Raw genomic sequence first — 53,273 nt, 5'->3', positions numbered from 1 at the left:
AAGCAGTGTTCGAACTTCTGCGTCAGTTCCACCGTCGCATGGAGCAGGTCGTTTTCGACCACAATGGCACCGTCGATAACTATATCGGCGATTGCATCATGGCGACATTCGGGGTTCCGCAAGCCAGCCATGACGACGCCACTCGCGCCATCCAGTGCGCTGAAGCGATGGTCGCCGCTCTCGAAGACTGGAATGTGCAGCGGGTGTCCAGGGGATATCCGCCGCTGGACGTTCGGATCGGTGCACAATATGGCGCAGTCGTCATCGGCGCGGTCGGCAGCGAGCGCAATCTGTCCTTCGCGGTGGTGGGCGACACCGTCAACGTCGCCAGCCGTTTGCAGTCGCTCTGCCGGGAGCTTCAGGCGAATATTTGCTTTGGGTCAAGACTGATTGAGGCCGCGAAGGCGGAATCGCCCACGGCACGGTTGAATGCGCGCGATCATGGACCGGTTAGCATCCGCGGCCGCGACGAACCGGTCCATGTCTGGGTCGAACGCAGAGCCGAAAGCCAGGGCACTGTCGCGGTCTCGGCATGATGCAGGCCGCCATGTGAAACGCCTGCACCTCGGCCGGATAGGCCGCGCTACAGGGGCATGTCCGGACCTTGAGCAATCCCAGGAAAAGTGTGAAACGGTTTTCCCGGGAAAAGCGCATAGCGCTTTCCCTTGGGAATTGCGTTAAAACAAAGAGTTAGAGCGGGTTGCCGTTTCCGTGAAACGGTGAACTGCTCTAGGCCGAAGCCATCACGTGTCTGGGACGATTGCTCCAGCCTTTGCGGCTTCGGCGTCTGTGCTTGCCTTGTCGTCCCAGACCATCTGCCGGTAGTCGAAACCATATTCCAGCGTCGGCTTGACGATGCGGAAAAACGGCGACAGGTCGAAGTCGCGCGGCGTGTAGAGCGAGTGGTGGCGAATGTGCAGGATCTCCTTGCGCATATAGCTCGACTGCGCCGACGCGCGGCCCGGCGCACGGGTGATCTCGGGCAGGATCGGGTAGTGGATCTCGCCATAGGCCTCGGCGATGAGCGAGGAGCAGATGGCCCGCGTCGGATTGCCGGAGCCGAAGGCCAGCATGCGGCGGCGCCAGCGCACCGGCACCGGCGGCGTCGGGAAGAAGTAGCGCAACATGTCGAAAATGTTCTTGAGGTCGTATCTCAGGCCAAGCTTGCCGATCATGAAGGCGACGACATGATCGCGGTCCTCCGGAGTGAGCCCGCTCGCCCGGCAGATGCGGGTGTTGTAGGTGCGATAGCGCGACAGGGGTACCGCCACGCAGCCTTCGCCGAGCGTCACCTCGATCAGCCGCCGCCGCTCGGTTCCGTCCTCCGGTTCGGCCAGCGCGTCGCCGACATAGAAGGCCGCATGCGACCATGTCGACTGGGTGAGGTATTTGATCGCCGCCGAAATCTTCTGGTTGCCTTCGATCAGCAGGATGTCGCCCGGCTCCAGCGTGCGGCGCAGCGTCTCGGCGTCGGATGGCGTATAGGGCTCATAGCCGGAGGATTCTTGCTGCAGCCGGCCGGCAAGCCAGCGGCCAAGTCGATCCAGAAGCGTGTCGCCAGGCTCGGTCATGGTAGAGCGTGACTAGCACGGCCCGGCGGGGGAGTGCCAGCGCGCCGGCGTTTGGTCAGCCGGCGGAAGCGCTCGTCTCGTCATGCGGCGTCGGGCTGGCCAGGTCGTCGCGCGCCTTGCGGGCCAGTTTGCGTGTCGAGCGCTTGGGGCTGTCGCCGAACAGCTCAGCCGCCTCGGCAAGGCAGGATTTCCTCAGGCGCTTCTCCGAACGCTTCAAGAGCTTGCCGAGAAGCTTTGTGTCCTGGTGCGGCCCCAGCGGCTCGTCGTCCGCATCGAGCAGGGCGCGCATGACGAACAGGTCATGCAGTTCGCCGAGCCGCTCGCCCAGTTCATCGACCGCCTTGCGCCGCGCCTTGATCGGCGTCGGCCACAGCCGGCCCAGCAGGGACAGGTGCATGCCATGCGTTTTGGCGGCCTTGCGCAAATCATGGAAATCATTGGCTTCGCCGCGCGCGCCGGCCTTGTCGAGCGCCTTTTTGGCGCGGCGCAGAGTGACGCGTGCACCTTCGGCAAGCACGTCGGCCGCCTGTTCCGGCTGGTCGGGCAAGGCGAGGCTTTCGATCCGCTTGATGCCGTCTTCGCAGGCAGCGGTCGCCGCGCCGATCGCTGCTTCGAGGCCGGCGCCTTCATGCAAATCGTGCTGACGGGCGACCAGCCTGTCGCGCACGGCGTCGAGCCCGCCATCGGCGCTCTCCTTGGGAAAAGCCGCCGCCAGCCGGTCGAGGGTCTCGATCAGCGCCGTTGCCTCGCGCGGAGCGGCAAGCAGCGCCGCCACGTTGCGATAGCATTGGTTCTCTGTCGTGCAGAATGTTTCGTCGCCGGAATGAACCAGCCGCAGCAAGGCACGAGCGCTCTTCAGCCGCTTGCGGCATTTGTGCAGCCCCTGTTCCGGCCGGCTGCGCGCCGCATCCAGATGCTGGAGCGCCTTGCCGATTTCCGCGGCAAGGATGCGTCTGACCTCGCCGGTCAGCGGCAGGCGCGGGTCGATGCGAAAGCTCATGCGGCGATCTCCGGTATCCCCCCGAGGGCGAGCGACGCGTTGTAGAATTTCTGCTCGCCTGTCACTTCGCGGCCGAGCCAGTCAGGCAGCATTTCGTCCGGCACATCTTCCGGAGTCTCGAGTTCGGCCACCACAAGTCCCGCGAGTGCACCGCCAAAGACATCGACTTCATAGAGATAGCCGCGATGCCTAACATGGTGACGTGTCTTCTCGATGACACGTCCGATGGCGAAGTCCAGCATCTCCAGGGCATCCGCCAGAGGGATCGGATATTCGTACTCGTCGCGCTCGCGAGCGCCACTGCCGAATTTGAGCGTCAGCTTGGCGGAAGCGCCGTCGCTGATGCGGATGCGGACGGTTCGCCCGGGCGCCGTGGCGAGATAGAACTGGAGGATGCCGATATCCGCCTCGGCCAGCTCCCGCCATGCGGTGCTGGAGACCAGGAACTTGCGCTCGACTTCCTTGCCCATGGCCGCGCACTAAAGCGTTTGGCGCGGGCGATGGCAAGACAACTCCGAACAGAAGTTGACTTTAATCAATCGATTGATTAAAGTACTGTCATGATCAAATTGCCCGACGCCAAAAATTCCCGCCGCGAGACATCTCCGGCGGAGCCTACCCGCGCCGCGCTCGTGCAGGCGGCGCTGAAACTGTTCGGCCGGCAGGGTTTCGATGGCACCTCGACCCGGGAGATCGCGGCCGCGGCGCAGGCCAATATCGGCTCCATCGCCTATCATTTCGGCGGCAAGGAAGGCCTCCGCGCCGCCGTCGCCGACTATATCGTCGAGACTATCCAGGCGGTCGCCTCCCAGGCACTGGCAGCCGGTCAGGCGCCAGCCAGTGGCCGTGCCGCGCCGGCGGGCGATGCGGAGGCGGCGCGCGCGCAGCTTTTCGCGGCGATAGAGGGGATCGTCGGCTTCGTCGTGGCGCAGCCGCGCGCCGGCGAGATCGTGCAATTCTTGCTGCGCGAACTGCAGCATCCCACCGCTGCGCTCGATCGCATCTATGAAGGCGTGTTCGAGCCGGCGCATCGCCGGCTATGTCATCTCTGGGAGCAGGCGACCGGCGAGCCGGCCGAAAGCGAGCGGACCCGGCTCACCGTGTTCACGCTGATCGGCCAGGTCGTCTATTTTCGCATCGGCCGCGAGGCGGTGAAGCGCCGCATGGGCTGGCACGACATCGGCGCCGCCGAGGCCGCCAAGGTCGCGGCCGTCACGACGGACAATCTCAGCGCCATGCTGGCCGCCCGAATGGGATCAAAACCCCAAATGGGATCAAAACCCCCAATTGGATCAAAACAATGAGTTTCCTCTGCTCCTTGCCGCTTGCCGCTCAACTCTTCGGCGCCTGTGCGCCCGCCGCTCCGCTCGCCGTCGGCTATGTCGAGGGCGACTATGTGCTGCTGGCGCCGATCGAGGTGGCGCAGGTCGAGACCGTCGCCGTCAAGCGCGGCGATCGCGTCACGCCGGGGGCGACGGTGGTGACGCTGGAAAGCGCCGACGCCAGGATCGCGGTGGCGCAGGCCGAGGCAAGCCTCGCGCAGGCGCAGGCGCAGCTCGCCGATCTGCAGGTCGGCAAGCGGCCGGAAGAGATCGCCGCACTCAAGGCGCAGGTCGACATGGCCAAGGCGCAGGCCGACGACGCCAAGCGCAAATACGACCGCGCCGCCGATCTGTTCAAGCGCGGCACCGGCACCCAGGCCGACTACGACACCGCCTCGGCGACGCTGGAGACCGCCAACGCCCAGGTCGGCCAGGCGCAGGCCAATCTCGCCGTCGGCGGCCTGCCGGCGCGGCCCGAGACGATCAAGGCCGCCGACAATCAGGTCAAGCAGGCGCAGGCAACCCTGCGGCAGGCCGAGTGGCGGCTGTCCAAGCGCACGCTCGCCGCCCCTTCGCCCGGCCGCGTCAACGACGTCATCCGCAATCCCGGCGACACCGCCGGCCCGACCGCGCCGGTCATCTCGATGCTGCCTGACGGCGCGGTGAAGCTCAGCGTCTACATACCGGAGGCCGCCTTCGCCTCGGTCAGGATCGGCAGCCTGCTCAGCGTCCATTGCGACGGCTGCGGCCCCGATGTGAAGGCGCGCGTCAGCTATGTCTCGCCCGATCCCGAATTCACCCCGCCGGTGATCTATTCGCTCGAGAACCGGCAGAAGCTGGTCTATCTGGTCGAGGCGCGGCCGGAGGGCGACGCCGGCCCGCTGCAGCCCGGCCAGATCGTCGATGTCGACCTTGCGGAAACGGCCAAATGAACGCCATCGACGTTCACGGCCTGGTCAAGCGGTTCGGCGACAAGACCGTGGTCGACCATGTGACGATGTCGGTCGCCGAGGGCGAGATCGTCGGCTTCCTCGGCCCCAACGGTTCGGGCAAGACCACCACCATCCGGATCATGTGCGGCCTGCTGACGCCCGACGAAGGCGAAGGCACGGTGCTGGGTTTCAACATCCGCACCGACTCGCTCAGCATCAAGCGCGAAGTCGGCTACATGACACAGAAATTCTCGTTCTACGAGGATCTGACGATCGGCGAGAATCTCGAATTCGTGGCGCGGCTCTACCAGCTGAAACCGGTCGAGGACTATGTCGCCAGGACGCTTGATGAACTCGGCCTCGCCTCGCGCCGCGACCAGCTGGCCGGCACGCTGTCCGGCGGCTGGAAGCAGCGGCTGGCGCTCGCCGCCTGCATCATGCACAAGCCGAAATTGCTGCTGCTCGACGAGCCGACGGCCGGCGTCGACCCGAAGGCGCGGCGCGAATTCTGGGACGAGATCCATCGCCTCGCCAGCGGCGGGCTGACCGTGCTGGTCTCGACCCACTACATGGACGAGGCCGAGCGCTGCCACCGCATCAGCTACATCTCCTATGGCAAGATGCTGGCCACCGGCACCGTTGAGGAGGTGGTGAAAAACGCCGGCCTGACGACGTTCGTGGTGCAGGGTCCACAGCTCGCCAAGGTGGCCGAAGAGCTGCAGGGCCGCCGCGGTGTCGACCAGGTGGCGCCGTTCGGCGCCACGCTGCATGTCGTCGGTTCCGACAGGAAGAAGCTCGAGGCAGCCCTCGCCGATGTCGAGAAGGAGCACAAGGGCGTGACCGTGGTGCCAGGCGAAACCAGCCTGGAGGACGTCTTCATCCAGTTCATGTCGGGGTCGAAGGACAATATGGCATGAGACAATATGGCATGAACAGCGTCTTCTCCTTCGCCCGGCTCGGCGCGCTGCTGATCAAGGAGTTCATCCAGATGCGGCGCGACCGCATCACCTTCGCCATGATGCTCGGCGTGCCGCTGCTGCAGCTCATTCTGTTCGGCTTCGCCATCAACAACGATCCCAAGGGCTTGCCGACGGCGCTGGTGGCGATGAGCAACGACCAGTATACGCGCGCCATGGTCTCGGCGCTGCAGGTGACGGGCTACTACCATTTCGACCATGTCACCGAGAGCGCCGAAGAGGCGGAGTTCCTGATGGCGCGCGGCGACGTTTCCTTCGTCGTCACCATCCCGGCCGACTTCGCCAGCCGGGTCGAGCGCGGCGACAATCCGCAGATCCTGATCGAGGCCGACGCGACCGATCCCTCGGCCGCGAGCGGCGCCATTTCCACGCTGAGCACGGTGGCGAGCCAGGCACTGCTGCGCGCGCAAGGCATGCAGGCGGCCGCCGCCGAGAATGCCAGGCAGCAGCTGCAGGTGGTGGTGCACCATCGCTACAATCCCGAAGGCATTTCGCAATACAATATCGTGCCCGGCCTGCTCGGCGTCATCCTGCAGATGACCATGGTGATGATGACGGCCATGGCGCTGACGCGCGAAACCGAGCGCGGCACGATGGAAAACCTGCTCGCCATGCCGTCCAGTCCGGCCGAGATCATGCTGGGCAAGGTGCTGCCCTTCCTTGTCGTCGGCGCGGTGCAGGTCGCGGTGGTGCTGGTGGCGGCGAAGCTTCTGTTCGATATCCCGTTCGTCGGCAGCCTGACGCTGCTGTTGTCGTCGGTACTTGTCTTCGTGCTGTCGCTGGTGCTGCTCGGCTACACCATCTCGACCATGGCCCGCTCGCAGATGCAGGCCATGCAGCTCACCTTCTTTTTCTTCCTGCCGTCGCTGCTGTTGTCCGGCTTCATGTTCCCCTATCGCGGCATGCCGGGCTGGGCCCAGGCGCTGGGCGAAATCTTCCCGCTGACGCATTTCCTGCGCATCACCCGCGCGGTGATGCTGAAGGGCGCCGACTTCCATGCCATCGCCACCGAGATCGGCTGGCTGGCCGTGTTCGTGCTGGTGTTCGCGGGCACCGCGCTCTTGCGGTTCAGGCGCACGCTGGACTGACGGGCGCTCGCAGGAAGGTCGCTGAAAGGCTACCCTACGTGCAAGCCTCTTGATTGGATTGCAGCCCGTCGGACCGCGCCGATGGTGGGCACGGCTGAGAGGATAGGGCGATCAGGCGGCTGCCATGATCCCGGCATAGGTGCCGAAATCGACATTGCCGCCGGAAAGCACCACGGCGACACTTTTGCCGGACAGTTCGATCTCGCCCGACGACAGTGCCGCGAGCGCCACGCAGCCGCCCGGCTCGACCACCAGCTTGAGATAGGCCATGGCATCGCGCATCGCCTGTGCGGTCGCCCTGTCGGAGACGGCGATGGCGCCGGCGAGGTTTTTGCGGTTGATTTCGAAGGTGATGGCGCCCGGCTCGGCGGTCAGGATCGCGTCGCAGATCGAGCTATGGCCCGGTTCGTTCGAAACCCGGGCGCCGGCGGCGAGCGAGCGGCGCGTGTCGTCGAAATGCTCGGGCTCGACCGCCCAGACCGCGGTGCCCGGCGAGGCATCCTTGACCGCCACCGAAATGCCGCTCGACAGGCCGCCGCCCCCGCAGGGGATGACGACGGCGTCGAGGCTGACGCCAAGCGCCTTGGCCTGCCGCATGAGTTCGAGGCCGATCGTGCCTTGCCCGGCAATGATGGCCGGATCGTCGAAGGGCGGCACCAGCACCATGCCCTTGTCGATATAGGGGCGAACCACGCTCATGCGGTCATCGCGAAAGCGGTCGAAGGGCACCACTTCCGCCCCCAGCTTGCGGACATTGCCGATCTTCATCGCCGGCGCGTCCTCCGGCATGGCGATGACCGCCTTGACGCCGAACATGGCGGCCGAAGCGGCGACCCCTTGCGCATGATTGCCGGAGGAGAAGGCGACGACGCCACGGCTGCGCTCTTCCTCGCTCAGCGACGACAGCTTGTTGTAGGCGCCGCGGAACTTGAACGAGCCGGTGCGCTGCAACGTCTCCGGCTTGAACAGGATGCGGCCGCCGAAGCGCCTGTTCAGCTCGGCCGATTCGATCAAGGGGGTTTCGACGATCAGGCCGGAAAGCCGCGCCGCGGCGGCGTGGATGTCGGCAATGCCGGGAGGGGTGGTCATGCGAAGTCCAGCAAAAGAGGCAGTCTCTTCTCATGATGCCCGCAAACGGCCGTGGCGCACCATCGAAAAAATGTGACCGTTACAAAGTTGGTGGACTGTCTCCGCCGTCGCCGCGATGCCCCGCCGAAATCTCGCCGGTTTCACCCAAGCAACGTCCGCTGCCTCTTGGTCCCGCCCAGCTTGCGCCAATTGTTGAAGCGGTGGGTGGCGGCGGCAAAGGAGATCTTCATCTGCTGGGCGACCGAATAGCGCGACTTGCCTTCGTCGAACATGCGGTAGCAGCACTCCACCCCTTCCTCGGTCAGCTTGCCGTCGGGGGCCTTGTTGTGTGGGTTGGCGGGGTCGAATTTCTCGATCTGCTGCTCGACCAGGCCCTTCAGGCGCTGCAGATCGGCCTCGATGCTGGCGATGAGATCGAGAACGGGTTTCGGGTCGAAATGCTGGGGGTGCGGCTTCGTCATGCGGGGATCCTCGTTCTTGTCTTAGGTTCAGCTATATAGGGGAATCTTTGCCAATAAGGAAGAAGCGGGGCCGCTCGCACGCTTCAACAATTCTTGAACCCGTGACCCTCAGCGCGATTGACCCGGAGCAGGGCAGGCCATAGTTTAGAACAATTCTAAACTAGGGTCTTTTCCTCATGCTTTCCCGTGTTTTCGGCTTCGGCCGCCGCCCCTTCGAATCGCTCTCCGAACAGGAAATCCTGGCGCTGGCCATTTCATCCGAGGAAGATGACGGGCGCATCTACCGGGCCTACGCCGACGGGCTGGCGGAAAGTTTTCCGCAATCGGCGAAAGTGTTCGAGGAGATGGCCGAGGAAGAGGACGGCCATCGCGACTCGCTGATCGAGCTCTTCCGCAAGCGCTTCGGCGAGCGCATCCCGCTGATCCGGCGCGAACATGTGAAGGGCTATTATGAGCGCAAGCCCGACTGGCTGGTGAGGCCGCTCGGCATCGAGCATGTGCGCAGCCAGGCCGAGGCCATGGAGCGGCAGGCCTACCTGTTCTATGTCGAAGCGGCAAAGCGCACGACCGATGCCTCGACGCGAAAACTTCTCAATGACCTGGCGATAGCCGAACAGGGCCACGAGACGCTGGCGCAGCGGCTGGAGCAGAAGCACGTGCCCGGCGAGGTGAAGGATGAAGAGGCCGCCGCCGAGCAGCGCCAGTTCATCCTGACTTACGTGCAGCCGGGCCTGGCCGGCCTGATGGACGGTTCGGTGTCGACGCTGGCGCCGATCTTCGCCGCTGCCTTTGCCACGCATGACACCTGGCAGACCTTCCTGGTCGGGCTTGCCGCGTCGATCGGCGCCGGCATCTCCATGGGTTTTACGGAAGTGGCTTCCGACGACGGCAAGCTCTCAGGTCGCGGCTCGCCGATAAAACGCGGCATCACCACCGGCGTCATGACATCGGCCGGCGGCCTCGGCCACGCCTTGCCCTATCTCATTCCGCATTTCTGGACGGCGACGGCCGTCGCCGCCGTGGTGGTGTTCTTCGAACTTTGGGCCATCGCCTTCGTCCAGAACCGCTACATGCAGACCCCTTTCCTGCGCGCCGCCTTCCAGGTGGTGCTGGGCGGCGCGCTGGTGTTCGCGGCCGGCGTGCTGATCGGCAACGCGTGAGGGCGGTTCTCCCTTCCCCCACAAGGGCCACAAGGGGGGAAGGAAGAAGGCCTACCCATTCACCGCCCGGCTGTCCGCCGGCGCCTCCTCCCTTTCGGTCAGCCCATAATCCCTCACTACATGCGCGATCCGCAGTCGATAGCCGGCAAAGATTCCGCCGCGGCCGGCCTGCTGCGCCTGCCTGTGTTCTTCGGTGTTGCGCCAGGCCTTCACCGCGTCCTCGTCACGCCAGAACGACAGCGACAGGATGCGGTTCGGATCGGCGAGGCTCTGAAAACGTTCGATCGAGATGAAGCCATCACTGCCGTCGAGCAAGGGACGCAGATTGGCGGCGATGGCGAGATACGCATCGCGCTTGCCCTCGGCAGGCTGCACCTCGAAAATGACGGCGATCACGGCAGCACCAGCTTGGCGTGCGGCCCGGAGACGTGTTTCAGGAACATGCGGTCCTCCTTGAGGATGAATCGTTCTCGCTTGGCGAACTCGTAGTTTGCCTTGCCGGCGGGATCGGCGGCAAGCCGGGCGCGATAGGCTTCATAGGCCGCCAGGCTTTCAATGTTGTAGGCGGCGTAGGCCGTCGTCGCCGAGCCTTCATGCGGAGCATAGTAGCCGATCAGATCGGCGCCGCAGCGCGGAATGGCCTGGCCCCAGTTGCGGGCATATTCCTCGAAGGCGGCCTTGCCGAACGGGTCGATCTCATAGCGGATGAAGCAGGTGATGGTCATGGTCGTCTCCTTGGGTTCCTGCATCGACGCTTCGAGCGCGGTCGAAACGTCATACGCATCGATGTGTTAGGCATTTCCTGTCAGGAGCCATTGTCCCTTGCGTCGCCGGCGCCTTGATCTGACCGGAGAATAATGGCTATCTGACAAGAATGCTTCGATAAGGAACGAACTATGCGTGAAGGACCCGACATCGCCCGCATCGCCAGCCTGGTCGGCGACCCGGCCCGCGCCAACATGCTGAACGCGCTGATGGGCGGCACGGCGCTGACGGCGAGCGAACTGGCGCTCGAGGCCGGCGTGTCGCTGCCGACCGCCTCGTCGCATCTGTCGAAACTGATGGAGGGCGGGCTGCTGACCTTGGCCAGCCAGGGTAGGCACCGCTATTACGGCCTCGCCGGCCCGCAGGTGGCCGGCATGATCGAGGCCATCACCGGTGTCGCCGAGGCTGTTGGCCCGAAGCGCGTGCGGCCGGGTCCGCGCGACGGCGCCATGCGCGTCGCCCGCGTCTGCTACGACCATCTCGCCGGCGAGCAGGCGGTGGCGATGCTCGACCGCCTTGTCGAGAAGGACATATTGCTGCGCGATGACAGGGAGATCAGGCTCGGACCGTCGGCGCCATCGCATTTTGCGGCCATTGGCATCGATGTCGACGCCAAGCCGCGCCGCCCGGTCTGCCGCGCCTGCCTGGACTGGAGCGTGCGCCGCTCGCACCTCGCCGGCACGCTGGGCGCCGCCATCCTCGACAAGATCCTCCTTGAAAAATGGGCGCGCCGCGAAAAGGACAGCCGCGCGGTGATTTTCTCGCCGCCCGGCAAGCAGGCCTTCGAGAAGGTGTTTTTGGCTTAGTTTGCCGGCTCCTCAACCTTCGTCATCCTAGGCGGAGCAGCCGCAAAGCGGCGTCGCGGAGACCCTAGGATCCATGCCGCGATCTCAGAGCGCCGCAACGGTGCAGAACCTTGCTGCCAGCACGGCGAGGAAGATCGCTGGATCCTGTGCCGCCGTGTTTTTCCTTGGCGTCCCGGCATGGATCCTAGGGTCTGCGCCGCGTCGCTTCGCTCCTTGCTTCGCCCTAGGATGACGAAGTCGGGTAGGCTCACCCCCGCTTCAACGCCTTGGCCTGCTTGAAGAAATCCATCCACGGATCGGCTTCCGCCAGCTGCTTCAGCGTCGTCTTGTCGCCGATTGGGAACGCGTTCGGCGCCAGGCCGTCCTCGATCTCGGCCCAGGTCACCGGCATCGACACGGTGGCTCCTTTCTTGGCGCGCGAGGAATAGGGCGCGACCGTCGTCGAGCCCCTGCCATTGCGCAGATAGTCGACGAAGATTTTCCCGGTCCGCGCCTTCTTCGACAGTGTGGCCGTGTAGCGGTCGGGGGCACCCTGTTCGAGCGCCTTGGCGAAATCATGCGCGAAGGTCTTCACCGCCTCCCAGTCGGCCGATGGCTTCAGCGGCACCAGCACATGGTAGCCCTTGCCGCCCGATGTCTTGACGAAGTTCGGCAGCGACAGCTCGTCGAGCTTGCCCCTTATATCGAGCGCCGCCTCGCGCACCGCCTTCACATCGACGCCTTCATCGGGGTCGAGATCGAAGATGATCTGGTCCGGCTGTTCAAGCTTGTCGATCGTGCAGCCCCAGATGTGGATCTCGACCACACCGTACTGGACGAGCGCCGCGACACCGTCGAAATCCCGCACGAACAGGATTTCCTCGCCATCCGTCGGGTCCTTCATTCGGGCTATTTTGTCGCTCATGCCGGCCGAGGCATGTTTCTGGAAGAAGCGCGGGCCGCCGACGCCGTCCGGCGCCCGCACCAGGCTGAGCGGCCGGTTGACGACGAATTGCTGCATGCGTGGCCAAACCCCGGCGTAATGGTCGAGCAGCCCCTGCTTGGAGATCTTTTCGTCGGGCCATAGCAGCTTGTCGGGATGGGAGAGTCCTACGCTCGTCGTCATCGTCCCGGTGGCGGTGCCGCTCGAGGCCGGCTTGGCCTTGCCTGTCGCTGCCTTGGGCTTTTCCTGCACAACGTCCTCCGCCGGCTTGTCCTCGCGCAGCCCCTGGAACGAGGCATGGCGTATTATACGGTCCGATGTCCAGCTGCGAAACTCCACTTCGCCGACAAGCTCCGGCTTGACCCAGACCAGGCCTTTGCCTTTCGGTACGGCCTTGTCGAAAGGCGAAGCCGTCGCCTTCAGCGCGTCCAGCTTCTGCTTCAGCGCGGTGGCGCCCTTGGCGGAGAAACCGGTCCCGACACGGCCGGCATACTGCAGTTTGCCGCCCTCGTAATAGCCGACCAGCAGCGAGCGCAGCCCGCGCCCGGTTTTGTCCGACGGCAGATAACCGCCGATGACGAATTCCTGCCGGGCCGTGCATTTCGACTTCACCCAGGTCGGGCCGCGCCCGCTGCGATAGGGCGCATCGGCGCGTTTGGAGACGACGCCTTCCAGCCCCATGCGGCACGCATGTTCCAGCATGATCTTGCCGGGCTCGGAAAAGTGGTCGGAAAAACGCACCGCCGCATTTTCCGGCTGCTCGCCGAGCAGCTCCTGCAAGGCCTGCTTGCGCTCGACCAGCGGCTCGCGACGCAAATCCTTGCCGTCGAGCCGCATCAGGTCGAACACGTAGTAGATGAAGCGGTGTGTCCGCTTCATCGACAGGTCCTGCTGCAGCAGCGCGAAGGACGAGACGCCGCTGTCGGCCAAAACGACGATCTCGCCGTCGACGATAGCGTCGCTGCATTTCAGCGCGGCCAGCTCCACGATGATCTCGCTCCCAAACTTGTCGGTCCAGTCGAGGCCGGTGCGGGTCAAGAGCCGCACTTCCGTGCCGGCGATCTGCGCCTGCATGCGATAGCCGTCGAATTTGACCTCATGCAGCCAGTCCCTGCCCGGCGGTGCATCCCGCTCCAGTGTCGCCAGCTGCGGTTCGATGAAGTCGAGTTTGCGCGCCGCTGCCTTCGCCTTGCCGGCGGCCGGCTTGTTCGAATGCCAGACCTCGGGCTTCTTGCCCTTGGCGGTCTTGCCCTCGCCGACCTCTTCGATCGTCAGCCCCGACTTCACCGATTCCGGCTTCTCCTTCAAAATGTCCCCGCCCGGGCGCGCCGCGGCATCGTCCGACTTGATCAGCAACCAGTTGTCGCGCTTTTCACCCGCGCGGGGTTTCAGCCGCACCAGATGCCACAGCCCATGCAGCTTATGGCCGTTGAGCTCGAAACTGATATGCCCCTTCTTCATCGCCTTGGCCGGGTCGGTCTCCGGCACCCACCTTCCCTCGTCCCAGACGATCACCGAGCCGCCGCCATACTCGCCCTTCGGGATCGTGCCCTCGAACGGCGCATAGTCGATCGGATGGTCCTCGACATGAACGGCGAGCCGCTTCTCATGCGGATCGAGGCTAGGCCCCCGCGTCACCGCCCAGCTCCACAGCACGCCGCCATGCTCGAGGCGAAGGTCGTAATGCAGCCTTGTCGCCGCGTGCTTGTGGATGACGAAGATGCCGCCCGCTTCGCTCTTTTTCGTGCGTGCGACCTTGCCCGCCGGCTCCGACGTTTTCTTGAAATCGCGCTTGGCGTGATATTGTTCGAGGCCGGCCATTGCTTGGTCTCCTCAGGCCGATTTGCGCTTCGGCGCCGCTTTCGGCTTGGCGCGTTTGGCTGCCGGCTTGGCTTTCGCCGATGATGGTTTAGGCGAGCCGGAATCCGACGACAGGCTCTTCTTCAGCGCGTCGAACAGATTGACGACATTGGAGGGCTTCGGCGCCGCCTTGGCCTTCGGCGCCTTGTGCCCCGCCTTCTTGGCGCGGATCAGCTCGAGCAGCGCGTCCTCATATTTGTCGTCGAATTTCGACGGATCGAACTTGGCTTTCTTCTTGTCGATGATCAGTTCGGCGAGATCGGTCATCTCCTGGTCGGTCTTCACCGCCTTGATCTCGCCGAACACGCGGTCCGGCTGGCGCACCGTATTGTCGTAGCGAAGTGTCGTTAGCACCATGCCCTTGCCGAGCGGTTCGATGACCACGGGCCGTTCGCGTTGATAAAGCACGATCCGCGCCAGCCCGGCCATCTTCTTGCCCGCCATGGCATCGCGGATGACGGCGAATGCCTCTTCCGACACCTTGTCGGCCGGCGCGACATAATAGGGCGTGTCGAGATAGATCTGCTGGATCGAGGCCTTGTCGACGAAACCGTCGAGGCTCATCGTGTGCGAGGATTCGATCTGCACCGCCTCGATCTCGTCTTCCTCGATATGGACGAAATCGCCGTCGTCCAATTCATAACCCTTGATCTCGTCGCCATCGTCCAAGGGCTTGCCGGTTTCGGCGTCGACATAGATGCGCTTCACCGTGTTGCCGGTCTTGCGGTTGAGGATGCGAAACGACACCCTTTCGGTGTGGGTGACGACATTGGTCAGTTCGACCGCGCAGGTCACCAGCGACAGCTTCAGATAGCCTTTCCAGGCTGGACGCGGCGCCATGACAAACTCCTTGCAACGGGTTCAATCCAGAACGGGGCAAAGCCCATTCCGGTTCCGACCGCGCGACAAGGCAAGTCGGCGCCGTTGCCGCGCCGACCTTGCCTGCCATCTCACCTATTCGGCAGCCTGGAGATTGATCTTGCTTTCCGCCATCTCGGTGAGCTTGCGATCGGTCGCTTGCTCTTCCTTGAGATTCTTCGCGAGTACGTTGGCGCAATCGCTGCGGCCGAGTTGCTTGGCCCAGGCAATCAGCGTGCCGTAACGGGTCATTTCGTAATGCTCGACCGCTTGCGCAGAGGCGATCAGGGCGGCGTCCAGGACCTGCTTGTCGGCGATGTCGCCGCTCACCTCGTCAGCTTCCTCGAGGATGCCGTCAATGGCCGGGCAGTTGATCGCCTTGGCCTTGACGCCATGCAGCTCGAACACCTCTTCGACGCGTTCGATATGGCCCTTGGTCTGTTCAAGATGTTTTTCGAAGCCTGCCTTGAGCTGCGCGTTGGTGGCCTTGTCGATCATCTTCGTCAACGCCTTCTCGATCTGCTTTTCCGCGTAATAGATGTCGCGCAACGTGTGCACGAACAGGTCGTCCAGCGTTTTGATGTCCTTCGAAAAGAAGCCCATGGTTCTAGCCTTTCCATTTGCTCTTGCGGTGTTGGTGTACATGCCTGCGGCTTGCAGGCAATCTCGGACCGGCCATGCCAGTCCCGACGGTCAACGTCCGCCCTATTTGCCGGTTCCTTCCTTTCCTGCCTGAGCAAGGAAATTCCATCGGCCAGCCGGAAGTTGAAACAGAACCGCGCCCAGGCGACATTCAAACGAAACATATGTGATGCAAAAGTCACACTGGCCGGAATGGCGACAAAAGGCGCGGAAACACCCCGAATCAGCCGCATTCCGGCCACGAAGCAACGGGTTTTCGACCAGATATTAACATCGTGTTCACCGACTATTCACGCCTCGATGCTATCCTTCACGCAATTCGGAAGGGACATCCGAAAATCGGGACAGGGACAGGGTAAATGAACTTCCTAACGCACCTCATCGGCTATGCCGCCGCCATCCGCGAATTCGTCGCGCCGACCTATCGGCCCGAGCGCTATTACATGCGCGGCCCTGGTCCGGCTTGCGCCCGTCGCGGCACGTCGCTGGGCGCGCACTGACCATGACGTTCGAGAGCCGCCACAACAGCCGCATCTGCAGGCCGGACACCACGACCCGCGCCACCACTTATCGTTCCGAGCGCCCGGCTCCGAGCGACAGGCGCCGTGCGACATCGCCACGTCTTTGATCCCGCTCCCGGCTGGCCTGGTGTCCCAGGACACGAGCAGCCGAGGCCCGCGTGACCGATCTTTCCCAGTCAAGTCCGCCCCAATCACGTCTGGCCAAGCCCAGTCCTCCGGCTGAACCATCTTTCGATGCCAGCCATCCGCTGATCGTCTTCGATGGCGTCTGCGTGCTGTGCTCCGGCTTCGTGCGCATGGTGGTGAGAGGCAGCCACGCCATGGCTGAGATCAATCCGGCAAGGCCGCTATCGCGACAATTTCAATGACGATGTCGGCTTGAGCCAGCGCGGCGACGCCAATCACCTCCGAGGGCGGCGGGTTGTTGTAACTGCAGTGCTTCGGGCAATGCTCGGCAAAGAACGCGTCCAGAACGTCCAGGCGAAAATTGGCAGAGCTGAGAACGCCGCCGTCGGGAAATGGTCCTCTGACAAAGAAAGTCAGTTTGACGAGGTGTTCAAGCGCGGTGCCCAGCTCCTCCAGATCGGCTTTGATGTTGCCCAGAACCTCGAGCCACTGCGCCGCCGCATCGCCAGCGAAACGACCGCCCTGCTTGCCGGCCGGATCGTAGTCGGCGGCAGTCGCCGTGTTTCCACAAAGGTAGACAAATCCCTTCGCGCCGGTGACAACTGTCCCCTTGCCCCACGGCATCAACCGGCCGCTTTTGAATTTCTTGTGGGTCACGAGTTCCATTGCTCATCTCCCATCCCTGGCGTGACGTGCCTGGATCACAAAGGATAGTGCGGCGGGGCGCCATTGCCAGCCGCCGCGGGCCGTTTGGCGAAACCTGGTCCTTGCGAAAGCGCGTGACGAAGTCGAAAGTTTTTTGCTGCGCCCTGTCGAAATCGGTCGACGCCGCGCGACATACGTCTGGCCCCGCAAGGACGCGGCCTTCGAAACACGGGAGAAGACCCATGCGATACATGCTGATGATCAACAATAGCGAAGCCGCAATGGCGGCCATGCCGATCGAGAAGGCCCAGCAGATGAGCGCGGCCTATAACGCCTATACCGATGCGTTGAAGCAATCCGGCGCTTGGCTGGCCGGCGAACGGCTGCGCCCGACCCAGGCGACCACCTCGGTGCGGATCGCCGACGGCAAGACCAACGTGATCGACGGCCCCTATGCCGACACCAAGGAGCAGCTTGCCGGCTTCTACATGATCGAGGCGGCCGACATCGATACCGCCATCGAATGGGCGGCGCGCTGTCCAGCGGCCAGCACCGGCACGGTCGAGTTGCGGCCGATCTGGGAAATGGCCGATTACATGCCCAAGCAATGACGACGTGCCAAGAAATGACCATGTGATGGACAGTCGCCCGGAGATCGCCCGGGCGGCCGCCGAGGCCGCCGCCCGGCAGAGCTATGGCAAGCTGGTCGCCTGGCTCGCGGCGCGCACGCGCGACGTGACCGCGGCCGAGGATGCGCTGGCCGACGCCTTTGCCGCCGCGCTCGAACGCTGGCCGAAATCGGGCGTGCCTGAAAAGCCGGAAGCCTGGCTGCTCGCCGTGGCGCGGCGGCGGCGGGTCGATGCGGTTCGCCGGCGGCTCACCCGCGAGGCGGCCCGCGATCATCTCAAGCTGATTGCCGAGGAGATGGAGGCGCGCATGACCGACGAAGAGCTGCCCGACGAACGGCTGCGGCTGATGTTTGCTTGCGCGCATCCGGCGATCGAACCGGGCGTGCGGGCGCCGCTGATCCTGCAGACCGTGCTGGGTTTCGATGCCGCGACGATCGCTTCCGCCTTCCTGGTCTCGCCGGCAACGATGGGCCAGCGCCTGGTGCGCGCCAAGACGCGCATCCGCGAAACCGGCATTCCGTTCCGTGTGCCGGAGCGGGCCGAACTCGGCGAACGGCTGGGCGCGGTGCTGGAGGCGATCTACGCCGCCTTCGCCGAAGGCTGGTCCGATCCGGCCGGCACCGAGACGCAGCGCCGCAACCTCGCCACCGAAGGGATCTGGCTTGGCCGCCTGGTGGCGACGCTGATGCCGCAAGAGCCGGAAGCGCTTGGCCTGCTGGCGCTCATGCTGTTTGCCGAGGCCCGCCGCACCGCCCGGCGCAGTGCCGAAGGCGACTTCGTGCCGCTGGCCGAGCAGGACTGCGACCTGTGGGACCGTGCCCTGATCGACGAGGCGGAGATGCTTCTGTCCCATGCCGCGGCGAGCGGTGTGGTCGGCCGCTACCAACTCGAGGCGGCCGTCCAGTCCGCCCACGCGGCGCGACGGCTCACCGGCCGCACCGACTGGCCGGCGATCCGCGCACTCTACGACGCGCTGTTTTCGATCGTAGGTTCGCCGGTGGTGGCGATCAACCGCGCGGTGGCGCTTGCCGAGACGGAAGGCGCCGTGGCGGGGCTGGCGGCGCTTTATGTGCTGGGCGACGACAAGCGGCTCAATGAATATCAGCCCTATTGGGCGGCGCGGGCCGGCCTCCTGGCCAGGCTTGGCCAGGTACCGCAGGCAACCGAGGCCTATGACCGGGCGATCGGCCTCGAACGCGACCCGGCGGTGCGCCGCTTCCTGCAAGGCAAAAGGGCGGCGCTGCGAAACTGACCTTCAGCCCGGCCACATCTCATGCGAGGTGTTGAGCGCCTTCAGCAGCGGATGGTCGCGCAGCCTGGCCCAGAGACGTTCAATATCAGGCCATGCCGCCCGCGCGCTGTCGATGTCGGGATGCCAGGCCACCAACATGACGAGATAGATGTCGGCCAGCGACATCTGGTCGCCAACCAGCCAGTCACGCCCCTTCAGAGCGCTGTCCAGAACGGCGAAGCCGCGGTCCATCTCGGCGATTGCCGCCTGCTTGACGGCCTTCGTGCCGTCGGCGTCGGTCGTGTAGCGATGGGCGTAGTAGAACCGCAGCACCGCCGGGTAGAGCACCGACGACATGAAGGCCATCCAGCGCAGGAAATCGGCGCGGGCGGGCGCATCGACCCCCGGCGCCAGGCGGGCCTGCGGATGGCGCTCGGCGAGCAGGATGCAGATCGCCGCCGATTCGGTCATCGAGCGTCCGTCCGGCAAGGTCAGCACCGGCACCTGGTTCAGTGGGCTGATGTCGAGGAAAGCCGGATCGGGCCGCTCGGACTTCGGCACGTCGACCTGTTCGAACGGCACGTTGGCCAGCGCCAGCGCTGCCTCGACGACGAAGCCGCCACTGCCGGGACGGGTATAAAGCTTGTACATGAAATTCTCCCCTGGCCCGTGCAAAGCGGACCGGGCGATATGACCCGGAAGCAGGGTTCTGCTCAAGCCGGGTCACAGGCGCCACGGGAGGATTTTTCAACGGGCCAGCGACGCACGGCGGCCCGTCGATGGGGGCTGACCTAGGCCCCCAGCCCCTCGAACAAGATCGTCGACAGGTAGCGTTCTGCGAAATCGGGGATGACCACGACCAGGGTCTTGCCCTTGTTCTCCGGCCGCGAGCCGACGACGATTGCCGCCTGCAGCGCCGCACCCGACGAGATGCCGACCGGCACGCCTTCGAGGCGGGCGACGAGGCGGGCATTGGCGACCGAATCCTCGTTGGAAACCTTGACGATCTCGTCATAGATCGTGGTGTCGAGGATCTTTGGCGCGAAGCCGGCGCCAATGCCCTGGATCTTGTGCGGGCCGGGCTGGCCGCCCGACAGCACCGGCGAGGCTTCCGGCTCGACGGCGACGACGTGCACAGATGGCTTGAGCTTCTTCAGCACCTGGCCGACGCCGGTGATGGTGCCGCCGGTGCCGATGCCGGCGACGAAGATGTCGACCTCGCCCTGCGTGTCGTTCCAGATCTCCTGCGCTGTCGTCTTGCGGTGGATTTCCGGATTGGCCGGGTTTTCGAACTGCTGCGGGATGACGGCATTGGGGATCGTCGCGGCCAGCTCGTCGGCCTTGGCGATGGCGCCCTTCATGCCTTTCGGGCCTTCGGTCAGCACCAGTTCGGCGCCGAGCAGCGCCAGCATCTTGCGGCGCTCGACCGACATCGTCTCCGGCATGGTCAGGATCAGCTTGTAACCCTTGGCGGCGGCGGCGAAGGCAAGCGCGATGCCGGTATTGCCCGAGGTCGGCTCGATCAGCGTGGTCTTGCCGGGCGCAATCTTGCCGGCCGCCTCGAGCGCCTCGATCATCGCCACGCCGATGCGGTCCTTGACCGAGGCGATCGGGTTGAAGAACTCGAGCTTGGCGACGAGATTGGCGACGACGCCCTTCTCCTTGGCGAGTTTGTCGAGCCGGACCAGGGGCGTGTCGCCGATCGTGTCGGTGATGGAACTGTAGATGCGGCCGCGGCCGCGGCCGGGGACGCGGGCGGAGGTGACTGGCTTGTTCATTGGTTTCGCTCCCAGGATTTCAGGCAAGTGGCATTGCAGCCGGCAAGATAAGGCTTTCAGCCGCGCAACATAAGCTGTTGGCCGGAAATATCCGAGTGGGGCCCGTGTCTAAAACGCCCACGTCCCGGAAAAGCATTTCACGGGGAAGCCTGCCCCCGGAATGTTTTGGCTGAAAGCATGCTATTGGCGGGCCGCGATCGCCGCCGCCGCGCCCACCATGAAGCCAGCGGCGGTGCGGTTCAGCAGCTTCAGCGCGCGCGGCGATTTCAAGAACCAGCGCGCCTTGGCGGCGAGCGCCAGGTAGGGAACCAGCACGACGAACAGCACGACCACCGTCAGCGCGGCGAGAATGCCGTAATCGGCCAGCGTAATGGTCTTCAGGTCGACGATGGTCGGCGTGATCGCGAGGTAGAAGATCATCGTCTTCGGATTGCCGAGCGTGACGGTGAGGCCGGCGATGAAACTCGACACCAGCCCGCCCTTGCCCTTCCGGGCCTCGACCGTTTCGGGCGTGATGCCGGCGGTCCAGAAGCGCCAGCCCAGAAATGCCAGATAGGCAACGCCGGCCCATTTGATGGCCAGGAACACCATGCCGAAGGTCTGCGCCACGAAGGCGAGGCCGAGCACCACGGCGGTCAGATAGGTGAGGTCGCCCAGCATCAGGCCAAAGGACATGGCCAGCGACGAGCGAAAACCGGAGCCGAGCGCCCGCGCGACAAGCGCGGTGACGCCGGGGCCGGGAATGGCGGCGGCGATGCCGAGGGCGGCACTGTAGGCGAGGAAGCCGGTGAGGGTCATGGATAGGTCCCAGATTGAAGGGCCATATTGCATACATCCGAATGGAATTGAATTTCCTGAGGATTGGATTTGATTGCACCAGACAGCGCGGTCTTCGCCCTATAAGGCCCCCCTCATCCGGCCGCTTCGCGGCCACCTTTGCCGGGGCGAGTCACGGGCCTCGCCCGTCCTTCGGGCCCCCGTGGGGGAGAAGAGAAAGGCGCCGGTGCTAACAAGCTCCTGTCCCCGAGGGGGAGAGGTCGGATTGCCCCGAATTGCCCTTCGCAATTCGGTTGGCAATCCGGGTGAGGGGGTCTGCATTGTCCAAGCAGGATCAGGAACGGCCGCCGTCATAGGTCACACGCCAGATCGTACCGTTGCCGTCCTCGGTCATGATCAGCGCCCCGTCATGGGCCACCGCCACGCCGACCGGCCGGCCCCAGACCTCGCCGTTGGAAACGACGAAGCCGGTCATGAAATCCTCATATTCCCCGGTCGGCCTGCCGTCCCTGAACAGCAGGCGGACGACCTTGTAGCCGGTCCTGTTGCCGCGATTCCACGAACCGTGCAGGGCGACGAAGGCATCCCCCCGGTATTCCTTGGGAAAACCGCTGTCGGCGGGCAGGTCCTTGCGGTCGTAAAAGGTGATGTTGAGCGGCGCCGAATGCGCCTGCATCAGCACATCGGGAATGGTTGCCTTGCCGGCGAGGTCGGGCCGCGCGCCCTTGTGACGCGGGTCCTCGTGGTTGCCGATATAGTACCAGGGCCAGCCATAATACGCGCCGTCCTTGACCGAGGTGGCGTATTCGAACGGCACATTGTCGCCCAGCGCGTCGCGCTCGTTGACGACGCACCACAGCGCCCCGGTCGCCGGCTGGATGGTCATGCCCGAGCAGTTGCGCAGGCCGGTGGCGACGATGCGGCCGTTCTTGCCGTCCGGATCGAAGGCTTGCACGTCGGCGCGCCCCTCTTCGGAGCCCCAGCTTGCGCCGAGCGGCTGCGATGTCACCCACGCGTCGAGGCCGCCATCCGGCGCCTTGCCCATGTCCTCGGCGACGTTCGAACCGGAGCCGACCGACAGATAGAGCGTCTTGCCATCCGGCGAAAAGACGATGTCGCGGGTCCAGTGATGGTTCGAGGGAATGTTGGCGACGATGATTTCCGGTTCGCCGGATGCCTTCAGGTCGCCACCGCGGTAGGCAAAGCGCACGATGCTGTCGCTGTTGGCGACATAGACCCATTGCGGATCATCGCCCGGCGGATAGAAGGCAATGCCATAGGGCTGGTTGAGATTGCCGGCGAAAATGCGGTCCTCGGCGGGCTTGGCGCTGTCCTTGGCCAGGCGATAGACGCGGATCTGGTTGGCTTCGCTGTCGGCGACGAACAGGTCGCCATTGGGTGCGACGCGCACGGCGCGCGGATTGTTGATGCCGGAGGCGATCAGTTCGGCCGAAAAACCCGGCGGCAATTGCGGCTTCGCGCCCGTCGGCATGTCGGCAAGGCCGGCGCTGTTCGACACCGACTTGGTGACGTAAGGCTTCGGCAGGTCTTCCGGCTTGATCAGGCGGCGCACGCCCGGTCTATCGGCACGCCAGTCGCCAAAGGCGGCCGCACCCTTCAGCACCGGCTGGTCGGTCTGCTGGGCGAATGCCGCGCCTGTGAGAAAGAGGGCGGGGATCACCAGTCCGGCCAATCGGATCATCTTGTCCTCCATCTGGTCGCGAAGGAAACCAACGGCCGGCTTGTCTCCGGGTTCCGCCTCACTCGACCTGATGAGGAAGCGAAAGTCCGGCTTTATGTCCCGGCCGCGTAAAAATCGTCGTCGAGGCGTTTTTCCAGCGCGACGAGATCGGCCGGCAGCGGCAGGCCCATGGCGCGCATTTCCCGCAATTTCTCGCGCAATTGTTCCTGGATTTCGTGCTGGTCTTCCGGCTGGTTGACCATTTCCTCGAGCAGCAGGCTGATCCGGGCCTTGAGTTCTTCGAGCGCCATTCTTTTTCTCCTTGCTGCCCGTTTCGATTTTGGCACTAAGGTGCAGAGCTTCAGGTCAGGCCGAGCCAAAAATGGTCGATACCGAGAACCGGAGCGTACTGGTCGTACGCATCACCCGAACATCCACACCTTAGCGCAACATGCGCGATATCAACTGCGCCGTATAATCGACCATCGGCACGATGCGGGCGTAGTTCAGCCGGGTCGGGCCGATGACCCCGAGCGCGCCGACGACGCGGGCGTCCTTGTCGCGATAGGGCGCGACAACCAGCGACGAGCCCGACAGCGAAAACAGCTTGTTTTCCGACCCGATGAAGATGCGCACGCCCGATCCCTGCTCGGCGAGGTCGAGCAGCTGGATCAGCCCGTCCTGCGTTTCCATGTCCTCGAACAGATGCCGCAGCAGCTCGATGTCGGCCTGGGCGGTGACGTTTTCGAGCAGGTTGGCGCGGCCACGCACGATAAGCCGTGCCGGCAGGCCGCTTTCGGCGCCCGCCCACACCGCCAGGCCTTTCTCGACGAGGTCCTGCGACAGCGTGTCGAGGGCCGCTCTCGTCTCTTCCTTGATGCGGGCGATCTCGGTGCGCGCCTCCGCCAGCGTACGGCCGCGAATATGGGCGTTGAGGAAATTCGAAGCCTCGTGCAACTGCGAGACGGTGATGCCCGCCGGCAGCTCGACGACGCGGTTCTCCACGTCGCCATTTTGCGACACCAGCACGGCGAGCGCCTTGGTCGGCTCGAGCTGGATGAATTCGATATGCTTCAGCGCCACCTCGTTCTTGGCGGCCAGCACCAGGCCGGCGCCGCGCGACATGCCCGACAGCATCTGGCTGGCCTCGGTCAGCATGTGCTCCAGCGTCGCGCCAGAGCCTGAGGCCCGCACCTGCGCCTCGATGGTGCGGCGCTCCTCGTCGGAGAGGTCGCCAAGTTCCATGAAGGCATCGACGAAGAAGCGCAGGCCGGCCTGCGTCGGCAGCCGTCCGGCCGAAATGTGCGGCGCGTAGATCAGGCCGAGATGCTCGAGGTCGCTCATCACATTGCGGATGGTGGCCGGCGACAGCGAGGACGGCAGGATGCGCGACAGGCTGCGCGAGCCCACGGGCTCGCCATCCCTGAGATAGGAATCGACGATGCGCCGGAAGATGTCACGAGAGCGCATGTCGAGTGATTGAAGTGCGAGCGGCTGCGAACCCGGATCGATTGCCTTGGTCATTCGGCCAAAAACCTCCGTCCTCAGGATATAGACTTCGGCACGGTGGGCGCAACCGGTCTCTGTATCGGATCGCCCGGTCCGTTTTCCTTTGCGCGCTGCCCCCCATGCGGCTAAAAGCCGGCCACGATTCCGAAAAATGACTGGGAAAGAAGCCTGAATGCGCCCCTCCAAACGCCAATTCGACGAAATGCGCGCCATCTCCTTCGAGCGCGGCGTCTCCAAGCACGCCGAAGGTTCGTGCCTGGTGAAGTTCGGCGACACCCATGTCCTGTGCACGGCGAGCCTCGAGGAGAAGGTGCCGGGCTGGATGCGCAATTCCGGCAAGGGCTGGGTGACGGCCGAATACGGCATGCTGCCGCGCTCGACCGGCGAGCGCATGCGCCGCGAGGCCTCCGCCGGCAAGCAGGGCGGCCGCACGCTGGAAATCCAGCGCCTGATCGGCCGCTCGCTGCGCGCCGTGGTCGATTTGCAGGCGCTGGGCGAGCAGCAGATCACCGTCGATTGCGACGTCATCCAGGCCGATGGCGGCACCCGCACCGCCTCGATCACCGGCGGCTGGGTGGCGCTGTACGACTGCCTGCGCTGGATGGAAGCCCGGCAGATGGCCAGTGTTTCGAAGGTGCTGAAGGACCATGTCGCGGCGATTTCCTGCGGCATCCATGACGGCCAGCCGGTCATCGACCTCGATTATCTCGAGGATTCCGCGGCCGGCACCGACGCCAATTTCGTCATGACCGGCAAGGGTGGCATCGTCGAGATCCAGGGCACGGCCGAGGGCGAGCCTTTCTCGGAAGACCAGTTCGCCGAGTTGATGGGCCTGGCCAAGAAAGGCATTTCGCGGCTGGTGAGTTTGCAGCAAATGGCGGTGGCGTAGGTTTTAGATGCCGAGCCCAGGCACCCCCCTCTGGCCTGCCGGCCATTTCCCCCTCAAGGGGGGAGATCGGATGTCATCTCGGCCTTCGCCAATCTCCGGCGTTGCAAGATGGGCGGCGAGATTGAGGCTGCTGATCTCCCCCCTCGAGGGGGAGATGCCCGGTAGGGCAGAGGGGGGTGCCTCGTGACACCCAATGCAATTTTGGAATCAGCGCTCTATGTGACTGATCTCAACGCGGCCGAGCATTTCTACACCGACATCCTCGGCCTCACGTTCCTCGGCAAGGTCGACGGCAGGCATCTTTTCTTTCGCTGCGGGCCGGGCGTGCTGCTCATCTTCAACGCCGAGGCAACCAAGATCCCGCCGGCGCCGGATGCCCGGCTGCCGGTGCCGCCGCACGGCGCGGTCGGCGAAGGTCATCTCTGCTTTGCCGCCAGCGCGGATGAAATCGTGGCTTGGAAAGCGCATCTCGAGGCGAAGAAGATCGCCATCGAAAGCGAATTCGAATGGCCGCAAGGCGGCCGTTCGCTCTATATACGCGACCCCTCGGGCAATTCGATCGAGTTCGCCGAGCCGAGAATCTGGGGCCTTTGATGCATACACTTGATGGCAAGAAGATCGTCGTCGCCAGCCACAATGCCGGCAAGCTGCGCGAATTCGCCGACCTGATGGGACCGTTCGGCTTCGAGGCGAAGTCGGCCAAGGACTACGGCCTGCCTGAACCGGACGAGACCGGCACGACCTTCGAGGAAAACGCCTACATCAAGGCGTTGGCCGCGGCGAAGGCGACCGGCCTGCCGGCGCTGTCGGACGATTCCGGCCTCTGCGTCGACGCGCTCGACGGCGCGCCCGGCGTCTACACCGCCAACTGGGCCGAAACCCCTGACGGCAGCAGGGACTTCGCCATGGCCATGCAGCGCACCGAAGTGGCTTTGCAGGAAGTCGGCGCGGCCTCGGCCGAACAGCGCAAGGGGCGCTTCGTCGCCGTCATTTGCCTGGCCTTTCCCGACGGCGCGGCCGAATATTATCGCGGCGAGGCCGAAGGCACGCTGGTCTGGCCGCCGCGTGGTGAGCTCGGCTTCGGTTACGATCCGGTGTTTTTGCCCAATGGCTTCGACAAGACGTTTGGCGAGATGAGTGCTGAGGAAAAGCACGGCTGGAAACCCGGCCAGCCAACGGCGCTCTCACATCGCGCCCGCGCCTTCCAGAAATTCGCCCAAGCACGGTTGGATCTGCCGGGATTGGGCTCGGCATGACCGGACCTGGCATGATCATGCCGCTCGACCGCAGTCCCGGCTTCGGCGTCTACATCCATTGGCCGTTCTGCGCGGCCAAGTGCCCCTATTGCGACTTCAACAGCCATGTCCGCCACCAGCCGGTCGACCAGGAGCGCTTTGCCGCCGCCTTTGAGGCGGAACTGGCGACGATGCGTGAGCGGACCGGGCCGCGCGAGGTGACCAGCATTTTCCTCGGCGGCGGCACGCCCTCGCTGATGAAGCCGGAGACGGTGGCCAGGGTTCTGGACGCCGTGGCGAAGAACTGGACGGTGCCTGACGGCATCGAAGTGACGCTGGAGGCCAACCCGTCCTCGGTCGAGGCCGAACGCTTTCGCGGCTATCGCGCGGCCGGCGTCAACCGCGTCTCGCTCGGCGTGCAGGCACTGAACGACAAGGATTTGCGCTTCCTCGGCCGGCTGCACAATGTCGACGAGGCGCTGCACGCCATCGGGCTCGCGCGCGAAATCTTTCCGCGCCTGTCCTTCGACCTGATCTACGCCCGGCCGGGCCAGACGCCGGAAGCCTGGGCGGCCGAGCTCGAACAGGCGATCGGCCACGCCGCCGACCATCTGTCGCTCTACCAGCTGACCATCGAGGAAGGCACGCCCTTCCACGCCCTGCATGCGGCAAAGAAATTCGTCATTCCCGACAATGACCACGCCGCCGACCTCTATGCTTTGACGCAGGAGATCACCACGGCGCACGGCCTGCCGGCCTATGAGATTTCCAACCACGCCCGGCCGGGCGCGGAAAGCCGGCACAATCTGACCTATTGGCGCTATGGCGAATATGTCGGCGTCGGCCCCGGCGCGCATGGCCGCTTCGTCGAGAACGGCCGACGCACGGTGACGATCGCCGAGCGGATGCCGGAGACCTGGGCCAACCTCGTCGAGGCCAAGGGCCATGGCGTCACCGGCGGCGAGATCCTGACACGTTCGGAAGAGGCCGACGAATTCCTGCTGATGGGGCTGAGGCTGGCCGAAGGCATCGACCTTTCGCGCTACGAAGCCTTCTCCGGCCGCGGCCTGTCGAGCGCGCGGCTGTCGGTGCTGCAGGGCGAGGGACTGGTGGCGCCGATCGGCAATGCGCGCCTGCGCGCCACGCCCGCCGGCATGATCGTGCTCGACGCCGTGGTGGCGGATCTGGCGCGCTAGGCCAAAAGGTAGTTTTCTGCTCAGGCAAAGATGCTGTGGGTTTGGCTGAAAACCATTACGCCGTTTCCGATGTGGGTGCGACATGAAGTATCTGATCCATGAGACGCTGCGCACGGTGAACACTGATGATGTCTTCGAGTTTGGATTGACCGAAATTTCGAAGCCACAGGCCGACGAGGATTTCTACCAAGCCGATGCCGTAATTATCAAAAATCAGAAGGTTATATCGAGGCACAGGCCCTCAGGCATGACTGAGTTCGATGTGGTTCGGGGCTTTCTTGCCTATGTCGGCATAAATCTAAGGGCACTGCCGCGCGAGCACGCGGTGGAGTTTGAACTCCATGGACTGACGCTTGACCAGTACATACCGCTGACCAAGTCGATACGCGAAATGTTCGATGAGTAGTGCCGCAGCCGCAGGCCCGCTGAATCAGGAAGCCAATAACTGTTGAAAAACGTCCTCTTCGTCTGCAGCCAGAACCGTTTGCGCAGCCCGACCGCCGAGCAGGTGTTTTCAAAGCGCGGGGATATCGAGGTCGCCTCGGCGGGGACCAATCATGACGCGGATACGCCGCTGACGCATGAGCTGGTCGCCTGGGCCGACATCATCTTCGTCATGGAAAAGGTGCACCGCACGAAACTGCAGAAGAAATTCAAGGCCAGCCTGAAGCAAGCCCGGGTCATCTGCCTCGATATACCGGATAATTATGAATTCATGGATCTCGAGCTGATTGACCTTCTGAAGGCGCGCGTTTCACGCTATCTGGGGTGAACCAGTCATCCCCGGGTCCATGCCGCGTGGCTCCGCCCGCTATAACGAAGCGAGAGCAGTCGCGGCCAGAGATCGCAGTGGTCAGGCGTCGTGCTTGAAACGGCGCTTGCCGCGATCCTTCTCGGCATGCGCCTCTCCGTTGCGGGCCGGTTTGGCGTCGGCCTTTTCGCGGCGAACGCTGTGCTGGTCGTTCATCGGATGTGGCGGCACGCCTTCCCTGGCGCTTTTCGTTTCAAGACGGGTGATGAAGATATCGAAGCGATTGGGCATCGTCCGGTCAGTGCTCCGTCGTGCTGTCTGGTTGGTTGTCGGAAAGCCTGACATTCGTCGGCAGGGCGGTCGTCGCCCGCTCGGTCAGGCTAGTGTCGGTCTTGGCAGGCAGGCGCTTGTCCCTGGGGCCGGCAACGCGCTTGCGGCCGGCATAGTAAGGCTCGAAAGCGTCCTGTATCTTCAGGCTGTCCATCCTGTCCTCCCTTTAGGAATCAGGGGCTAAATCTGCCAATGCCGGTTTGGTTCCCTACTGTGGCGAAGGCATGGCGATCACCTTACATCGGCGTGAGCTTTTGCAAGCCCGCGCCAGCCATGCCAAACAAGATTTGGCAGGCCAACAGGGCTGAATGGAGACGGCATCAGTGACCGACGAGACGGGCAAGCGCATCTATGTCGTCGGGCAGGCCGAATTTCCCGCCCGTCCGCTCGAGCCGGCGCTCTATCTGGTGGCGACGCCGATCGGCAATCTCGCCGACATCACGCTGCGCGCGCTGGAGACGCTGGCCGCCGCCGACATCGTTGCCTGCGAGGACACCAGGGTGTCGCGCGTGCTGCTCGACCGCTACGGCATCCGCCGCCGCACCACGGCCTATCACGAGCACAATGCCGGCGAGGCCGGGCCGAAGCTGATCGCGGCGCTTCAGGCCGGCCAGAGCGTGGCGCTGATTTCCGATGCCGGCACGCCGCTCGTCTCCGATCCCGGCTACCGGCTGGTCGGCGAAGCAATCGACCAAAGCATTCGCGTCGTGCCGATCCCCGGCCCGTCGGCGCCACTGGCCGCGCTCACCGCGTCAGGCCTGCCGTCCGACGCTTTCCTGTTCGCCGGCTTTTTGCCGGTGAAGACTGGGCAGCGGCTGACGCGGCTGGAGGCACTGAAGGCGGTGCCGGCGACGCTGATCTTCTTCGAATCGCCGCGCCGGTTGGCCGAATCGCTCGGCGCCATGGTCGAGGCGCTCGGCGGCGAGCGCAAAGCCGCAATCGGCCGCGAATTGACCAAGACCTTCGAGGAAATGCGCACCGGCACGCTGCGGGCGCTGGCCGACCACTATGCGGCCGCCGACACGCCGAAGGGCGAGATCGTCGTCTGCATCGGCCCCGCCGAGGCCAAGGCGGACGAGCCCGAAGACATTGACCGCCTGCTTTTGTCGCTCGCCGCCGAAATGCCGGCCTCCAAAGCGGCGGCGGAGGCCGCGAAGATGACCGGCGGCCAGAAACAGGCGCTTTACCGGCGGCTGCTGGAACTCAAGGACACCTCAGGAGAAGGCGACGGTGGCTGAGCGCCCGAGCGCCAACCGCCGGAAAGCCTATCGGCGCGGCCATCGCGGCGAGTGGCTGGCGGCTGCCGCGCTGATGCTGAAGGGCTACCGCATCCTCGCGCGCCGCCATCGCACCCGCTTCGGCGAGATCGACCTGATCGCGCGGCGAGGCGATCTCGTGCTGTTCGTCGAGGTCAAGGCTCGGCGTTCGCTGATGGAAGCCATGGAAGCGATCGGCCATGAATCGGAGCGCCGCATCGAGGCCGCCGCCGACATCTGGCTCTCGCGGCAGGCGGACTATGGCAGATTGTCGATGCGCTTCGACATGGTCGCCGTGCTGCCCTGGCGCTGGCCGGTGCATGTCGAGAATGCGTTTTATGGGCGGAATTAGAAGGGAGGCGCTCCTTGCTCCGCCCGTGGATGACGAAGTCGAGGAGTCTCAAGCGTTGCTCGCCCTTCGCCGGCTCAGGGCGTTCGTCGTTCGGAAAGCCAAGCAATTGGCTTTCCGTCCGCTTCGCGGACCACTCCTCACCCCCAGATCAGCAATGCGACCAGCCCGACGATACCCACCACCAGCCGCCACCAGCCGAACAGCGCGTAGCCGTTGCGCGAGACGTAGTCGAGCAGGAAGCGCACCACGATGAGCGCCGCGACGAAGGCGGCGACGAAACCGATGGCGATGATCGGCAGGTCGGCCGAGGTCAGCACGTTGCGGTTCTTGAACAGGTCGAAGGCGAAGGCGCCGACCATGGTCGGGATCGCCAGGAAGAAGGAAAATTCCGCCGCCGCCCGCTTGTCGACGCCCAGAAGCAGCGCGCCGACGATGGTCGAACCCGAGCGTGACGTGCCGGGGATCAGCGACAGGCACTGGAACAGGCCGATCTGCAGGTAAAGCCTGGTCGGGAAGCGCTCCACATCGCGATAGACCGGTTTCAGGTTCATGCGGTCCACCGCCAGCAGCACGACGCCGCCGATGATCAGCATGATGCAGATGAGCCTTGGCGATTCGAACAGCACCGTCTTGATGAAATCATGCGCCAGCGCGCCGATGATCGCCGCCGGCAGGAAAGCGATCAGGATGCCGATGACGAAATGCCGCGTCAGCCGGTCATGCGGCAGGTCGAGCAGCATCTGCCACAGGCGGCGGAAATAGACGCTCAGGATCGCCAGGATGGCGCCGAGCTGGATCAGGATCTCGAAGGCCTTGCCGGTTGAATTGAAGCCGAGGAAATGGCCGGCGAGCAGGATATGGCCGGTCGAGGACACCGGTATGAACTCGGTCAGGCCCTCCAGCAGGCCGAGCAGCAGGGCTTCGACGATGGTCTGGCTTTCCATGGCTACCTCGGCTTTGCGCGACGGCTAACTGAACGGCTTGCTTGTCATGGCGTTGAAGTCCCCCTATAGGTCGCAACACCCTGACGGCCCGCTAACCGGGCGGCCAAGACTTACCGGTGCGCCCGGCGATTCGCCAGTGTGCAATCCGGAATTCGCCTCACCCGGGAGTAGCGCGATGCGCGAATTCCGGATTCTGAGCCACACTGTGACTTTAAGTTCTAGTGCGGTTTGGATTTGAAGTTCCTGAACGCTGATGCCATTGAGGGGGCAGGAACTTCAAATCCACCACACCAGTGCGCTTTATCATCGCGGAACCATGCTGACGCTTTTCCATCATCCCATGTTCGCCACCTGCCGCTTCGTCCGCCTTGCTTTCGGCGAGTATGGCGAGGAGCTGGCGCTGATCGAGGAAAAGCCGTGGACGCGGCGCAAGGAGTTTCTGGCGCTGAACCCGGCCGGCACGCTGCCGATCCTGCTCGCCGAAGGCGACGTGCCGATCGTCGGCGCGACGGTCATCTCGGAATATCTCGACGAGACCCGCGGTGTGCTCAAGCGCGACAAGCGGCTGTTCGCCGAAGACCCGATGCAGCGCGCCGAAATCCGCCGGCTGATCGACTGGTACCTCAACAAGGCCGAAAGCGAAGTCACCCGCCATCTGGTGCGCGAACGCGTGCTGAAGCCGATCATGCCGGAAACCGCCGGTGGCGGTTCGCCCGATTCGGGCGCGATCCGTGCGGCGCGCGCCAACATCCGCCAGCACATGAAATACACCAACTGGTTGGCCGGCACCCGCCATTGGCTGGCCGGCGGCCGGGTCACCTATGCCGATCTCGCCGCCGCCGCGACGTTGTCGGTGCTCGACTATCTCGGCGAGATCGACTGGCGCGAACATGCCGCGGCGCGCGAATGGTACACGCGGGTGAAGTCGCGGCCCTCCTTCCGGCCGCTCTTGACCGACCGCGTGCGCGGCCTGTCGCCGGTGTCGCACTATGCGGACCTCGATTTCTGACGCCGCAAAACTGCGCGCGCTGATCGACGCGGAGGCGCAGCGCGCCGGCTTCGATGGCATTGCCGTCACCACCCCCGACGCGATCCCGCTGGCTCCGGCTCGCCTGGCCGAATTCGTTGCCGACGGCTTTCACGGTTCGATGGACTGGATCGCCGAGACGATTGCAAGGCGCAGCGAACCTTCCACGCTTTGGCCTGACGTGCGCTCGATCGTCGTGCTGGCGATGAACTATGGGCCGGATCATGATCCGCGTGTGCTGCAGGCCAGGCATGACCGGGGCGCAATCTCGGTCTATGCGCAGAACCGAGATTATCATGATGTGATGAAAGGCCGGCTGAAGGAAATCGCCGGCAAGATCGTCGCGCGCGCCGGCGGCGACGTTAAGGTGTTCGTCGACACCGCGCCGGTGATGGAAAAGCCACTGGCGCAAGCCGCCGGTCTCGGCTGGCAGGGAAAACACACCAATCTGGTCAGCCGCGAGCACGGCTCCTGGCTGTTCCTCGGCACCATCTTCACCACGGCCGAATTGGTCCCCGACCGCCCCGAGATCGACCATTGCGGCTCCTGCCGCGCCTGCCTCGACGCCTGCCCGACCGATGCTTTCCCGGCGCCCTACCGGCTCGATGTGCGGCGCTGCATTTCCTACCTCACCATCGAGAACAAGGGGCCGATCCCGCACGAATTCCGCGAAAAGATCGGCAACCGCATCTATGGCTGCGACGATTGCCTGGCCGCCTGCCCGTGGAACAAGTTCGCCCGCGCCGCGTCGGAAGCAAAACTCGCCGCGCGCAACGATCTGCGCGAGCCGCCGCTCGCCGACCTGCTCGAACTGGACGACGCGGCCTTCCGCGCCTTCTTCTCCGGCTCGCCGATCAAGCGCATCGGCCGCGACCGCTTCATCCGCAACGTGCTGATCGCCGCCGGCAATTCCGGCGATGCCGCGCTCGCAGTCCCTGTGCGCGCGCTGCTCGGCGATCCCTCGCCGCTGGTGCGGGGCGCGGCAATATGGGCGCTGGCGCGGCTGGTGCCTGACGCCGAATATGCCGTGCGGGCCGCGACCGGTCTGAAAACCGAGAACGATGCGGCGGTGCGCGAGGAATGGCGCCTGGCGCGGCCAGACGGGGCGCATGCATGAGTGAAAAGCAGATCTTCATCTTCGGCGCCGGTTACTCCGGCAAGGCCTTTGCCCGCGCCAACAGGGATGCCGCCGCGATCCTTGGCACAACGCGGTCCAATGAAAAATTCGCGGCCCTGCGCCAGGCCGGCATCGCGCCGCTGCTGTTCGATGGCGCGTTGACCGGCGAAATCGGCGAAGCGCTGCAAAAAACAACCCATCTGGTGATTTCGGTCGCCCCGGAAGAGGCCGGCGACCCCGTCTTGAATGCCGCCCGGGAGGCGATCGAGGGGATGCCGGCGCTCGAATGGATCGGCTATCTCTCGACCGTCGGCGTCTATGGCGACCATGGCGGCGCCTGGGTCGACGAAACGGCCGCATGCCGGCCGGTGTCGAAACGCTCCGTCATGCGGGTCGAGGCTGAGCAGGCGTGGCTGAAGCTCGGCGGGGAAATCGGCAAGCCGGTGGCGATCCTGCGCCTGTCTGGCATTTATGGTCCTGGCCGCAATGCGCTGGTCAATCTGGAAAACGGCACCGCGCGGCGGCTGGTCAAGCCCGATCAGGTGTTCAACCGCATCCATTGCGACGATATTGCCGGGGCGTTGTGGCAACTCATCGAGGACAACAAGGGCGGGATCTTCAACGTCACCGATGATGAGCCGGCGCCGCCGCAGGATGTCGTTGCCTATGCCGCGTCGCTGATGGGCGTCGAGCCGCCGCCGGAAATTCCTTTCGACACCGCCCAACTTTCGCCCATGGCGCGGTCCTTCTATGGCGAGAACAAGCGTGTCGCCAATGCGGCGATCAAGGCGGCGGGCTATCGCTTTCGCTTTCCCGACTACCGCGCCGCCTTCGACCATATGTGGGCAAGCGGCGACTGGCGCGACGGCGAAGCGCGCAGCCCGATGAAGGGCTAAGCAATTCCAGGAAAGGCGTGAAACGGTTTTTCCTCAGGAATTGCGCCAAGGGTTAGGGCGATCGAAGCAGGCTGCGTTGCGTGCTATGATTCGGCCTTGGGATGCGGTGGGATCCGGTTTCATGAAGACAGCGTCACGGCCGGTTGTGGCCAAGAAATCACTGCTGGCGGCAGCACTTGGCCTGTTCGTTCTGGCCGCGCAGCCCGCGGCGGCCGAGGAACGGGCAAAGGACCTGTTCGGCGCCGAAAAATTGCCGACCGCGACCACCCCGCAATCCTTCGGCTTCTACTCCAAGGGCTGCTTCGCCGGTGGTGTCGCCATCCCCATGGACGGCCCGACCTGGCAGGTCATGCGGCCCTCGCGCAACCGCCGCTGGGGCCACCCGGCAATGATCGCGCTGATCGAGAAACTGTCGCGCGACGCCGCCGCCGACGGCTGGCCGGGCCTTCTGATCGGAGACATTTCGCAGCCGCGCGGCGGCCCCATGATGACAGGCCATGCCTCGCACCAGATCGGGCTCGATGCCGACATCTGGCTGACACCGATGCCTGACCGCGCCATGACCAGGGCGCAGCGCGAATCGATGAGCGCCACCTTGATGGTCGACGAGAAGACACATCTGGTGAAGGACGCGCTGTGGACGCCGCAGCACACCGCGCTTCTGAAGCGGGCGGCGAGCTACCCCGAGGTGGAACGCATCCTGGTCAATCCGGGGATCAAGAAAAAGCTCTGCGACACCGTCAAGGGCGACCGCGGCTGGCTGCGCAAGATCCGGCCGTTCTGGGGCCACGACTATCATTTCCATATGCGCATCGGCTGCCAGCCGGGCTCGCCCGACTGCAAGGCGCAGGAGGCGACGCCGGATGATGACGGCTGCGGCAAGCCGCTGGCCTGGTGGTTCACCGAAGAACCATGGCGGCCGAACAAGAACCCGGATGCGCCGAAGGCCCGCGACGTGATGACGATGGCCAACCTCCCCAAGGAATGCCGCGCCGTGCTCGACGCGCCGAGCCCGGATTCGGCCGAGGCGGCGACCTATCATGGCGGCGCCGTGCCGGTCGCGGTCGCCGCACCCGAACCGAAGGTGCCATCGCAGCCTGCCGTCGCGGCCGGTGGCAGCGGCGATTTGCCAGGCGCGGCAAATGCTTTCGCCGCGACGCCCAGGATGGGCGCGCCGGTGCCACGGCCACGGCCGCCCGCGAACTGATTGCCTCCGCGCCACCGGCCGGCTCAATCGGTTTAGCCAGCTGTTTTCGGGAAATAGTGGCCGTTTGGCCGCAGAACCCCTCTCCGTGCGCGGACGGGTTCGAAAACCGTTTCCCTTTTCAAACTCATGCGCTAGTCAACGGAGGAACGGCGAGACGCCGTCAGGGGGCGCCGGAGACGGACGAGAGCATGCCAAGCGTAAGCGATACCGACACGTCGTTGCGGTTTCCGATCCTGATCGGCGACATTGGCGGCACCAATGCGCGCTTTTCGATCGTGCTTGACGCCAATTCCGAACCGACCGAGCCGCAGATCGTCCAGACCGCCAATTTCAACACGATCGATGAGGCAATCCAGGCGGCGGTGCTCGACCGCTCGTCGGTCCGCCCCAATTCGGCGGTGCTGGCGGTGGCCGGCCCGGTCGACGGCGACGAGATCGAGCTCACCAATTGCCCGTGGGTCGTCAAGCCGAGGCAGATGTTCGCCAATGTCGGCTTGAGCGACATCGTCGTGCTCAACGATTTCGAGGCGCAGGCGCTGGCCGTCGTGGCGCTCGGCGAAGAGCATATGGAAAAGATCGGCGGCGGCACGCCTGAGCCCAATGCCGGCCGCGTCGTGCTCGGGCCTGGAACCGGTCTCGGCGTCGCCGGGCTGGTCTATGCGCTACACCACTGGATCCCGGTGCCCGGCGAGGGCGGCCATATGGACATCGGCCCGCGCACGCCGCGCGATTTCGAGGTGTTTCCGCATATAGAGAAGCTCGAGGGCCGCATTTCCGGCGAACAGATCTTGTGCGGGCGCGGCCTCGTCAACGTCTACCGGGCTGTCGCCAAGGCGGACGGCAAGCCGGCGCCCTTCACCACGCCGGCCGAGATCACCGGTGCCGCGCTGGCCAAGACCGATCCGGTGGCGCAGGAAGCGCTGGAGACCTTCGTAACCTGCCTTGGGCGCACCGCCGGCGATCTTGCCCTGGTGTTCATGAGCCGTGGCGGCGTGTTTTTGACCGGCGGCATCGCGCAGAAGATCGTGCCAGCGCTGAAGGAGGGCAATTTCCGCGCCGCCTTCGAGGACAAGGCGCCGCACAGCGCGCTGATGCGCACCATGCCCGTCTATGTCATCACCCATCCGCTGGCGGCCCTTCTCGGCCTTGCCGCCTATGCCAGGAACCCGTCGCTGTTCGGCGTCCAGACGGCCGGCCGGCGCTGGCAGGCCTGAACCCCCAGCGCGAATCGTCGGGGCGCCCGCGACGAAGTTAATCAGCCGCGGGCATAGGCAAGCCGGCCGCATGGCGCTAAGAGGAGTGCCGAATTGCAGCCCGGTCCCAGGCGAAAAACCCACGAAGCTCCCGATTTGACACTTCAAGCTCCAAACAAGCAGAAAGCCAGCGTTGGCGAAGTCAACGCCGTGCTGCGCCGCATCCTCTCCGAAAACGGCCGCGATCATCGCTGGTCCTATGTCGTCGCCGTCTCCTGCATGCTGCTGGTGTCGGGCACGACCGCCTTCACGGCCTGGATCATGAGCCCGATCGTCAACCAGATCTTCTACGAACGGCGCGGCGACCTGGTCGTGTGGATTTGCGCCGGGATCATGGGGGCCTTCCTGGTGCGCGGCTTCGCCGGCTACGGCCAGGCGGTGGCGCTGGCCACGATCGGCAACAATCTGGTGGCGCGCTACCAGAAACGCATCTTCGACCATCTGATGAAGCTCGGCGTCGGCTTCTTCAACGATACGCGCTCCGGCCGGCTGGCGGCGCAGGTCAACGAGAATGTCGGCGGCATCCGTGACCTCTTGTCGATCACGCTGACATCCATCACCCGCGACGCGGTGACCCTGGTCGGCCTTGTCGGCATCATGATCTACCAGGATCCGGTTCTATCGCTGAGTTCGCTGCTGATCGGACCGCCGCTGATCTGGGCGGTCGTCCACCTGACGCGTCGGGTGCGGCGTATCACGCGGGAATCCGTGCTGATCAATTCCCGGCTGATCGGCGCTGTCCAGGAAGCCACGCAAGGCATCGCCATCGTCAAGGCCTTCACCATGGAGGAACAGCTGGCGAGCCGCATCGGCGCCTTGGCCGACACGGCCGAACAGCGGTCGAACAAGATCGCCCGCGTCTCGGAGCGGCTGGCGCCGATTTCCGACATGCTGGCCGGCCTCGCCGTCACCTCCGTCATCGCCTATTCCGGCTACCGGGCACTCGTTCTCGGCCAGCCGCCGGGCGCGGTGTTTTCCTTCATCACCGCGCTGATCCTGGCCTACGATCCGGCACGGCGCCTGGCGCGCATGCAGGTCGGCATGGAGCGCGCGCTGGTCAATGCCCGCATGATCTACGAACTGCTCGACCTCGAGCCGCAACAGGGCGACGCGCCGGATGCCGTCGAGGCACACTTCACGTCGGGTGAAGTGCGCTTCAACAACGTGTCCTTCCGCTATGTCGAGGAGACGCCGGTGCTGCAGGAGCTGAGCTTCGTCGCCGCCGCCGGCAAGATGACCGCCATTGTCGGCGCCTCGGGCGCCGGCAAGACGACGCTGGTGGCGCTACTGCAGCGTTTCTACGACGTCGAGTCCGGCACCATCGAGGTCGATGGCCAGGACATTTCCAAGGTGACCAAACAGTCGCTGCGCGGCTCGATCGCCTATGTCTCGCAGTCGCCCTATCTGTTCGAAGGCACGATCCGCGACAACATCCGCTATGGCCGCATCTCGGCCACCGACGCCGAGATCGAGCGCGCGGCAAGCCAGGCAGCGGCCGACGAGTTCATCCGCCAGCAGCCGCAAGGCTACGACACGCCGGTCGGCGAGAACGGCGCGACGCTGTCCGGCGGCCAGCGCCAGCGCGTCTCGATCGCCCGCGCCATCGTGCGCCAGGCGCCCATCCTGCTGCTCGACGAGGCGACCTCGGCGCTCGACAACGAGGCGGAGGCCCGCGTCCAGGAAGCGCTGACCCATGTCATGGAAGGACGCACCACCATCGTCATCGCCCACCGCCTGTCGACGGTGGTCAATGCCGACCACATCGTCGTCATGGAACAGGGCCGGGTGGTCGAGGAAGGCACGCATGCCGCGCTGATGGCAGATCCGCACAGTGTCTATGCACGGTTCCACAGGGTGCAGGGCAAGAAGGGTCTGGGGCTTGTCGATGACAGCAAGCCGATCCAAACTCCGGTCCGGGCCACGCGTGCGAAAAAGACGGCGGTGAGGAGCACATGAACGATCAAGGCGATATGGGCCTTGTGGTGGTGGGGGCAGCCGGCCGCATGGGCCAGACGCTGATCCGCGCCATCCACACCATTCCGGGCGCCCGCGTCATCGGCGCGGTCGAGCGCGCGGATTCGCCCCATCTCGGCAAGGATGCCGGCGAGCTCGCAGGCATAGGCATCATCAACGTGCCGATCGGCGATGATCCGCTGCCGGTTTTCGCCAAGGCCGACGGCGTGCTCGACTTCACCACGCCGGGCTCATCCGTCGAATTCGCCGGCTACGCGGCGCAGGCGCGCATCGTCCACGTCATCGGCACCACCGGCTGTTCGGCCGACGACAATGCCAGGATCGCGGCCGCGGCGCGCCACGCGACGATCGTCAAGTCGGGCAATATGAGCCTCGGCGTCAATCTCCTGGCGGTGCTGGTCGAACAGGCGGCACGCGCGCTCGACGCCGACGATTTCGACATCGAGATTTTGGAAATGCACCACAAGCACAAGGTCGACGCGCCTTCGGGCACGGCATTGCTGCTCGGCGAGGCCGCCGCCGCCGGGCGCGGCATTGCGCTCGCCGGCAATGACGTGCGTTCACGCGACGGCCATACGGGCGTGCGAAAAACCGGGTCCATCGGCTTCGCCACGCTGCGCGGCGGCTCGGTGGTCGGCGACCACAGCGTCATCCTCGCCGGCACCGGCGAGCGCATCACGCTGTCCCACCATGCCGAGGACCGCGCCATCTTCGCGCGCGGCGCCGTCAAGGCGGCGCTGTGGGCCCGTGGCAAGAAGCCAGGACTCTATTCGATGCGGGACGTGCTCGGCCTGAGCTGAAGCGGCCAATCTGCCAATTTTGCCAATCTGAAGGAGCAAACATGTCGAGAACCCTCGTGCTCGTGCGCCATGGCCAGAGCGAATGGAATTTGAAGAACCTGTTCACCGGCTGGCGTGACGTCGACCTGACCGAGCAGGGTCACGCCGAGGCCAAGGCCGCCGGGCAAAAACTCAAGGCGCGCGGCATGAAGTTCGACATCGCTTTCACCTCGGCGCTGAGCCGGGCGCAAAAGACCTGCCAGCATATTCTCGACGCCGTTGGCCAGAGCGATCTCAAGACCATCCGCGACCAGGCGCTCAACGAGCGCGACTATGGCGACCTTTCCGGCCTCAACAAGGACGATGCCCGCAAGAAATGGGGCGAGGAGCAGGTGCATGTCTGGCGCCGCTCCTACGACGTGCCGCCGCCAGGCGGCGAAAGCCTGAAGGACACCGGCGCCCGCGTCTGGCCTTACTACCTGCATGATCTGCAGCCGCACGTGCTGCGCGGCGGCACGGTGCTGGTCGCCGCGCACGGCAATTCGCTGCGCGCGCTGATCATGGCGCTGGACGGCAAGTCGGGCGAGGAGATCGTCAAGCTGGAACTCGGCACCGGCGTGCCGGTCATCTACCAGCTGAACGCCGATTCGACCGTGGCGTCGAAGGAAGTGCTGGAGGGCTGACGCTTGCTGAGCCGGCAAGCGGAAGTCCAGGCCTCGGCTGGAACATCGCGCTTTAGCCAAAGCCGTGTTTCCAGCTTTCGGCGGCATGGTCCAAAAAGCGCGTTGACAGCAATCGCTTGCCCGCTTACATGAGCCCGCACCAGCCCAGATGGCGGAATTGGTAGACGCGCACGGTTCAGGTCCGTGTTCCGCAAGGAGTGGAGGTTCGAGTCCTCTTCTGGGCACCAAATTCCCGTTTCGAACCGTTCGATGGTTCAGAAACCCAAAGAAAAAGCCCGGTTCGTCCGGGCTTTTTCTTTGTCCGGCATATCGGCGTTGTCCGGTGCCCGACTGTCAGCGAACTGACAGGTTCCTCCAGCCAATGTCTCGCCGGGTCGCGATCGTCAATGCCCGGTTCCACAACCGCTCTCGTCGGGCCAACCGTCACGGCACCCTCGATTGCCGTCGAAGGGACCGACCCGACAAAGCTTTGACATGATCGCGGCTAGTTTAGAAACATTCAAAATTGGACAGCCTTGCATGAACCCTACCTACACAAGCGCACAGAAGGCCATTCATTGGGCCGTGTTTCTGCTGGTTATCGGCCTTTACGGCCTGACTTATGTCGCGGATATCTTTCCACGCAACGACCCCGGCCGGGCACTCGTCTGGTGGTTCCACATCTCGTTCGGGATGCTGCTGTTGGCGCTGGTCGTCATCCGCATTGGCCTGCGCCTGATCTTGGGAACCCCGGGGCTGCCGCGGGACATGTCGGAGCTGGAACGATGGGTGGCCAAGGTCGCGCATCTCGTGCTTTACGGGCTGCTTGTCGCCATTCCGGTTCTTGGCATCCTGGTGACCTGGTACAGGGGCGACGCCTTGAGTTTCTTCGGCCTCTTCACCATCCCGGCTCCGGTCTCCGCGGACAGCGCCACGGCCCGAACCATAAGGGAATTGCACAGCCTCTGCGCCAATCTGATCCTGATCCTTGCTGGTCTGCACGCGGCGGCTGCGCTCTGGCATCACTATATCCGCGGGGACGACGTGCTCAAGCGTATGCTGCCGGGGACAACTGGCTCCTGATTGCGAGGCAAACGTCGTCAAGCGATGCCCTTTGCCGTGTTTGCGGGCCGGGAGACAAGGCCAGGTGACGAACCGGATTGAAACACAAGGTCTGCTGCATGGCCCTCGGATGAAACCGATGCTGAAACATCTGGCGACGGCGAGCCTGGTCGGGCTTGTCCTGCTTCGACCGGTCCACGCCCGCGCGGACGAGGATGACGATGGCGATCACGACCGGGCGCGGGACCTTTACGAGCGTGGCGAAATAAAGGGCCTGGCCAATATCCTTGGCGTGGTTCACGCCGATGCTCCCGGCGACATCGTGGCCGTCGATTTCATCCGGATCGGCGACCGCTGGGTCTATCGCTTCCAGGTCGTCGCCCCTGACGGACGCCGCAGGATCGTTGATGTCGATGCCGGCGCCGGCGTGCTGATGCGCGGCAGGGGCGGTGATTGATGAAGATACTGCTTGCCGAAGACGAGCCGCGCATCGCCAGCGACATCGCGGCGGTGCTCAAGGCCGCGGGGATGGCCGTCGATACCGTGCGCGACGGAGAGGCCGCCTGGTTCGCGGGCGACGTCGAGAATTACGACGCGGCGATCCTCGATCTCGGATTGCCGAAACTCGATGGCCTGACCGTGCTGAAGCGCTGGCGGGCCAACATGCGCCGCTTTCCCGTCCTGATCCTGACGGCACGGGGCCTCTGGACCGAGCGCGTCGAAGGCATCAATGCGGGCGCCGACGACTATCTGCCCAAGCCGTTCGAAATGGACGAGCTGCTGGCGCGGCTGCGCGCGATCCTTCGCCGTTCGACAGGCCAGGCGGCACCGGTGCTGAAATCCGGACCGCTGCTCCTCGACACGCGCCAGATGCGCATCTCGCTGCGCGGCGTTGCCGTCGCATTGTCGCCGCTGGAATACCGGCTGATGGCGTTCCTGATGCATCATGCCGGGCGCGTGGTGGCGCCGACCGAACTCGCCGAGCATCTCTACGATTCCGGCAATGATCGCGATCCGAACACAATCGAGGTCATTGTCGCGCGCCTGCGCCGCAAGCTCGGCAACGACGTCATCGAGACTCGGCGCGGGTTCGGATATTTCGTCCCCGACGAGCCGTCCTGATGGGCAATTCGATCCGCTTCAGGCTCTGGTCGGCGGCCACCATTTCGATCCTCGTCGCCCTTGCCATTGCCGGGGTCGGGCTGCGCTATCTGTTCGAGCTGAATGTCGAGAGGCGTATCGTCGGCGAACTGACCGCCGATCTCAATGAACTGATCGGCGCGACCAGCTTCGCGGCCAACGGCCAGCTTTCGGTCGCCCCGGGCCTGACCGACCCGCGCTTCACCAATCCGCTGTCGGGTCATTACTGGCAGGTGGAAGACCTGGCCAGCCATAGCCTGGTTCGCTCGCGTTCGTTATGGGACGCAAAGCTTGCATTGCCCGACCAAGGCGCCAGCGGCGAACTGAGAACGATCGAGGAGCTCAAGGGGCCTGGCGACGAACTCACCGTAGCCGTCGTGCGCACTATAACCGATGCCGACGGCCGGTCGTTTCGCGCCATCGTGGCGGAAGATCATGGCAGCGTCACAGTGTCGGTGCGCGAATATGTACGCGATCTCATCCCGGCGCTCATCCTGCTCGCCGCCGCCCTCATGGTGGCTTTTTTCGTCCAGATCACCGTTGGCCTCGCGCCGCTGGAAAGCCTGCGGGACGCCGTTCGAAACGTGATCGCGCAGCGGACGGCACGACTGGACGTGGCGGCGCCGAGCGAAGTGCAGCCGCTCGCCGACGAAATCAACCGCCTCCTCGATGCGCAGGAGAAGGCCCTTGCACGCGCCCGGTCGCGCGCCACCGACCTGGCGCATGGCCTCAAGACGCCACTGCAGGTGCTGTCGGCCGACATCCGGGCCCTGCGCGGCAAGGGCGAGACCGAGCTGGCCGACGAGATCGAGAAGAGCGCTGGAGCGATCCGACGTCATGTCGAGCGCGAACTCGCGCGCGCCCGTTTGGCGCCCGGCGTTTCCGGCAAGGCATCGTGCCGCGTCAGGGAAGCCGCGGCCGGCGTCATCGCCGTCATCAAGCGCACGCCGGGCGGCAAGCAGCTCTCGTTCCGGATCGACGCCGCGGAGGATTTCATGGCGCCGGTCGACGAGGGCGACCTTTCGGAAATCCTCGGCAATCTGGTGGAGAACGCGGCGCGCTTCGCAAGATCCTCGGTCCGGGTCAAGGCGTGGGCAACCGGCGGCGACGTGTCCATCGCCGTCGCCGACGACGGCCCGGGTATCCCCGACGCGGACCGGGAATCCGCCCTGTCACGCGGGGTGCAATTGGACAGCAAGGGCGGCAGCAGCGGGCTGGGCCTGGCCATCGTTGCGGACATTGTCGAAGCCTATGGCGGACGGCTGACGATGAGCAACGCCGACCCCGGCCTGGTCGTGACCATCACCCTGCCCCGACAGGGTTGATCGACGCTCAGGCAAAGCCGGGGAAATAGTCGACCTTTATCTTCGAGCGGCGAACGCCCATGCCCAGCAACGTGTCGCGCAGCGCCTTGACCATGGCCTGGGGGCCGGAAATGTAGAAGGTCCGCTCCAGATAATCGGGGATGGCCAGGCGCACCAGGCGCGCGTCGATATAGCCTGGATACTGGCCCCGCTCGGCCCCCCGGGCCACGGCAAGCACCGTCCTTATGCCCAGTTCCCGTCTCGCCGCGCCGAGCACATCGCGATAGGCGATGTCCTGCTGGGTCTCGGCCCCGTAGAGGACGACGATCGGCCGCCTTTCACGGCTGTCGATGAGATATTGCAGCATCGAGCGGAATGGCGTGATGCCGATGCCGCCGGCTAGGAAGGCAACCTTGGTTTGGCGATTGGCCGGCAATGTGAAGTCTCCGGCCAGTTGGGAGGCGTGGATCGTGCTCCCCGGCTTCATTGTGCCCAGCATTTGCTTGAAGGCGCTCGATTGCGGGTAGAACTTGACCCCGAGCCGTATGGATTGCTCCGTGGGCGCCGACGCCACCGTGAAATAGCGGCGGTTGCCGCGACTGTCCGATCGGTCGAGCCCAAGTGTCCATTCCAGATACTGTCCAGCCTGGAAGGCAAGCTTTCGCGGTGACCTGAAGATGAAATCATAGCTGTCGACCGCCGATTGCTCGATGCGCTCGAGCGTCAACACGAAGCGTCCCCTTGGGCTCACCGCGTAGGCAAACAGATTGCCGGTCAGAAGCGCCAGTTCCGGCGTGAAATAGAACGAGCCGACATGGATGTTTGGCGCGAACAGGAAGCCGACGATGGCGGCGAAGGCGAGGCGCGGCCACCGTGTGGTCGGCGCCGTCAGCGGCTCGGTCAGCATCACGAAGGCGAAGAACAGCAGCGGCGACGAGCCCAGCGTCTCCGTCAGCGCGGCGGCGTACTGCGACGGCTCGGTGGTTGCCAGGATTGTCGTCAGCGCGACGACACCGAAGGTGGCGACCAGATCGAGCCGGCGCAGCTTGCGCACCATGAGGAGGCCGCCGACAAGCACGACGGGAAGCAATGGCAGATTGCCGCCGACCCACCAGCTGGCCGGCTGGTCGAGCAGCAGCGCGGTCAGCGCCACGCCCAGCGCCGCGGGATTGAACAGGTGTTTCCCGCCGATGGCGAGGATGAACTTGGATGAAATCGCCCAGACGCAGGCGAACACCACCGCGCATATCCCCTTGAGGTCCGTGGCGGCCACCGGATCGAGGATGAGCGCCAGGATGAGGGCGGTGATGTAGACCGACTCGGTGTTGGCCGGAACCTTGAAGACGGCCGCAAAGACCCTGTTGGTGACCCAGCAGGCGGCCAGCATCAGCCCCGTCGTGAAGGCGAGCATGACCGGATCATGCGGCACCAGCTTGAGGAAGCCGAGCACGACGGCCGTGCCCAGCAGGGCGATCAGGTAATAGAGGACCAGCCGGTACATGGTCTGATGGTCGAGAAGCCGGTCGATGGTCTTGATCATGGCTGGCAAAAAGCTCCGAAGCCGCTCGTCGGCGTGGCCCGACGGTTGCTGTCGACGACGTAGCCTTCGAGGCCAGGCGCCTGTTCGAGGAAGAGAATGCCCCGCCGGCCCATGGCGAAGGCGGCGGTGGCGAAACGGTCGGCCTCGAACACATCCGAGCCGATGACGGTCAGGCTGACGATTTCGGTGATCGGATCGCCGGCCCCGAGCGGATTGTAGATGTGCTGCCCGCGCACATAGGTGCCGGAGGTGGCGACGCCGTGTCCTCGCGGATAGACGATCTTGATGATCTCTTCGGCATTGAAGGGATTGCGGATGCCGACGCTCCAGTCGAGACCCGAAGCATTTCGGCCGCAGGACTGGATGTCGCCGCCCGCCTCGATGAAGAAATCGCCGATGCCGGCCCGGCGAACGATCCCGGCGGCATTGCGGATGGCCCAGCCCTTGACGATGCCGGACGGGTCCAGCGATCCGTCGGGCTTGCGGATGTCGAAATACCCGTCCGTCTGGTTTTTCGTCTGTGCGGCAAGCGCCATCACTTCCGCCATTTCGGCGCTCCAGTCGCGGATCGGAAGATCATCCCGGTTGATGGCCGAAATCTCGCTGTCGGTCCGGTAGGTGCTGAAGCGGCGGTCGATGTGCTCGAAATAATCGAAGACCGTGTCGACAAGTGTGGAGCCCGAGGCACCGGCGATGTCGACGGTGATGGGCATGCCCATCAAGATCCTCGTATCGCGCATGGATCAGGACGATGCCTTCTTCAAGGCGCCGCCAAGCGACTGGATGAAGGCCTTGCTGGTAAGCGTGGCGCCCGAAATGATGTCGACATCGGCGCTCTGCGCACGGATCGCCTCGTCACGCAGCATCGGCAGCGCCTGCCTGTTGATGCTGATCGAGGTGCGGCGGTCATTCGGGTATTTCAGCACCTTGAGCGCCGTGAGGCGGCCGCCCTGGATCGAAGCCTGAATCTGGATGAGGCCGTAATAGGCATCGGCGGCAGGACCGGTGTAGATACCGTCGGCAAAGCCGTGCCCCGCCGGCTTGGTGCCCGGGCTTACAGCCAGCTTCATGGCGGTCTTGAAGACCCGGGCGTGTGCTTGCGGATAATCCGGCCTCGGCTGCGGAATCGGGATATAGACGGCCGGGGTTATGGTGAAGGACGCCGTCCGCGGCGCGGCATCGGCGATACGTTGAGCTGGCGCCTGTTTTGGCTGGGCTGCGGGCGCTTGAGAAAGCTGCGGAGAGCTGGCTGAGAGCGGCGGCTTGGTCGCCTGCTGCTGCCTTGGCGCGGGCGCGGAGATCGCGGCGGTGGTTTCGCCGCCGACCGATGTCGGCGTGGTCGCGGGAGGATCGAGCCGCGCACTCTGCTGGCGGATCCCGGGCGATGGCGGTGGAGGCGCTGGAGTGGGATCAGTTTGAACGGGGCTGGCCGGAGCAGGGGGCTGCGCCACACTGTCCTCGGCGGCATTGGCGGAACCCGCCGTGTCGATCATGTCGCCGGCAGGACCCTTGCCTGCCTGGTCCCAGACATAGGCGCCCGAAGACGCGATCACGAAAAGCGACAGGGCAATCTGTTTCATTGGCTCGTTTCACCTTCAATCCCGTGCCGGCGAATCGACTTCGCGGCAATTCGCAAACAATGTCTCACGATCCAGCTGACAATTGGCTGTCAGGCGCGGACACCGTCGACAGCACCGATCCTTGAACCTCCGGTCGTCATCCCGGCACGAATGGGACGACGGCCGTCAACCAAACCTGCCCTCGCGGCTAGGCGCCGAACAAACCACTTCAAACCGGGTCGCGGCTTCGCTACGCTTGCGGCATGTCTCAATCCAGCACTGCAATCTTCGGCGCCCGGCGCGACCAGGCATTTCCCACGCTGAGCGAGGCGGACATCGACCACATGCGCCGTTTCGGCGAGGCCAGCGCCTATGCGGCCGGCGAGCACATCATCAAGGCTGGCGATGTCGCGCCCGGCCTGATCGTCGTGCTGTCGGGCAAGGTTGATATCATCCAGGATGGTCTTGGCCGGCGCGAGACGATCGTCAGCCATGGCCCGGGCAGTTTCGTCGGCGAGCTGGCGCAGCTTTCGGCCCGTCCCTCATTGGTCAATGCCGAGGCCGCCGAGCCGGTCGAGGCCTTCGTCATTCCCTCGCGGCGGGTGCGCGACCTGATGGTGCAGGAGGCCAATCTCGGCGAGCGCATCATGCGGGCGCTGATCCTGCGCCGCGTCGGGCTCCTGGAAAGCGCCACCAGCGGGCCGATCATCATCGGACCGCTCGGCAACGTCGACGTGCTGCGGCTGCAGGGCTTCCTGGCCCGTAGCGGCCAGCCGCACCGCGTGCTCGATTCCGGCAGCGACCCGTGCGCCAAAACCCTGGTCGAGCGCTTCGATGTCGATCCGCACCATTTGCCCGTCGTGTTGTGCCCGAACGGCAGGCTGCTGATGAATCCGAGCGAGAAAGACCTCGCCCGCTGCATCGGCCTGCTCAGGCCGATCGATGCCGATACGCTGTATGATGTCGCCATCGTCGGCGCCGGGCCGGCGGGGCTGGCGGCGGCGGTCTATGCGGCTTCCGAAGGGCTGTCGACCATCGTGCTCGATTGCCGGGCCTTCGGCGGGCAGGCTGGCGCCTCCTCGCGCATCGAGAACTATCTCGGCTTCCCCACCGGCATCACCGGCATGGCGCTGATGGCGCGCGCCTACAATCAGGCGCAGAAATTCGGCGTCGAAATGGTGATTCCCGACGAAGCGAAGCTTTTGAGCGCGGCGACCGACAATTCGGGCGCCGGCTACCTGCTCGATGTCGGCGACGGCGAAACGGTGCGCACGCGCAGCGTGGTGATCGCCAGCGGCGCGCGCTATCGCCGCCTCGACGTCGCCAATTTGTCGCAGTTCGAGGGCACGTCCGTGCACTATTGGGCCTCGCCGATCGAAGGCCGGCTTTGCGCCGGGCAGGAGGTCGCGCTGGTCGGCGCCGGCAATTCGGCCGGGCAGGCGGCGGTCTATCTGGCCAGCCATGCGCGCAAGGTGGCGCTGCTGGCGCGCGGCGGCAGCCTCGATGCCTCGATGTCGCGTTACCTGGTCGAGCGCATCAAGGCGCAGTCGAACATCGAGGTGCTGACCGAGACCGAAATCGAGGCGCTGGAGGGCGAGGAGGGCAATCTTGCCACTGTCCGCTGGCGCAACCGCGTCAGCGGCGAAGAGACGACACGCCCGATCCGCCACCTTTTCCTGTTCATCGGCGCCGACCCGAACACCGACTGGCTGGCGCAATGCAATGTGGCGCTGGATGCCAAGGGCTTCATCCGCACCGGATCGGAACTCGGACCGCAACATGGCCTGATGGAAACCAGCCGCAGCGGCGTATTTGCCATCGGCGATGTGCGTTGCGGCTCGGTCAAGCGCGTCGCGGCCGCCGTCGGCGAGGGCGCCCAGGTGGTCGCCGCCTTGCATGCCTATCTCGCGCGGGACGGCAGCCCGCCGTCACGCCTCAAAACATGATCCCGAAAAGTCGGTTTTCGGAAAAGCTTCAACGAAGAGATAGTTCAGGAGAGAGTGATGGCGGACGAATGCAGGCATGCGGCCGGGATCAAGGATGTGACGCCGAGCGCGCTCGGCTGCGAAGAATGCCTGAAGAGCGGCTCGTGGTGGGTGCATCTGCGGCTCTGCCGCACCTGCGGCCATGTCGGCTGCTGCGACGACTCGCCCAACCGCCACGCAACCAAACATTTTCACGCCACCAGCCATCCCGTCATCGAGGGCTATGATCCGCCGGAAGGCTGGGGCTGGTGCTATGTCGACGAGGTCTTTCTCGACCTTGGCGACCGCACGACGCCGCAGAACGGTCCGATCCCGCGCTTTTATTGAGGCGCCGTGCCACGCAGCCGGGCCGGGCGCTGCTCAAGGACGCGTTCGCGAACGCGATCGGGCTGTTTCCAGGCGACGGGACTCGGCTTCAGGATCAGCCTACGAAGTACCGATACCCCAGCCATCCCGCCAGCGCCACCGAAGCAACCCAGATACAGGCGATGATCAGCGCCGCGCCGCGGCTCACCGGCCTGTCGACGGCAAGGGAGGCGGCCTGCCTGTGTTCTGCCATGACCTCGGGCGGTATCATCTTGACCACGGCAAGGATGCCCAAGGGCACCAGGATCGCATCGTCGAGGTATCCAACCACGGGGATGAAATCGGGAATCAGGTCGATTGGTGACAAGGCGTAGCCCGCGACGCACAGGGCAAGCGCCTTGGCGTGCCACGGCGTTCGCGGATCGCGCGCGGCAAGGTAGAGCGCATGCACGTCGCGCTTGATCGCCCGGGCCCATTCGCTCAATGTTGCCATTGGATGACCTTAGCGCCAAAGGATGACGCGCCCAATAGCGCACGCTGAGCGCCTCGCAGGATGGTTGGCGGCCCTCGACATGCACGTCCGCCCAACACGGGTTCGCGGCCGGCTGTTGTGCCGCCTATCGCACCGACCCGGTGACCGTCCGGTCGACATCGGGAACGGATCTGCGTTCGTTGCCGGCAAGCGCGGCTATGAGCAGCAGGCTGGCCACCACCGGAACGAACAGGACGGCGACACGAGCCTGTATATGAAGAATGGCGCGCCATTCGTTGCTGCGCTTGTCGGGGCTGTCGCTCATCATACTCACTTTGCCATGGACCCCCCGAGGGGTCACATAGAGGCGAACTGTTAAGCAACTCCTTCCGACTTCGTTAACGGGGCTGCAAGCGCGAAATCAGCTGAGCCCGATGCGCCTTGCGCCTTGCCGGGACAGCGCCTCGGCGTCCGCATCGAAGCGGAACGTGCCGATGAAATCGTCGGCGCGGTGGTCCGGCAATGTCCTGCGGATCGCGGCGGCAAAGCCGCGCGCCTCGTCGAGCCGGCCGGCCAGCGCGGCTGGGCGGCAGGTCGCGGCGGAAGGTCCTTCCGTGAAATAGTTCCAAAAGCCAGCGACAGGCATGGGCGGCCATGCGATTCTGCGGCGGTGATTCGGGAGGTCCGACCGTGACGCTGTTTCGTGTGGCCGTGCTCGCGGCGCTGGTCTGCGCCAATTCGGCCGAGGCCGCCGACATGGCCTTCTTCGTCAAGAACCTGCGCAAGGAAGCGGTTGCGGTCGAATTGTTCAGCCGCGACCGCGAGACGGTCTGGCCCGGCAACGGCAAGGTGTTCCTGATCGACCCGAAATCCCAGAAATCGGTGCCGCTGTCCTGCAATCAGGGTGAGCGCATCTGCTATGGTGCCTGGGTCGACGGCAATGACAAGATCTTGGCCGGCGTCGGGCCTGACAACGACCAGCCTTGCGACACCTGCTGCTTCATCTGCGTGGAACACACGACCGAGACGATCGACCTGGTGCCGTGATTGGCCGGGCATCACCAGAGCAATTCCGGGAAATTGCGGCACGGCGCCCACGACACAGAGCGCAATCTTGCGAACAAGATAAGTCGCGGCAGCTTTACCGCCGCCTTCTTTATGATGTGCTTGGACGTGATCGGCGTAAGACAGGTGAGCTTAGAAACCTAAGCCCATAGAGTGCCAACAATGCCCCCGATAATGAATCCGACCACACCAACGATAAATAGTATGCGTTTCCGGGGTGACCCGGGTTCATCCGGAAAGTAAAACGCCTCGAAATGAATGTTCTCGATTTCAGATGAACGCACGAATATGTGACCCTGGCTAAATGCTTGAGTAGACATGGCTCGTGCTTTACCGAATGTGGTCGTCGGGATTTCTTTGTTCAGCCGCAGATAGAATTTGACTGGATCTTCCAATATCAAATGATCGATATTATTCCCGTCCCCAAGGCTGATCTCCTTGGGGAGCCCAGCGTACATAAGGCGCTGATTGTTGTTGATTACCTTCGTCAGCACGAAGCACGTAAGCAGGGGCTCTTGAATTTTGGATATAAACGGCGCGAGCGACCCGTACATCAAGCGCCCTATTATTTTGGATCTACGGGATAGCCACTGGACGCAGTAGGCAGATACCAAGGCGCATATACTGATCCCCAAAAACACGAGCGCCGAACAGATTGGATAGCTGAAAAGAAAGTTTATCAGTTCGAAACGCCTGCTATGAGGAGGCAGAATGGAGTGATCGAAGACATACATATTGCCGTTAAATTCGACGACTCCAAACGGAATTTGGTACGTATGAAAGAGGTTTAAAAAGCCAATAGCCAGTGCAATTACGGACCAAAAAATTATGAAAACGACTATCGAATACAATAGCACGGCGATGGAGGAATAGATCGTGCCGCCTGCGAAAAAGGGCCTCCGAACTGGAGACCCTTCGTAGACGGCGTACCGGAATATCAATCCCGGTACCAGCAATATGAAAAGCGCAAGTGTCGATGCGCTAAGCGACACAGATCAACCGGCTTCCTTGGCCGGGTTTCGCTCCTTGACAATCGCACGGATACGACTCTTAACCGCGTCTTCGCTTAGAGTCGTATCGCCGTTATGCTTGGCCGATGTGTCACCGGCTGCCTCGACAAGCGCACGATAAAGGGTGACGAACGAACCCCTGGATTCTCGCCTCAATTCATTGACGATTTTATCGCGACGAATGAACGTATTCATTTCGCGAATCTCCTATGAATGACGCATGCAATTAACAGCCTGCGCACGGAATCGTTCCGATTTGGTTATCGTCGGTTATCGCTGCTTCGTATGCGCAACATCGTACGCGGACGTCATTAGGACGTCAATTCCACGTTTTTCAATATATGTAGGCGCATCGCACATCGCAAATTAATAGCCAGTTTTCGCGACGAAGAAAAGTGTGAGCGCTTTAGGGAAGACCGGCCTTGCGAAAACCATCGACGAAATGATCGCGCATTGCGGTATCGCGGAATGGCTCCGTCCACACCCAGTAACTGGTCGTGAAATGCGGGTTGCCGATGAGGAACAATTCGACCTCGGCGCGCGCCTCGTCGAGCCGGCCGAGTTGCGCCAGGCTCGCCGCCAGGAAGCGGCGTGAGCTCGTCCGGTAGGTCTCTTCCCGACGCAAGGTCTCGACGGCGGCTTCGTAGTCGCGCGCCGCATATTGCGCCTCGCCGAGCGTCAGATAGTACCAGCTTGCCGGATAGGGATTGAGCCGGAACGCCTTGCGGATATGCTCGAGGCCTTCCTCGACCTTTCCGGCCAGCACCGCGATGTCGGACAAGGTCGCCCAGGCGTCGGCCTCGTTCGGGTCGAGTTCGAACGCTTTGGTGAATTCGGCATCCGACTCTTCGAAACTGTGCTCATAGGCGAGCAGATTGCCGAGCACCCAACGGCAGCCGGCATCGTTGGGATCGATCGCCACCGCCTTGCGCGCCAGTTCCAGCGCTATGCGACGGTTGGGTTCGACCGGCTCGCCCCAATGCACCCATCCCATCCAGTGGTTCATGGCAAGCCAGCGATGGGCCTCGGCGTAGTCCGGATCGAGGGACACCGCGCGCGTCAGCAACAGATGCGCTTCCCGTGCCGTCTGCGGTGATTCGTCGATCAGCTTGCGCGCCCGCACGCACAGATCGTACGCCTCGAGATTTGTCGGCCGGTTGCGTGGCGGCGGCGCCCGCAGCCGTCCGAGCAGCGCCTCCACGATCTTGGCCGTGGCCTCGTCCTGAACGGCAAAGATATCGTCCAGGCCGCGATCGAAGCGTTCGGCCCACAAATGCTCGCCGCTTATCGCGTCGACCAGCTGGGCGTTGATGCGCACGCGCCCCGCGGCGCGTCTGGCGCTGCCTTCCAGGAGGTAGCGCACGCCAAGTTCCTCGGCGATCGCGCGCACGTCCATCGCCTTGCCCTTGTAGGCAAAGGTCGAGTTGCGCGCGATGACGAACAGGCCCGGGGCCCTGGACAGGTCGGTGATCAAATCTTCGGTCAACCCGTCGGCGAAGGCCTCCTGCTCGGGGTCGTTGCTGAGATTGACGAAAGGCAGCACCGCTATCGATGGTTTGTCCGGCAGCGGCAAGGGTTTTCGCTTCACGCGATCAAGCTGTTCGATGGCGCC

62 protein-coding genes and 1 tRNA gene (2 of these 63 cut by a window edge) are annotated in these 53,273 nt (G+C 64.3%); 35 read left to right on the top strand and 28 right to left on the bottom strand.

The features are described 5' to 3' along the window. Positions 1-536, top strand: the 3' end of a protein-coding gene (locus FJV80_RS20670; protein WP_142877274.1) for an adenylate/guanylate cyclase domain-containing protein. Its footprint begins 841 nt before the window's first position; 536 of the gene's 1,377 nt are visible here — the last part of the coding sequence; the start codon falls outside the window, past its left edge; its stop codon occupies positions 534-536. 207 nt (positions 537-743) lie between these two features. Here the strand turns inward: FJV80_RS20670 and FJV80_RS20665 are convergent, their stop codons facing one another. Genes FJV80_RS20665 through FJV80_RS20655 form a run of 3 tightly spaced genes read right to left on the bottom strand, consistent with a single transcriptional unit; the run spans position 744 to position 3,041 of the window. Beyond that, the gene (locus FJV80_RS20665) at positions 744-1,571 is read right to left on the bottom strand and encodes a lipo-like protein (RefSeq protein ID WP_142877273.1); all 828 of its coding nucleotides are present in this window, start codon (positions 1,569-1,571) and stop codon (positions 744-746) included. A 55-nt stretch (positions 1,572-1,626) separates the two neighbouring features. Then, positions 1,627-2,571 carry a CHAD domain-containing protein gene (locus FJV80_RS20660; RefSeq protein ID WP_142877272.1) on the bottom strand — a complete coding sequence of 315 codons (945 nt, stop codon included), beginning with the start codon at positions 2,569-2,571 and terminating at the stop codon, positions 1,627-1,629. Further along, the gene (locus FJV80_RS20655; protein WP_095788631.1) at positions 2,568-3,041 is read right to left on the bottom strand and encodes a CYTH domain-containing protein; all 474 of its coding nucleotides are present in this window, start codon (positions 3,039-3,041) and stop codon (positions 2,568-2,570) included. Before FJV80_RS20655 ends, FJV80_RS20660 begins: the two co-directional genes overlap by 4 nt. Positions 3,042-3,131: 90 nt before the next feature. Here FJV80_RS20655 and FJV80_RS20650 point away from each other — a divergent pair, with 90 nt between their 5' ends. The 4 genes from FJV80_RS20650 to FJV80_RS20635 are packed head-to-tail and all read left to right on the top strand — an operon-like array spanning position 3,132 to position 6,890. Beyond that, a complete protein-coding gene (locus FJV80_RS20650) occupies positions 3,132-3,875 on the top strand; it encodes a CerR family C-terminal domain-containing protein (RefSeq protein ID WP_095776154.1) in 744 nt (247 codons plus the stop codon). Beyond that, complete coding sequence (locus FJV80_RS20645) at positions 3,872-4,825, top strand: HlyD family efflux transporter periplasmic adaptor subunit (RefSeq protein WP_095792383.1); 954 nt, start codon at positions 3,872-3,874, stop codon at positions 4,823-4,825. The genes FJV80_RS20650 and FJV80_RS20645 overlap by 4 nt, the downstream gene beginning before the upstream one ends. Further along, positions 4,822-5,742, top strand: a complete 921-nt coding sequence (locus FJV80_RS20640; protein WP_095776152.1) for an ABC transporter ATP-binding protein — start codon at positions 4,822-4,824, stop codon at positions 5,740-5,742. Before FJV80_RS20645 ends, FJV80_RS20640 begins: the two co-directional genes overlap by 4 nt. An 11-nt stretch (positions 5,743-5,753) precedes the next feature. Then, the gene (locus FJV80_RS20635; RefSeq protein WP_032932402.1) at positions 5,754-6,890 is read left to right on the top strand and encodes an ABC transporter permease; all 1,137 of its coding nucleotides are present in this window, start codon (positions 5,754-5,756) and stop codon (positions 6,888-6,890) included. Between the two features lie 111 nt (positions 6,891-7,001). Here the strand turns inward: FJV80_RS20635 and FJV80_RS20630 are convergent, their stop codons facing one another. Together FJV80_RS20630 and FJV80_RS20625 are read right to left on the bottom strand one after the other, a co-directional pair. After that, positions 7,002-7,979, bottom strand: coding sequence for a threonine/serine dehydratase (locus FJV80_RS20630; protein WP_142877271.1), 978 nt, complete (start codon positions 7,977-7,979; stop codon positions 7,002-7,004). Between the two features lie 140 nt (positions 7,980-8,119). Further along, on the bottom strand, positions 8,120-8,440 hold the full coding sequence (locus FJV80_RS20625) for a hypothetical protein (protein ID WP_019862259.1): 321 nt from the start codon (positions 8,438-8,440) through the stop codon (positions 8,120-8,122). A 176-nt stretch (positions 8,441-8,616) separates the two neighbouring features. On the opposite strand from FJV80_RS20625, the gene mbfA reads away from it, so the two are divergent. Continuing rightward, positions 8,617-9,600 carry an iron exporter MbfA gene (mbfA, locus tag FJV80_RS20620; protein ID WP_095776150.1) on the top strand — a complete coding sequence of 328 codons (984 nt, stop codon included), beginning with the start codon at positions 8,617-8,619 and terminating at the stop codon, positions 9,598-9,600. A 51-nt stretch (positions 9,601-9,651) separates the two neighbouring features. Here mbfA and FJV80_RS20615 read toward each other — a convergent pair whose 3' ends face one another. Both FJV80_RS20615 and FJV80_RS20610 read right to left on the bottom strand, forming a co-directional pair. Continuing rightward, the gene (locus tag FJV80_RS20615; protein ID WP_095776149.1) at positions 9,652-9,996 is read right to left on the bottom strand and encodes an antibiotic biosynthesis monooxygenase; all 345 of its coding nucleotides are present in this window, start codon (positions 9,994-9,996) and stop codon (positions 9,652-9,654) included. Continuing rightward, complete coding sequence (locus FJV80_RS20610) at positions 9,993-10,325, bottom strand: NIPSNAP family protein (RefSeq protein WP_095776169.1); 333 nt, start codon at positions 10,323-10,325, stop codon at positions 9,993-9,995. The genes FJV80_RS20615 and FJV80_RS20610 overlap by 4 nt, the downstream gene beginning before the upstream one ends. Positions 10,326-10,496: 171 nt before the next feature. Between FJV80_RS20610 and FJV80_RS20605 the strand changes: the two genes are divergently transcribed. Further along, positions 10,497-11,171 (top strand): winged helix-turn-helix domain-containing protein, encoded by a 675-nt coding sequence (locus tag FJV80_RS20605; RefSeq protein WP_095792386.1) that lies wholly within the window; start codon positions 10,497-10,499, stop codon positions 11,169-11,171. Positions 11,172-11,418: 247 nt separating this feature from the next. On the opposite strand, the gene ligD is transcribed toward FJV80_RS20605, so the two are convergent. The 3 genes from ligD to FJV80_RS20585 form a co-directional block, all read right to left on the bottom strand. Then, positions 11,419-13,914, bottom strand: a complete 2,496-nt coding sequence (gene ligD / locus FJV80_RS20595; RefSeq protein ID WP_142877269.1) for a DNA ligase D — start codon at positions 13,912-13,914, stop codon at positions 11,419-11,421. A 12-nt stretch (positions 13,915-13,926) separates the two neighbouring features. Beyond that, complete coding sequence (locus FJV80_RS20590; RefSeq protein ID WP_142877268.1) at positions 13,927-14,793, bottom strand: Ku protein; 867 nt, start codon at positions 14,791-14,793, stop codon at positions 13,927-13,929. 114 nt (positions 14,794-14,907) lie between these two features. Then, positions 14,908-15,414, bottom strand: a complete 507-nt coding sequence (locus FJV80_RS20585; RefSeq protein WP_095773412.1) for a ferritin-like domain-containing protein — start codon at positions 15,412-15,414, stop codon at positions 14,908-14,910. Between the two features lie 398 nt (positions 15,415-15,812). Between FJV80_RS20585 and FJV80_RS20580 the strand changes: the two genes are divergently transcribed. After that, entirely contained in the window at positions 15,813-15,953 is a 141-nt protein-coding gene (locus tag FJV80_RS20580) for a hypothetical protein (RefSeq protein WP_013892047.1), read from the top strand. A gap of 351 nt (positions 15,954-16,304) precedes the next feature. Here the strand turns inward: FJV80_RS20580 and FJV80_RS20570 are convergent, their stop codons facing one another. After that, complete coding sequence (locus tag FJV80_RS20570; RefSeq protein ID WP_095773411.1) at positions 16,305-16,766, bottom strand: RidA family protein; 462 nt, start codon at positions 16,764-16,766, stop codon at positions 16,305-16,307. Positions 16,767-16,987: 221 nt separating this feature from the next. Here FJV80_RS20570 and FJV80_RS20565 point away from each other — a divergent pair, with 221 nt between their 5' ends. Together FJV80_RS20565 and FJV80_RS20560 are read left to right on the top strand one after the other, a co-directional pair. Beyond that, positions 16,988-17,356, top strand: a complete 369-nt coding sequence (locus FJV80_RS20565; protein WP_095788622.1) for a YciI family protein — start codon at positions 16,988-16,990, stop codon at positions 17,354-17,356. A gap of 25 nt (positions 17,357-17,381) precedes the next feature. Beyond that, positions 17,382-18,626, top strand: a complete 1,245-nt coding sequence (locus tag FJV80_RS20560) for an RNA polymerase sigma factor (protein ID WP_095773409.1) — start codon at positions 17,382-17,384, stop codon at positions 18,624-18,626. A gap of 3 nt (positions 18,627-18,629) precedes the next feature. Here the strand turns inward: FJV80_RS20560 and FJV80_RS20555 are convergent, their stop codons facing one another. The 6 genes from FJV80_RS20555 to hrcA form a co-directional block, all read right to left on the bottom strand. Next, positions 18,630-19,256, bottom strand: coding sequence for a glutathione S-transferase family protein (locus FJV80_RS20555; protein WP_142877267.1), 627 nt, complete (start codon positions 19,254-19,256; stop codon positions 18,630-18,632). Between the two features lie 140 nt (positions 19,257-19,396). Beyond that, positions 19,397-20,383, bottom strand: a complete 987-nt coding sequence (gene cysK, locus FJV80_RS20550) for a cysteine synthase A (protein WP_142877266.1) — start codon at positions 20,381-20,383, stop codon at positions 19,397-19,399. Positions 20,384-20,563: 180 nt separating this feature from the next. Continuing rightward, positions 20,564-21,181 (bottom strand): LysE family translocator, encoded by a 618-nt coding sequence (locus FJV80_RS20545; protein ID WP_095773406.1) that lies wholly within the window; start codon positions 21,179-21,181, stop codon positions 20,564-20,566. Between the two features lie 313 nt (positions 21,182-21,494). Continuing rightward, a complete protein-coding gene (locus FJV80_RS20540; RefSeq protein WP_142877265.1) occupies positions 21,495-22,862 on the bottom strand; it encodes a sorbosone dehydrogenase family protein in 1,368 nt (455 codons plus the stop codon). A gap of 92 nt (positions 22,863-22,954) precedes the next feature. Next, positions 22,955-23,152, bottom strand: coding sequence for a hypothetical protein (locus FJV80_RS20535; RefSeq protein WP_010912574.1), 198 nt, complete (start codon positions 23,150-23,152; stop codon positions 22,955-22,957). A gap of 130 nt (positions 23,153-23,282) precedes the next feature. Beyond that, on the bottom strand, positions 23,283-24,365 hold the full coding sequence (gene hrcA, locus FJV80_RS20530; RefSeq protein ID WP_010912575.1) for a heat-inducible transcriptional repressor HrcA: 1,083 nt from the start codon (positions 24,363-24,365) through the stop codon (positions 23,283-23,285). 157 nt (positions 24,366-24,522) lie between these two features. Between hrcA and rph the strand changes: the two genes are divergently transcribed. From rph to FJV80_RS20495, 6 genes are all read left to right on the top strand, one after another. Next, on the top strand, positions 24,523-25,239 hold the full coding sequence (gene rph / locus FJV80_RS20525; RefSeq protein WP_095773405.1) for a ribonuclease PH: 717 nt from the start codon (positions 24,523-24,525) through the stop codon (positions 25,237-25,239). A gap of 183 nt (positions 25,240-25,422) precedes the next feature. Then, the gene (locus tag FJV80_RS20515; protein WP_095788618.1) at positions 25,423-25,833 is read left to right on the top strand and encodes a VOC family protein; all 411 of its coding nucleotides are present in this window, start codon (positions 25,423-25,425) and stop codon (positions 25,831-25,833) included. Next, positions 25,833-26,495, top strand: a complete 663-nt coding sequence (gene rdgB, locus FJV80_RS20510) for an RdgB/HAM1 family non-canonical purine NTP pyrophosphatase (RefSeq protein WP_095773402.1) — start codon at positions 25,833-25,835, stop codon at positions 26,493-26,495. The genes FJV80_RS20515 and rdgB overlap by 1 nt, the downstream gene beginning before the upstream one ends. Then, complete coding sequence (gene hemW, locus FJV80_RS20505; protein WP_185975236.1) at positions 26,492-27,670, top strand: radical SAM family heme chaperone HemW; 1,179 nt, start codon at positions 26,492-26,494, stop codon at positions 27,668-27,670. The genes rdgB and hemW overlap by 4 nt, the downstream gene beginning before the upstream one ends. An 82-nt stretch (positions 27,671-27,752) precedes the next feature. Then, complete coding sequence (locus FJV80_RS20500) at positions 27,753-28,076, top strand: hypothetical protein (RefSeq protein WP_095773400.1); 324 nt, start codon at positions 27,753-27,755, stop codon at positions 28,074-28,076. Positions 28,077-28,118: 42 nt separating this feature from the next. Then, positions 28,119-28,442 (top strand): low molecular weight protein tyrosine phosphatase family protein, encoded by a 324-nt coding sequence (locus tag FJV80_RS20495; protein WP_095773399.1) that lies wholly within the window; start codon positions 28,119-28,121, stop codon positions 28,440-28,442. 81 nt (positions 28,443-28,523) lie between these two features. Here FJV80_RS20495 and FJV80_RS20490 read toward each other — a convergent pair whose 3' ends face one another. Together FJV80_RS20490 and FJV80_RS20485 are read right to left on the bottom strand one after the other, a co-directional pair. After that, positions 28,524-28,712: a hypothetical protein gene (locus FJV80_RS20490; RefSeq protein ID WP_038650961.1), complete on the bottom strand. Its 189-nt coding sequence runs from the start codon at positions 28,710-28,712 to the stop codon at positions 28,524-28,526. A gap of 7 nt (positions 28,713-28,719) precedes the next feature. Further along, the gene (locus tag FJV80_RS20485; protein ID WP_095788615.1) at positions 28,720-28,905 is read right to left on the bottom strand and encodes a hypothetical protein; all 186 of its coding nucleotides are present in this window, start codon (positions 28,903-28,905) and stop codon (positions 28,720-28,722) included. 154 nt (positions 28,906-29,059) lie between these two features. Here FJV80_RS20485 and rsmI point away from each other — a divergent pair, with 154 nt between their 5' ends. Together rsmI and FJV80_RS20475 are read left to right on the top strand one after the other, a co-directional pair. Then, the gene (gene rsmI, locus FJV80_RS20480) at positions 29,060-29,989 is read left to right on the top strand and encodes a 16S rRNA (cytidine(1402)-2'-O)-methyltransferase (RefSeq protein ID WP_095773397.1); all 930 of its coding nucleotides are present in this window, start codon (positions 29,060-29,062) and stop codon (positions 29,987-29,989) included. Continuing rightward, positions 29,982-30,359 (top strand): YraN family protein, encoded by a 378-nt coding sequence (locus FJV80_RS20475; RefSeq protein ID WP_095773396.1) that lies wholly within the window; start codon positions 29,982-29,984, stop codon positions 30,357-30,359. The genes rsmI and FJV80_RS20475 overlap by 8 nt, the downstream gene beginning before the upstream one ends. 137 nt (positions 30,360-30,496) lie before the next feature. Here FJV80_RS20475 and FJV80_RS20470 read toward each other — a convergent pair whose 3' ends face one another. Further along, on the bottom strand, positions 30,497-31,303 hold the full coding sequence (locus FJV80_RS20470; protein WP_095788614.1) for an undecaprenyl-diphosphate phosphatase: 807 nt from the start codon (positions 31,301-31,303) through the stop codon (positions 30,497-30,499). 316 nt (positions 31,304-31,619) lie between these two features. Between FJV80_RS20470 and FJV80_RS20465 the strand changes: the two genes are divergently transcribed. The 13 genes from FJV80_RS20465 (at position 31,620) to FJV80_RS20405 (ending at position 43,745) form a co-directional block, all read left to right on the top strand. Next, positions 31,620-32,312 (top strand): glutathione S-transferase family protein, encoded by a 693-nt coding sequence (locus tag FJV80_RS20465; protein ID WP_010912586.1) that lies wholly within the window; start codon positions 31,620-31,622, stop codon positions 32,310-32,312. After that, the gene (gene queG / locus FJV80_RS20460) at positions 32,293-33,447 is read left to right on the top strand and encodes a tRNA epoxyqueuosine(34) reductase QueG (protein ID WP_142877263.1); all 1,155 of its coding nucleotides are present in this window, start codon (positions 32,293-32,295) and stop codon (positions 33,445-33,447) included. The genes FJV80_RS20465 and queG overlap by 20 nt, the downstream gene beginning before the upstream one ends. Next, entirely contained in the window at positions 33,444-34,343 is a 900-nt protein-coding gene (locus tag FJV80_RS20455; RefSeq protein ID WP_142877262.1) for an SDR family oxidoreductase, read from the top strand. Before queG ends, FJV80_RS20455 begins: the two co-directional genes overlap by 4 nt. Positions 34,344-34,464: 121 nt before the next feature. Beyond that, positions 34,465-35,550 carry a penicillin-insensitive murein endopeptidase gene (mepA, locus tag FJV80_RS20450; RefSeq protein WP_142877261.1) on the top strand — a complete coding sequence of 362 codons (1,086 nt, stop codon included), beginning with the start codon at positions 34,465-34,467 and terminating at the stop codon, positions 35,548-35,550. A gap of 188 nt (positions 35,551-35,738) precedes the next feature. Next, the gene (locus FJV80_RS20445) at positions 35,739-36,764 is read left to right on the top strand and encodes a glucokinase (protein WP_095773391.1); all 1,026 of its coding nucleotides are present in this window, start codon (positions 35,739-35,741) and stop codon (positions 36,762-36,764) included. Between the two features lie 135 nt (positions 36,765-36,899). Then, positions 36,900-38,759: an ABC transporter ATP-binding protein gene (locus tag FJV80_RS20440; protein ID WP_142877260.1), complete on the top strand. Its 1,860-nt coding sequence runs from the start codon at positions 36,900-36,902 to the stop codon at positions 38,757-38,759. Further along, positions 38,756-39,577, top strand: coding sequence for a 4-hydroxy-tetrahydrodipicolinate reductase (dapB, locus tag FJV80_RS20435; RefSeq protein WP_142877259.1), 822 nt, complete (start codon positions 38,756-38,758; stop codon positions 39,575-39,577). The genes FJV80_RS20440 and dapB overlap by 4 nt, the downstream gene beginning before the upstream one ends. A gap of 41 nt (positions 39,578-39,618) precedes the next feature. Then, entirely contained in the window at positions 39,619-40,239 is a 621-nt protein-coding gene (locus tag FJV80_RS20430; RefSeq protein WP_095773388.1) for a 2,3-bisphosphoglycerate-dependent phosphoglycerate mutase, read from the top strand. A 142-nt stretch (positions 40,240-40,381) separates the two neighbouring features. Then, positions 40,382-40,466, top strand: a tRNA-Leu gene (locus FJV80_RS20425). 292 nt (positions 40,467-40,758) lie between these two features. Continuing rightward, on the top strand, positions 40,759-41,301 hold the full coding sequence (locus FJV80_RS20420; protein ID WP_142877258.1) for a cytochrome b: 543 nt from the start codon (positions 40,759-40,761) through the stop codon (positions 41,299-41,301). 118 nt (positions 41,302-41,419) lie between these two features. Beyond that, positions 41,420-41,737 (top strand): hypothetical protein, encoded by a 318-nt coding sequence (locus tag FJV80_RS20415; protein WP_245318145.1) that lies wholly within the window; start codon positions 41,420-41,422, stop codon positions 41,735-41,737. After that, entirely contained in the window at positions 41,737-42,402 is a 666-nt protein-coding gene (locus tag FJV80_RS20410) for a response regulator transcription factor (protein ID WP_095788609.1), read from the top strand. Before FJV80_RS20415 ends, FJV80_RS20410 begins: the two co-directional genes overlap by 1 nt. Further along, complete coding sequence (locus FJV80_RS20405; protein WP_142877257.1) at positions 42,402-43,745, top strand: HAMP domain-containing sensor histidine kinase; 1,344 nt, start codon at positions 42,402-42,404, stop codon at positions 43,743-43,745. The genes FJV80_RS20410 and FJV80_RS20405 overlap by 1 nt, the downstream gene beginning before the upstream one ends. A gap of 7 nt (positions 43,746-43,752) precedes the next feature. Here FJV80_RS20405 and FJV80_RS20400 read toward each other — a convergent pair whose 3' ends face one another. From FJV80_RS20400 to FJV80_RS20390, 3 genes are read right to left on the bottom strand one after another with little or no spacing between them, the layout of a single operon-like run. After that, positions 43,753-45,264, bottom strand: a complete 1,512-nt coding sequence (locus FJV80_RS20400; protein WP_142877256.1) for an RnfABCDGE type electron transport complex subunit D — start codon at positions 45,262-45,264, stop codon at positions 43,753-43,755. Then, the gene (locus FJV80_RS20395) at positions 45,261-45,983 is read right to left on the bottom strand and encodes an FAD:protein FMN transferase (RefSeq protein WP_246689006.1); all 723 of its coding nucleotides are present in this window, start codon (positions 45,981-45,983) and stop codon (positions 45,261-45,263) included. The genes FJV80_RS20400 and FJV80_RS20395 overlap by 4 nt, the downstream gene beginning before the upstream one ends. Positions 45,984-46,007: 24 nt before the next feature. Beyond that, positions 46,008-46,844: an FMN-binding protein gene (locus FJV80_RS20390; protein WP_142877254.1), complete on the bottom strand. Its 837-nt coding sequence runs from the start codon at positions 46,842-46,844 to the stop codon at positions 46,008-46,010. Positions 46,845-47,086: 242 nt separating this feature from the next. Between FJV80_RS20390 and FJV80_RS20385 the strand changes: the two genes are divergently transcribed. Next, positions 47,087-48,769, top strand: coding sequence for a cyclic nucleotide-binding domain-containing thioredoxin-disulfide reductase (locus FJV80_RS20385; protein WP_142877253.1), 1,683 nt, complete (start codon positions 47,087-47,089; stop codon positions 48,767-48,769). Between the two features lie 57 nt (positions 48,770-48,826). Next, positions 48,827-49,135, top strand: a complete 309-nt coding sequence (locus FJV80_RS20380) for a UBP-type zinc finger domain-containing protein (RefSeq protein ID WP_095773379.1) — start codon at positions 48,827-48,829, stop codon at positions 49,133-49,135. Between the two features lie 94 nt (positions 49,136-49,229). Here FJV80_RS20380 and FJV80_RS20375 read toward each other — a convergent pair whose 3' ends face one another. The 3 genes from FJV80_RS20375 to FJV80_RS20365 all read right to left on the bottom strand — a co-directional run bounded on the left by FJV80_RS20375 (position 49,230) and on the right by FJV80_RS20365 (position 50,232). Beyond that, positions 49,230-49,607 (bottom strand): YkvA family protein, encoded by a 378-nt coding sequence (locus FJV80_RS20375; RefSeq protein ID WP_142877252.1) that lies wholly within the window; start codon positions 49,605-49,607, stop codon positions 49,230-49,232. Between the two features lie 124 nt (positions 49,608-49,731). Then, positions 49,732-49,911 (bottom strand): hypothetical protein, encoded by a 180-nt coding sequence (locus tag FJV80_RS20370; RefSeq protein ID WP_179295948.1) that lies wholly within the window; start codon positions 49,909-49,911, stop codon positions 49,732-49,734. A gap of 96 nt (positions 49,912-50,007) precedes the next feature. Continuing rightward, positions 50,008-50,232, bottom strand: a complete 225-nt coding sequence (locus FJV80_RS20365; RefSeq protein ID WP_142877251.1) for a hypothetical protein — start codon at positions 50,230-50,232, stop codon at positions 50,008-50,010. 44 nt (positions 50,233-50,276) lie between these two features. Between FJV80_RS20365 and FJV80_RS20360 the strand changes: the two genes are divergently transcribed. Then, on the top strand, positions 50,277-50,633 hold the full coding sequence (locus FJV80_RS20360; protein ID WP_142877250.1) for a hypothetical protein: 357 nt from the start codon (positions 50,277-50,279) through the stop codon (positions 50,631-50,633). Then, complete coding sequence (locus FJV80_RS35155; RefSeq protein ID WP_348643981.1) at positions 50,634-50,795, top strand: DUF6471 domain-containing protein; 162 nt, start codon at positions 50,634-50,636, stop codon at positions 50,793-50,795. It begins immediately after the preceding gene. 851 nt (positions 50,796-51,646) lie between these two features. On the opposite strand, the gene FJV80_RS20355 is transcribed toward FJV80_RS35155, so the two are convergent. Continuing rightward, a complete protein-coding gene (locus FJV80_RS20355; protein WP_142877249.1) occupies positions 51,647-51,856 on the bottom strand; it encodes a hypothetical protein in 210 nt (69 codons plus the stop codon). A 211-nt stretch (positions 51,857-52,067) separates the two neighbouring features. After that, positions 52,068-53,273, bottom strand: partial view of a winged helix-turn-helix domain-containing protein gene (locus FJV80_RS20350; RefSeq protein WP_185975235.1) — the 3' portion only. It continues 309 nt past the right edge of the window; 1,206 of the gene's 1,515 nt are visible here — the last part of the coding sequence; the start codon falls outside the window, past its right edge; it ends in the stop codon at positions 52,068-52,070.

The sequence above is a fragment of the Mesorhizobium sp. WSM4310 genome (genome assembly GCF_007003935.1).
In the GTDB taxonomy this organism is placed as follows: domain Bacteria; phylum Pseudomonadota; class Alphaproteobacteria; order Rhizobiales; family Rhizobiaceae; genus Mesorhizobium.
The sequence above is the reverse complement of the archived record's forward strand: the minus strand, read 5'-3'. Positions and strand labels throughout refer to the sequence as shown.

Excerpts from the sequence above, each read along its gene's own strand:
- rdgB (WP_095773402.1), top strand. The coding sequence starts at position 25,833 with ATGCATACACTTGATGGCAAGAAGATCGTCGTCGCCAGCCACAATGCC.
- FJV80_RS20490 (WP_038650961.1), bottom strand. The coding sequence starts at position 28,712 with ATGCCCAATCGCTTCGATATCTTCATCACCCGTCTTGAAACGAAAAGC.
- hrcA (WP_010912575.1), bottom strand. The coding sequence starts at position 24,365 with ATGACCAAGGCAATCGATCCGGGTTCGCAGCCGCTCGCACTTCAATCA.
- FJV80_RS20665 (WP_142877273.1), bottom strand. The coding sequence starts at position 1,571 with ATGACCGAGCCTGGCGACACGCTTCTGGATCGACTTGGCCGCTGGCTT.
- FJV80_RS20395 (WP_246689006.1), bottom strand. The coding sequence starts at position 45,983 with ATGGGCATGCCCATCACCGTCGACATCGCCGGTGCCTCGGGCTCCACA.
- FJV80_RS20445 (WP_095773391.1), top strand. The coding sequence starts at position 35,739 with ATGCCAAGCGTAAGCGATACCGACACGTCGTTGCGGTTTCCGATCCTG.
- FJV80_RS20605 (WP_095792386.1), top strand. The coding sequence starts at position 10,497 with ATGCGTGAAGGACCCGACATCGCCCGCATCGCCAGCCTGGTCGGCGAC.
- FJV80_RS20565 (WP_095788622.1), top strand. The coding sequence starts at position 16,988 with ATGCGATACATGCTGATGATCAACAATAGCGAAGCCGCAATGGCGGCC.
- FJV80_RS20410 (WP_095788609.1), top strand. The coding sequence starts at position 41,737 with ATGAAGATACTGCTTGCCGAAGACGAGCCGCGCATCGCCAGCGACATC.
- FJV80_RS20660 (WP_142877272.1), bottom strand. The coding sequence starts at position 2,571 with ATGAGCTTTCGCATCGACCCGCGCCTGCCGCTGACCGGCGAGGTCAGA.
- FJV80_RS20590 (WP_142877268.1), bottom strand. The coding sequence starts at position 14,793 with ATGGCGCCGCGTCCAGCCTGGAAAGGCTATCTGAAGCTGTCGCTGGTG.
- FJV80_RS20560 (WP_095773409.1), top strand. The coding sequence starts at position 17,382 with ATGGACAGTCGCCCGGAGATCGCCCGGGCGGCCGCCGAGGCCGCCGCC.
- FJV80_RS20625 (WP_019862259.1), bottom strand. The coding sequence starts at position 8,440 with ATGACGAAGCCGCACCCCCAGCATTTCGACCCGAAACCCGTTCTCGAT.
- FJV80_RS20385 (WP_142877253.1), top strand. The coding sequence starts at position 47,087 with ATGTCTCAATCCAGCACTGCAATCTTCGGCGCCCGGCGCGACCAGGCA.
- dapB (WP_142877259.1), top strand. The coding sequence starts at position 38,756 with ATGAACGATCAAGGCGATATGGGCCTTGTGGTGGTGGGGGCAGCCGGC.
- FJV80_RS20470 (WP_095788614.1), bottom strand. The coding sequence starts at position 31,303 with ATGGAAAGCCAGACCATCGTCGAAGCCCTGCTGCTCGGCCTGCTGGAG.
- hemW (WP_185975236.1), top strand. The coding sequence starts at position 26,492 with ATGACCGGACCTGGCATGATCATGCCGCTCGACCGCAGTCCCGGCTTC.
- mbfA (WP_095776150.1), top strand. The coding sequence starts at position 8,617 with ATGCTTTCCCGTGTTTTCGGCTTCGGCCGCCGCCCCTTCGAATCGCTC.
- FJV80_RS20405 (WP_142877257.1), top strand. The coding sequence starts at position 42,402 with ATGGGCAATTCGATCCGCTTCAGGCTCTGGTCGGCGGCCACCATTTCG.
- FJV80_RS20585 (WP_095773412.1), bottom strand. The coding sequence starts at position 15,414 with ATGGGCTTCTTTTCGAAGGACATCAAAACGCTGGACGACCTGTTCGTG.
- rph (WP_095773405.1), top strand. The coding sequence starts at position 24,523 with ATGCGCCCCTCCAAACGCCAATTCGACGAAATGCGCGCCATCTCCTTC.
- FJV80_RS20390 (WP_142877254.1), bottom strand. The coding sequence starts at position 46,844 with ATGAAACAGATTGCCCTGTCGCTTTTCGTGATCGCGTCTTCGGGCGCC.
- FJV80_RS20630 (WP_142877271.1), bottom strand. The coding sequence starts at position 7,979 with ATGACCACCCCTCCCGGCATTGCCGACATCCACGCCGCCGCGGCGCGG.
- FJV80_RS20400 (WP_142877256.1), bottom strand. The coding sequence starts at position 45,264 with ATGATCAAGACCATCGACCGGCTTCTCGACCATCAGACCATGTACCGG.
- FJV80_RS20375 (WP_142877252.1), bottom strand. The coding sequence starts at position 49,607 with ATGGCAACATTGAGCGAATGGGCCCGGGCGATCAAGCGCGACGTGCAT.
- cysK (WP_142877266.1), bottom strand. The coding sequence starts at position 20,383 with ATGAACAAGCCAGTCACCTCCGCCCGCGTCCCCGGCCGCGGCCGCGGC.
- queG (WP_142877263.1), top strand. The coding sequence starts at position 32,293 with ATGCGGACCTCGATTTCTGACGCCGCAAAACTGCGCGCGCTGATCGAC.
- FJV80_RS20365 (WP_142877251.1), bottom strand. The coding sequence starts at position 50,232 with ATGCCTGTCGCTGGCTTTTGGAACTATTTCACGGAAGGACCTTCCGCC.
- FJV80_RS20650 (WP_095776154.1), top strand. The coding sequence starts at position 3,132 with ATGATCAAATTGCCCGACGCCAAAAATTCCCGCCGCGAGACATCTCCG.
- FJV80_RS20655 (WP_095788631.1), bottom strand. The coding sequence starts at position 3,041 with ATGGGCAAGGAAGTCGAGCGCAAGTTCCTGGTCTCCAGCACCGCATGG.
- FJV80_RS20500 (WP_095773400.1), top strand. The coding sequence starts at position 27,753 with ATGAAGTATCTGATCCATGAGACGCTGCGCACGGTGAACACTGATGAT.
- FJV80_RS20420 (WP_142877258.1), top strand. The coding sequence starts at position 40,759 with ATGAACCCTACCTACACAAGCGCACAGAAGGCCATTCATTGGGCCGTG.
- FJV80_RS20640 (WP_095776152.1), top strand. The coding sequence starts at position 4,822 with ATGAACGCCATCGACGTTCACGGCCTGGTCAAGCGGTTCGGCGACAAG.
- FJV80_RS20645 (WP_095792383.1), top strand. The coding sequence starts at position 3,872 with ATGAGTTTCCTCTGCTCCTTGCCGCTTGCCGCTCAACTCTTCGGCGCC.
- FJV80_RS20485 (WP_095788615.1), bottom strand. The coding sequence starts at position 28,905 with ATGGACAGCCTGAAGATACAGGACGCTTTCGAGCCTTACTATGCCGGC.
- FJV80_RS20635 (WP_032932402.1), top strand. The coding sequence starts at position 5,754 with ATGAACAGCGTCTTCTCCTTCGCCCGGCTCGGCGCGCTGCTGATCAAG.
- FJV80_RS20580 (WP_013892047.1), top strand. The coding sequence starts at position 15,813 with ATGAACTTCCTAACGCACCTCATCGGCTATGCCGCCGCCATCCGCGAA.
- mepA (WP_142877261.1), top strand. The coding sequence starts at position 34,465 with ATGAAGACAGCGTCACGGCCGGTTGTGGCCAAGAAATCACTGCTGGCG.
- FJV80_RS20415 (WP_245318145.1), top strand. The coding sequence starts at position 41,420 with ATGCTGAAACATCTGGCGACGGCGAGCCTGGTCGGGCTTGTCCTGCTT.
- FJV80_RS20570 (WP_095773411.1), bottom strand. The coding sequence starts at position 16,766 with ATGGAACTCGTGACCCACAAGAAATTCAAAAGCGGCCGGTTGATGCCG.
- FJV80_RS20610 (WP_095776169.1), bottom strand. The coding sequence starts at position 10,325 with ATGACCATCACCTGCTTCATCCGCTATGAGATCGACCCGTTCGGCAAG.
- FJV80_RS20555 (WP_142877267.1), bottom strand. The coding sequence starts at position 19,256 with ATGTACAAGCTTTATACCCGTCCCGGCAGTGGCGGCTTCGTCGTCGAG.
- FJV80_RS20545 (WP_095773406.1), bottom strand. The coding sequence starts at position 21,181 with ATGACCCTCACCGGCTTCCTCGCCTACAGTGCCGCCCTCGGCATCGCC.
- FJV80_RS20430 (WP_095773388.1), top strand. The coding sequence starts at position 39,619 with ATGTCGAGAACCCTCGTGCTCGTGCGCCATGGCCAGAGCGAATGGAAT.
- FJV80_RS20465 (WP_010912586.1), top strand. The coding sequence starts at position 31,620 with ATGCTGACGCTTTTCCATCATCCCATGTTCGCCACCTGCCGCTTCGTC.
- FJV80_RS20540 (WP_142877265.1), bottom strand. The coding sequence starts at position 22,862 with ATGATCCGATTGGCCGGACTGGTGATCCCCGCCCTCTTTCTCACAGGC.
- FJV80_RS20380 (WP_095773379.1), top strand. The coding sequence starts at position 48,827 with ATGGCGGACGAATGCAGGCATGCGGCCGGGATCAAGGATGTGACGCCG.
- rsmI (WP_095773397.1), top strand. The coding sequence starts at position 29,060 with ATGGAGACGGCATCAGTGACCGACGAGACGGGCAAGCGCATCTATGTC.
- FJV80_RS20455 (WP_142877262.1), top strand. The coding sequence starts at position 33,444 with ATGAGTGAAAAGCAGATCTTCATCTTCGGCGCCGGTTACTCCGGCAAG.
- FJV80_RS20355 (WP_142877249.1), bottom strand. The coding sequence starts at position 51,856 with ATGAATACGTTCATTCGTCGCGATAAAATCGTCAATGAATTGAGGCGA.
- ligD (WP_142877269.1), bottom strand. The coding sequence starts at position 13,914 with ATGGCCGGCCTCGAACAATATCACGCCAAGCGCGATTTCAAGAAAACG.
- FJV80_RS20535 (WP_010912574.1), bottom strand. The coding sequence starts at position 23,152 with ATGGCGCTCGAAGAACTCAAGGCCCGGATCAGCCTGCTGCTCGAGGAA.
- FJV80_RS20370 (WP_179295948.1), bottom strand. The coding sequence starts at position 49,911 with ATGAGCGACAGCCCCGACAAGCGCAGCAACGAATGGCGCGCCATTCTT.